58 protein-coding genes (2 of these 58 only partly in view) are annotated in these 55,382 nt (G+C 72.5%); 19 read left to right on the forward strand and 39 right to left on the reverse strand.

The features are described from left to right. Both K8U61_RS02650 and ffh read right to left on the reverse strand, forming a co-directional pair. A protein-coding gene (locus tag K8U61_RS02650; protein ID WP_224121413.1) for a hypothetical protein crosses the window boundary here: on the reverse strand, positions 1–93 show its 5' end (the start). Its footprint begins 279 nt before the window's first position; the window shows 93 of its 372 coding nt (coding positions 1–93); the start codon lies at positions 91–93; the stop codon falls past the left edge of the window. Between the two features lie 118 nt (positions 94–211). Further along, on the reverse strand, positions 212–1,771 hold the full coding sequence (gene ffh, locus K8U61_RS02655; protein WP_224121414.1) for a signal recognition particle protein: 1,560 nt from the start codon (positions 1,769–1,771) through the stop codon (positions 212–214). Positions 1,772–1,850: 79 nt separating this feature from the next. Between ffh and K8U61_RS02660 the strand changes: the two genes are divergently transcribed. Continuing rightward, positions 1,851–2,132 (forward strand): hypothetical protein, encoded by a 282-nt coding sequence (locus tag K8U61_RS02660; protein WP_224121415.1) that lies wholly within the window; start codon positions 1,851–1,853, stop codon positions 2,130–2,132. On the opposite strand, the gene K8U61_RS02665 is transcribed toward K8U61_RS02660, so the two are convergent. From K8U61_RS02665 to K8U61_RS02705, 9 genes are all read right to left on the reverse strand, one after another. Further along, a complete protein-coding gene (locus K8U61_RS02665) occupies positions 2,110–4,338 on the reverse strand; it encodes a [protein-PII] uridylyltransferase (RefSeq protein ID WP_224121416.1) in 2,229 nt (742 codons plus the stop codon). The genes K8U61_RS02660 and K8U61_RS02665 overlap by 23 nt on opposite strands. A gap of 3 nt (positions 4,339–4,341) precedes the next feature. Further along, complete coding sequence (locus tag K8U61_RS02670; RefSeq protein ID WP_224121417.1) at positions 4,342–4,680, reverse strand: P-II family nitrogen regulator; 339 nt, start codon at positions 4,678–4,680, stop codon at positions 4,342–4,344. Positions 4,681–4,807: 127 nt separating this feature from the next. Next, complete coding sequence (locus K8U61_RS02675; RefSeq protein ID WP_224121418.1) at positions 4,808–5,146, reverse strand: P-II family nitrogen regulator; 339 nt, start codon at positions 5,144–5,146, stop codon at positions 4,808–4,810. Continuing rightward, complete coding sequence (locus K8U61_RS02680; RefSeq protein ID WP_224121419.1) at positions 5,143–6,456, reverse strand: ammonium transporter; 1,314 nt, start codon at positions 6,454–6,456, stop codon at positions 5,143–5,145. The genes K8U61_RS02675 and K8U61_RS02680 overlap by 4 nt, the downstream gene beginning before the upstream one ends. A 210-nt stretch (positions 6,457–6,666) precedes the next feature. Continuing rightward, positions 6,667–7,818 carry a signal recognition particle-docking protein FtsY gene (gene ftsY / locus K8U61_RS02685; protein ID WP_224121420.1) on the reverse strand — a complete coding sequence of 384 codons (1,152 nt, stop codon included), beginning with the start codon at positions 7,816–7,818 and terminating at the stop codon, positions 6,667–6,669. Positions 7,819–7,836: 18 nt separating this feature from the next. Beyond that, entirely contained in the window at positions 7,837–8,028 is a 192-nt protein-coding gene (locus K8U61_RS02690; protein WP_224121421.1) for a hypothetical protein, read from the reverse strand. Positions 8,029–8,090: 62 nt separating this feature from the next. Beyond that, positions 8,091–8,498 (reverse strand): acyl-CoA thioesterase, encoded by a 408-nt coding sequence (locus K8U61_RS02695; protein ID WP_224121422.1) that lies wholly within the window; start codon positions 8,496–8,498, stop codon positions 8,091–8,093. Positions 8,499–8,553: 55 nt separating this feature from the next. Then, a complete protein-coding gene (gene smc / locus K8U61_RS02700) occupies positions 8,554–12,105 on the reverse strand; it encodes a chromosome segregation protein SMC (protein ID WP_224121423.1) in 3,552 nt (1,183 codons plus the stop codon). Between the two features lie 127 nt (positions 12,106–12,232). Next, positions 12,233–12,985: a TetR/AcrR family transcriptional regulator gene (locus tag K8U61_RS02705; RefSeq protein WP_224121424.1), complete on the reverse strand. Its 753-nt coding sequence runs from the start codon at positions 12,983–12,985 to the stop codon at positions 12,233–12,235. A gap of 52 nt (positions 12,986–13,037) precedes the next feature. Here K8U61_RS02705 and K8U61_RS02710 point away from each other — a divergent pair, with 52 nt between their 5' ends. Continuing rightward, on the forward strand, positions 13,038–14,483 hold the full coding sequence (locus K8U61_RS02710; protein WP_224121425.1) for a DHA2 family efflux MFS transporter permease subunit: 1,446 nt from the start codon (positions 13,038–13,040) through the stop codon (positions 14,481–14,483). Between the two features lie 137 nt (positions 14,484–14,620). Here K8U61_RS02710 and K8U61_RS02715 read toward each other — a convergent pair whose 3' ends face one another. The 10 genes from K8U61_RS02715 to K8U61_RS02760 all read right to left on the reverse strand — a co-directional run bounded on the left by K8U61_RS02715 (position 14,621) and on the right by K8U61_RS02760 (position 23,747). Continuing rightward, a complete protein-coding gene (locus K8U61_RS02715; RefSeq protein ID WP_224121426.1) occupies positions 14,621–15,868 on the reverse strand; it encodes an MFS transporter in 1,248 nt (415 codons plus the stop codon). 65 nt (positions 15,869–15,933) lie between these two features. Continuing rightward, a complete protein-coding gene (locus tag K8U61_RS02720) occupies positions 15,934–16,137 on the reverse strand; it encodes a hypothetical protein (RefSeq protein ID WP_224121427.1) in 204 nt (67 codons plus the stop codon). A 77-nt stretch (positions 16,138–16,214) separates the two neighbouring features. Continuing rightward, positions 16,215–17,105 carry a bifunctional DNA-formamidopyrimidine glycosylase/DNA-(apurinic or apyrimidinic site) lyase gene (gene mutM / locus K8U61_RS02725; RefSeq protein WP_224121428.1) on the reverse strand — a complete coding sequence of 297 codons (891 nt, stop codon included), beginning with the start codon at positions 17,103–17,105 and terminating at the stop codon, positions 16,215–16,217. Positions 17,106–17,124: 19 nt separating this feature from the next. Next, positions 17,125–17,820: a ribonuclease III gene (gene rnc / locus K8U61_RS02730; protein ID WP_224121429.1), complete on the reverse strand. Its 696-nt coding sequence runs from the start codon at positions 17,818–17,820 to the stop codon at positions 17,125–17,127. Positions 17,821–17,876: 56 nt separating this feature from the next. Then, the gene (rpmF, locus tag K8U61_RS02735) at positions 17,877–18,062 is read right to left on the reverse strand and encodes a 50S ribosomal protein L32 (RefSeq protein WP_081790257.1); all 186 of its coding nucleotides are present in this window, start codon (positions 18,060–18,062) and stop codon (positions 17,877–17,879) included. 44 nt (positions 18,063–18,106) lie between these two features. After that, positions 18,107–18,631: a YceD family protein gene (locus tag K8U61_RS02740; protein WP_224121430.1), complete on the reverse strand. Its 525-nt coding sequence runs from the start codon at positions 18,629–18,631 to the stop codon at positions 18,107–18,109. 127 nt (positions 18,632–18,758) lie between these two features. Continuing rightward, positions 18,759–19,244: a pantetheine-phosphate adenylyltransferase gene (gene coaD / locus K8U61_RS02745; protein WP_224121431.1), complete on the reverse strand. Its 486-nt coding sequence runs from the start codon at positions 19,242–19,244 to the stop codon at positions 18,759–18,761. A gap of 21 nt (positions 19,245–19,265) precedes the next feature. Continuing rightward, positions 19,266–19,838: a 16S rRNA (guanine(966)-N(2))-methyltransferase RsmD gene (gene rsmD, locus K8U61_RS02750; RefSeq protein WP_224121432.1), complete on the reverse strand. Its 573-nt coding sequence runs from the start codon at positions 19,836–19,838 to the stop codon at positions 19,266–19,268. Then, entirely contained in the window at positions 19,835–22,069 is a 2,235-nt protein-coding gene (locus K8U61_RS02755) for an ATP-dependent DNA helicase RecG (protein WP_224121433.1), read from the reverse strand. The genes rsmD and K8U61_RS02755 overlap by 4 nt, the downstream gene beginning before the upstream one ends. Before the next feature lie 13 nt (positions 22,070–22,082). Then, positions 22,083–23,747 carry a DAK2 domain-containing protein gene (locus K8U61_RS02760; RefSeq protein WP_224121434.1) on the reverse strand — a complete coding sequence of 555 codons (1,665 nt, stop codon included), beginning with the start codon at positions 23,745–23,747 and terminating at the stop codon, positions 22,083–22,085. Positions 23,748–23,867: 120 nt separating this feature from the next. On the opposite strand from K8U61_RS02760, the gene rpmB reads away from it, so the two are divergent. After that, positions 23,868–24,053 (forward strand): 50S ribosomal protein L28, encoded by a 186-nt coding sequence (rpmB, locus tag K8U61_RS02765; RefSeq protein WP_011756723.1) that lies wholly within the window; start codon positions 23,868–23,870, stop codon positions 24,051–24,053. Between the two features lie 223 nt (positions 24,054–24,276). On the opposite strand, the gene K8U61_RS02770 is transcribed toward rpmB, so the two are convergent. After that, the gene (locus K8U61_RS02770; RefSeq protein ID WP_224121435.1) at positions 24,277–25,227 is read right to left on the reverse strand and encodes a thiamine-phosphate kinase; all 951 of its coding nucleotides are present in this window, start codon (positions 25,225–25,227) and stop codon (positions 24,277–24,279) included. Between the two features lie 100 nt (positions 25,228–25,327). Between K8U61_RS02770 and K8U61_RS02775 the strand changes: the two genes are divergently transcribed. Further along, positions 25,328–25,564, forward strand: a complete 237-nt coding sequence (locus K8U61_RS02775) for an Lrp/AsnC family transcriptional regulator (RefSeq protein ID WP_056149245.1) — start codon at positions 25,328–25,330, stop codon at positions 25,562–25,564. A 56-nt stretch (positions 25,565–25,620) separates the two neighbouring features. Next, a complete protein-coding gene (locus tag K8U61_RS02780; protein WP_224121920.1) occupies positions 25,621–26,055 on the forward strand; it encodes a DUF3515 domain-containing protein in 435 nt (144 codons plus the stop codon). A 12-nt stretch (positions 26,056–26,067) separates the two neighbouring features. On the opposite strand, the gene K8U61_RS02785 is transcribed toward K8U61_RS02780, so the two are convergent. Continuing rightward, the gene (locus tag K8U61_RS02785) at positions 26,068–27,201 is read right to left on the reverse strand and encodes a D-alanine--D-alanine ligase family protein (protein ID WP_224121436.1); all 1,134 of its coding nucleotides are present in this window, start codon (positions 27,199–27,201) and stop codon (positions 26,068–26,070) included. 32 nt (positions 27,202–27,233) lie between these two features. On the opposite strand from K8U61_RS02785, the gene K8U61_RS02790 reads away from it, so the two are divergent. After that, entirely contained in the window at positions 27,234–28,310 is a 1,077-nt protein-coding gene (locus K8U61_RS02790; RefSeq protein WP_224121437.1) for a trans-sulfuration enzyme family protein, read from the forward strand. Positions 28,311–28,319: 9 nt separating this feature from the next. On the opposite strand, the gene K8U61_RS02795 is transcribed toward K8U61_RS02790, so the two are convergent. Both K8U61_RS02795 and K8U61_RS02800 read right to left on the reverse strand, forming a co-directional pair. Then, complete coding sequence (locus K8U61_RS02795) at positions 28,320–29,321, reverse strand: NAD(P)H-dependent glycerol-3-phosphate dehydrogenase (protein ID WP_224121438.1); 1,002 nt, start codon at positions 29,319–29,321, stop codon at positions 28,320–28,322. Continuing rightward, on the reverse strand, positions 29,322–30,089 hold the full coding sequence (locus tag K8U61_RS02800) for a lysophospholipid acyltransferase family protein (RefSeq protein WP_224121439.1): 768 nt from the start codon (positions 30,087–30,089) through the stop codon (positions 29,322–29,324). A 56-nt stretch (positions 30,090–30,145) separates the two neighbouring features. Between K8U61_RS02800 and cofC the strand changes: the two genes are divergently transcribed. Further along, entirely contained in the window at positions 30,146–30,772 is a 627-nt protein-coding gene (gene cofC / locus K8U61_RS02805; RefSeq protein ID WP_224121440.1) for a 2-phospho-L-lactate guanylyltransferase, read from the forward strand. Between the two features lie 65 nt (positions 30,773–30,837). On the opposite strand, the gene K8U61_RS02810 is transcribed toward cofC, so the two are convergent. The 3 genes from K8U61_RS02810 to leuC form a co-directional block, all read right to left on the reverse strand. Next, the gene (locus K8U61_RS02810; protein ID WP_224121441.1) at positions 30,838–31,521 is read right to left on the reverse strand and encodes an HU family DNA-binding protein; all 684 of its coding nucleotides are present in this window, start codon (positions 31,519–31,521) and stop codon (positions 30,838–30,840) included. A 276-nt stretch (positions 31,522–31,797) separates the two neighbouring features. Further along, positions 31,798–32,409: a 3-isopropylmalate dehydratase small subunit gene (gene leuD / locus K8U61_RS02815; RefSeq protein WP_224121442.1), complete on the reverse strand. Its 612-nt coding sequence runs from the start codon at positions 32,407–32,409 to the stop codon at positions 31,798–31,800. 1 nt (position 32,410) lies between these two features. Next, a complete protein-coding gene (leuC, locus tag K8U61_RS02820) occupies positions 32,411–33,826 on the reverse strand; it encodes a 3-isopropylmalate dehydratase large subunit (RefSeq protein ID WP_224121443.1) in 1,416 nt (471 codons plus the stop codon). Positions 33,827–33,951: 125 nt separating this feature from the next. On the opposite strand from leuC, the gene K8U61_RS02825 reads away from it, so the two are divergent. Continuing rightward, the gene (locus K8U61_RS02825) at positions 33,952–34,677 is read left to right on the forward strand and encodes an IclR family transcriptional regulator (protein ID WP_224121444.1); all 726 of its coding nucleotides are present in this window, start codon (positions 33,952–33,954) and stop codon (positions 34,675–34,677) included. Between the two features lie 151 nt (positions 34,678–34,828). Here K8U61_RS02825 and K8U61_RS02830 read toward each other — a convergent pair whose 3' ends face one another. Continuing rightward, entirely contained in the window at positions 34,829–35,308 is a 480-nt protein-coding gene (locus K8U61_RS02830) for a methylated-DNA--[protein]-cysteine S-methyltransferase (RefSeq protein WP_224121445.1), read from the reverse strand. A 1-nt stretch (position 35,309) separates the two neighbouring features. Beyond that, entirely contained in the window at positions 35,310–36,797 is a 1,488-nt protein-coding gene (locus tag K8U61_RS02835; protein ID WP_224121446.1) for an AlkA N-terminal domain-containing protein, read from the reverse strand. Between the two features lie 166 nt (positions 36,798–36,963). On the opposite strand from K8U61_RS02835, the gene K8U61_RS02840 reads away from it, so the two are divergent. Both K8U61_RS02840 and K8U61_RS02845 read left to right on the forward strand, forming a co-directional pair. Then, complete coding sequence (locus K8U61_RS02840) at positions 36,964–37,467, forward strand: alpha/beta fold hydrolase (RefSeq protein ID WP_224121447.1); 504 nt, start codon at positions 36,964–36,966, stop codon at positions 37,465–37,467. A gap of 34 nt (positions 37,468–37,501) precedes the next feature. Next, entirely contained in the window at positions 37,502–38,575 is a 1,074-nt protein-coding gene (locus K8U61_RS02845) for an LCP family protein (RefSeq protein WP_224121448.1), read from the forward strand. Between the two features lie 10 nt (positions 38,576–38,585). Here K8U61_RS02845 and K8U61_RS02850 read toward each other — a convergent pair whose 3' ends face one another. Then, entirely contained in the window at positions 38,586–39,806 is a 1,221-nt protein-coding gene (locus K8U61_RS02850) for a sulfotransferase family protein (protein ID WP_224121449.1), read from the reverse strand. Between the two features lie 28 nt (positions 39,807–39,834). Between K8U61_RS02850 and K8U61_RS02855 the strand changes: the two genes are divergently transcribed. Both K8U61_RS02855 and K8U61_RS02860 read left to right on the forward strand, forming a co-directional pair. Continuing rightward, positions 39,835–40,413 carry a TetR/AcrR family transcriptional regulator gene (locus tag K8U61_RS02855; protein WP_224121450.1) on the forward strand — a complete coding sequence of 193 codons (579 nt, stop codon included), beginning with the start codon at positions 39,835–39,837 and terminating at the stop codon, positions 40,411–40,413. Beyond that, positions 40,410–41,558 carry a DUF1214 domain-containing protein gene (locus K8U61_RS02860; RefSeq protein ID WP_224121451.1) on the forward strand — a complete coding sequence of 383 codons (1,149 nt, stop codon included), beginning with the start codon at positions 40,410–40,412 and terminating at the stop codon, positions 41,556–41,558. The genes K8U61_RS02855 and K8U61_RS02860 overlap by 4 nt, the downstream gene beginning before the upstream one ends. A 116-nt stretch (positions 41,559–41,674) precedes the next feature. Here K8U61_RS02860 and K8U61_RS02865 read toward each other — a convergent pair whose 3' ends face one another. From K8U61_RS02865 to K8U61_RS02890, 6 genes are read right to left on the reverse strand one after another with little or no spacing between them, the layout of a single operon-like run. Then, on the reverse strand, positions 41,675–42,460 hold the full coding sequence (locus K8U61_RS02865; protein WP_224121452.1) for an ABC transporter ATP-binding protein: 786 nt from the start codon (positions 42,458–42,460) through the stop codon (positions 41,675–41,677). Further along, positions 42,457–43,404 carry an ABC transporter ATP-binding protein gene (locus K8U61_RS02870; RefSeq protein ID WP_224121453.1) on the reverse strand — a complete coding sequence of 316 codons (948 nt, stop codon included), beginning with the start codon at positions 43,402–43,404 and terminating at the stop codon, positions 42,457–42,459. Before K8U61_RS02870 ends, K8U61_RS02865 begins: the two co-directional genes overlap by 4 nt. Continuing rightward, on the reverse strand, positions 43,401–44,255 hold the full coding sequence (locus K8U61_RS02875) for an ABC transporter permease (RefSeq protein ID WP_224121454.1): 855 nt from the start codon (positions 44,253–44,255) through the stop codon (positions 43,401–43,403). Before K8U61_RS02875 ends, K8U61_RS02870 begins: the two co-directional genes overlap by 4 nt. Next, positions 44,252–45,193 (reverse strand): ABC transporter permease, encoded by a 942-nt coding sequence (locus K8U61_RS02880; protein WP_224121455.1) that lies wholly within the window; start codon positions 45,191–45,193, stop codon positions 44,252–44,254. Before K8U61_RS02880 ends, K8U61_RS02875 begins: the two co-directional genes overlap by 4 nt. Before the next feature lie 12 nt (positions 45,194–45,205). Then, on the reverse strand, positions 45,206–46,864 hold the full coding sequence (locus K8U61_RS02885) for an ABC transporter substrate-binding protein (protein WP_224121456.1): 1,659 nt from the start codon (positions 46,862–46,864) through the stop codon (positions 45,206–45,208). A 26-nt stretch (positions 46,865–46,890) separates the two neighbouring features. Continuing rightward, entirely contained in the window at positions 46,891–48,546 is a 1,656-nt protein-coding gene (locus K8U61_RS02890) for an amidohydrolase (protein WP_224121457.1), read from the reverse strand. An 89-nt stretch (positions 48,547–48,635) separates the two neighbouring features. Here K8U61_RS02890 and K8U61_RS02895 point away from each other — a divergent pair, with 89 nt between their 5' ends. The 7 genes from K8U61_RS02895 to K8U61_RS02925 all read left to right on the forward strand — a co-directional run bounded on the left by K8U61_RS02895 (position 48,636) and on the right by K8U61_RS02925 (position 55,008). Continuing rightward, positions 48,636–49,328 carry a TetR/AcrR family transcriptional regulator gene (locus K8U61_RS02895; protein WP_224121458.1) on the forward strand — a complete coding sequence of 231 codons (693 nt, stop codon included), beginning with the start codon at positions 48,636–48,638 and terminating at the stop codon, positions 49,326–49,328. Between the two features lie 93 nt (positions 49,329–49,421). Then, a complete protein-coding gene (locus tag K8U61_RS02900) occupies positions 49,422–49,850 on the forward strand; it encodes a hypothetical protein (protein ID WP_224121459.1) in 429 nt (142 codons plus the stop codon). Continuing rightward, positions 49,850–51,220, forward strand: a complete 1,371-nt coding sequence (locus K8U61_RS02905) for an anaerobic C4-dicarboxylate transporter family protein (protein ID WP_224121460.1) — start codon at positions 49,850–49,852, stop codon at positions 51,218–51,220. The genes K8U61_RS02900 and K8U61_RS02905 overlap by 1 nt, the downstream gene beginning before the upstream one ends. 33 nt (positions 51,221–51,253) lie before the next feature. After that, the gene (locus K8U61_RS02910) at positions 51,254–52,609 is read left to right on the forward strand and encodes a M20/M25/M40 family metallo-hydrolase (protein WP_224121461.1); all 1,356 of its coding nucleotides are present in this window, start codon (positions 51,254–51,256) and stop codon (positions 52,607–52,609) included. Continuing rightward, positions 52,606–54,090 (forward strand): MFS transporter, encoded by a 1,485-nt coding sequence (locus K8U61_RS02915; RefSeq protein ID WP_224121462.1) that lies wholly within the window; start codon positions 52,606–52,608, stop codon positions 54,088–54,090. Before K8U61_RS02910 ends, K8U61_RS02915 begins: the two co-directional genes overlap by 4 nt. Positions 54,091–54,153: 63 nt before the next feature. Next, the gene (locus tag K8U61_RS02920; RefSeq protein ID WP_224121463.1) at positions 54,154–54,564 is read left to right on the forward strand and encodes a DUF7144 family membrane protein; all 411 of its coding nucleotides are present in this window, start codon (positions 54,154–54,156) and stop codon (positions 54,562–54,564) included. Between the two features lie 48 nt (positions 54,565–54,612). Continuing rightward, positions 54,613–55,008: an SHOCT domain-containing protein gene (locus K8U61_RS02925; RefSeq protein WP_224121464.1), complete on the forward strand. Its 396-nt coding sequence runs from the start codon at positions 54,613–54,615 to the stop codon at positions 55,006–55,008. A gap of 33 nt (positions 55,009–55,041) precedes the next feature. Here the strand turns inward: K8U61_RS02925 and K8U61_RS02930 are convergent, their stop codons facing one another. Both K8U61_RS02930 and K8U61_RS02935 read right to left on the reverse strand, forming a co-directional pair. Next, a complete protein-coding gene (locus K8U61_RS02930; RefSeq protein WP_224121465.1) occupies positions 55,042–55,338 on the reverse strand; it encodes an SHOCT domain-containing protein in 297 nt (98 codons plus the stop codon). Positions 55,339–55,371: 33 nt separating this feature from the next. Beyond that, positions 55,372–55,382 carry the 3' portion of a DUF6325 family protein gene (locus tag K8U61_RS02935; protein WP_224121466.1) on the reverse strand. The gene runs 424 nt beyond the window's last position, so 11 of the gene's 435 nt are visible here — the last part of the coding sequence; its start codon lies off the right edge, out of view; its stop codon occupies positions 55,372–55,374.

Below are 55,382 nucleotides of genomic sequence, written 5' to 3' on the forward strand. Positions count from 1 at the left end.
CAGCCGCCGGGCCGCACCGGCGCGGTCCTTCCACCAGCCGTCCGGCCGGCTGCCGACGACGTTCGCGGCATCGACGACGAGGACCTGGGTCATGGGCTGCTCCGGAGGAGTTTCATCGGCCGGCCGACGGATCTGGCGCCTGGACGATGAAGTTTCGTCGTCCAGGCGTGAGTTTCATCGGCCGGCCGATGAAACTCCCCCGCGCGGCGACCTACTTCAGGAACTTCGAGAAGTCCTTCGGCAGGTCGAGCGCGGCTGCGGCCTGCTCGTAGTCGATCGGCTCGGCGTTGGGGTTGCCGAACGGGTTGCCGGCCGACGCGGCGGCCTTCTCCTTGGCGGCAGCCGCCTGCTGGGCGGCCTTGGCGGGGTTGCCGGAGCGCTTGGCACCCTTGGCCTTCTTGGGCTGCGCCTTGGTCTTGCCGCGCTTGCCGCCGCCCATGCCGGGCATCCCCGGCATGCCGGGGATCCCGCCGCCGTTGGCCATCTGCTGCATCATCTTCCGCGCCTCGAAGAAGCGGTCGACGAGCTGGTTGACGTCGGAGACCTGGCGGCCGGACCCGCGGGCGATGCGGGCGCGGCGCGAGCCGTCGATGATCTTGGGGTTGGCCCGCTCGGCCGGGGTCATCGACTGGATGATCGCCTGGATCCGGTCGATCTCGCGCTCGTCGAAGTTCTCGAGCTGGTCGCGGAACTGCCCCATCCCGGGCAGCATCCCCATGATCTTCGACATCGAGCCGAGCTTGCGGACCTGCTGCATCTGCTCGAGGAAGTCGTCGAGGGTGAAGTCACCCGACTGGAGCTTGCCCGCGGCCTTGGCGGCCTGCTCGGCGTCGAACGCCTTCTCGGCCTGCTCGATGAGCGTCATGACGTCGCCCATGTCGAGGATGCGCGAGGCCATCCGGTCGGGGTGGAAGAGGTCGAAGTCGGTCATCTTCTCGCCGTTGGAGGCGAACATGACCGGCTTGCCGGTGATCGAGGCGATCGAGAGGGCGGCACCGCCGCGGGCGTCGCCGTCGAGCTTGGTGAGGACGACGCCGTCGTACCCGACCCCGTCGAGGAAGGCCTGGGCGGTGACGACGGCGTCCTGGCCGATCATCGCGTCGACGACGAAGAGGACCTCGTCGGGCTGGACCGCGTCGCGGATGTCCGCGGCCTGCTGCATCAGCTCCGCGTCGACGCCGAGGCGGCCCGCGGTGTCGACGATGACGGTGTCGTGCAGGGTGCGCTTGGCCTCCTCGACCGCGTCGCGCGCCACCCGGACCGGGTCGCCGACGCCGTTCCCGGGCTCGGGCGCGAAGACGGTGACACCGACCCGCTCGCCGTTGACCTGGAGCTGGTTGACGGCGTTGGGGCGCTGGAGGTCCGCGGCGACCAGCATCGGCGAGCGGCCCTGCTCCTTGAGCCAGAGCGCGAGCTTGGCGGCCAGGGTCGTCTTGCCGGCGCCCTGGAGGCCGGCGAGCATGATGACGGTCGGGCCCGACTTGGCGTAGCGCAGCCGGCGGGTCTCGCCGCCGAGGATCGCGACGAGCTCCTCGTTGACGATCTTGACGACCTGCTGGGCGGGGTTCAGCGCCTGGCTGACCTCCTCGCCGCGGGCCCGCTCCTTGACCGCGCCGACGAACTCCTTGACGACGGGCAGCGCGACGTCCGCCTCGAGCAGGGCGATCCGGATCTCGCGCGCGGTGGCGTCGATGTCGGCCTCGGAGAGCCGACCCTTCCCCCGGAGGTTCTTGAAGGTGTCGGCGAGCCGGTCGGAGAGTGTGGCGAACAAGTCGTGGTCCTACTGCGTGGACGATCGGGACAGTGCCCAAGCCTAACCGGGGCGTGTGCGTACGCCGTACGCTGGCGCCATGACCGTCGCCCTCGCGTCGATCGCCGGGGTGCTCCTCCTCGCTGGCGTGATCTGGATCGGCACCCACCTGGTAGCCCACCCGGAGCCGGGCGGCGGCGCGATGGTCGATGCGTTCGGGTCTGGTCTGTCGGTCTTCGACCCGGGCAAGGCGCGGGCCGACGAGGAGCTCGACCAGCACGGTCACCTGATGGAGATCATTCCCTCCCCCGACGACGAGGACCACCCCGTCTGGAAGGTCGACCTCCAGCGCAACAGCGTCAGGATTCCTCGGTCGCGGTGAGCGCGTCGCGCACCGCGTGGGCGGCCTCGGCGGCCCGGGTCTCGCTGAGCACCCCCGCGTGCGCCTCCTGCAGGTAGAAGACGTCGACCGCCTGCGGGCCGAGCGTGTCGACGTGCGCCGACCGCACGGCGATGTCGAGGTCGGCGAGCGCCGCGCACACGAGGAAGACCACGCCCGGTCGGTCGGCGGTGCGGACCTCCAGGACGGTGGCCTGGTCGGAGGCCTCCGGCCGCACCACGACGGTCGGCGCGAGCGCCTGTCCGGCCCTGGTACGGCGCAGCCGGGCCGCCGCCTCCACGCGCCCGTCGACGAACGCCTCGAAGCGCTGCCGCAGCACCGCGGCGTCCAGCGTCTCGGTCTCGACCTCCCACACGGACACGCCGTACTGCTCCTGCGCCCAGGCGCGCGCGGCCCGCACCGGGATCCGCTGCAGCGCGAACATCGCCGCGAAGTCGGCGAGCAGTCCCACCCGGTCGGGCGCGATGACGGTCACCCGGCTGCCGTCGACCACCTGTTCCACGGTGATCGACGCGGAGCCGCGGCGTACGTCGCGCGGGATCTCGACGTCGTCGGTCACGATCGGCGGGAGCGCGACGCCGGAGTCGAGCACCCGGCGCGCCCGGCGCGCGAGGTCACGGATCAGCCCGGCCCGCCAGGCCGACCACGCCTTGGGCGAGGTCGCGCGGGCGTCGGCCTCGGTGAGCGCGAGGAGCAGGTCGAGCGCCTCGGCGGTCTCGAGCCGCGAGGTGATCAGCTCGACGGTGGCGGGGTCGTCGGGGTCGCGGGTGGTCGCGGTCTCCGAGAGCAGCAGGTGCCAGCGCACGAGCCGCGCCACCAGCGCCACGGCGTCGTCGTCGAAGCCCATCCGCGCCGCGATCTCGCGAGCGATCGGCTCGCCGGCGACGCTGTGCTCGGTCAGGCTGCCCTTGCCGATGTCGTGGAGCAGCGCGGCGACCATGAGCACGTCCGGACGCGCGACGTCGCGGATCAGGCCGCTGGCCTCGACGCAGGTCTCGACGACGTGCCGGTCGACGGTGAAGCGGTGGATGGCGGACGCGTGCGGGAGGAGCCGGATCCGGTCCCACTCCGGGAGGATCTGCGCGAGCGCACCGGTCTCCTCCAGGGTCTCCCAGACCGGGAGCAGCCCGCGTCCGGAGGCGAGCAGCCGGACCAGCAGCCGACGCGCCTCACCGGACCACGGGCTCGGCAGCGGTGCGGTCTCGCGGGCCAGGCGGGCCGCCGTGGCGGGCGCGAGGACGACGTCGTGCTCGGCGGCCAGCGCGGCCGCTCGGAGCAGCAGCTCCGGGTCCTCCCCGGGCCGGGCGCCACGCTCGAGGACGACCTCCCCGCCGGCGAGCGCGATCCCCTCGCCGAGCGGGGTCAGCTCGGGCCTGCGCGCGCGTTCGTACGGCGCGGGCCGGGCCAGCGCGGCGTCGACCCGTCGCCAGGTCAGGTGCGAGAGGTGGGCCAGCCGGCGGCCGAGCTCGCGGACGTGCACCTGGGCGGCGCGGGCATCGGGCAGGTCGAGCCGGTGGGCGAGGTCGCTCCACTGCTCGGGGTTGATCCGGTCCGTGGCGCGACCCGCCAGCTCCTGCAGCATGTCGCGCACGTCGAGCAGTGCGAGTCGGGTGTGCTCGAGCTCGACGTGCGGGACGTCGACGAGCCAGGTGGCGACCAGCGCCTTGAGGACGGTCGCGTCGCGGAGGCCGCCCTCGGCCTCCTTGATGTCGGGCACCGACAGGTGCGCGACCTCGCCGACCAGCTCGTGCCGCGCGCGGACCATCTTCTCCAGGTCGGGGAGCCGGTCGCGGGAGGTCCGACGCCAGCTCGCGAGCATCGTCGTCCGCAGGCGGAGCGTGAGGCTCGGGTCGCCGGCCAGGTGCCGGACGTCGAGCAGGCCGAGCGCGACCTTCAGGTCGCCGTCCGCGGCCGCCACCATCTCCGGCAGCGTGCGGACCGAGTGGTCGAGCTTGGCGCCGGAGTCCCAGACCGGGTACCAGACCTGCTCGGCCACGGTGCGGACGTCGACCCCCTCGTCGCTGACGAGGACGACGTCCAGGTCGGAGTAGGGCGCGAGCTCGCTGCGGCCGAAGCCACCCACCGCGACCAGCGCGGCGCCGGTCTCCGGTCCGCCGCTCGTGCGGTAGGCCTCGGCGCAGAGCGCGTCGGCCTCGGACGTACGACGGGCGCGATCCTCAGCAGACACGCGTCAGAGCGCTGCCTCGTCGCGGTCGCCCGTGCGCACCCGAACGACGGACTCCACGGGAGTCACCCAGACCTTGCCGTCCCCGATCTTGCCGGTCGACGCCGCGGCGATGATGGTCTCGACCAGCGCGTCCGCGTCGGCCTCGGCCACGACGATCTCGAGCCGGATCTTCGGGACCATGGTGACGTCGTACTCCGCGCCGCGGTAGACCTCGGTGTGGCCCTTCTGCCGGCCGTAGCCGCTGACCTCGCTGACGGTCATCCCGGTCACGCCGGTCGACTCGACGGCGGCGCGGACCTCCTCCCACTTGTGCGGCTTGATCACCGCGGTCACGAGCTTCACGGGCTCCTCCTGGAGGGTCGGCGAGCGGGGGTGCTGGGGCAGATCATGCCCGACCGGGGGCGTACCCGGTCGGAGGCAGATACAGCGCGGCCCGGCTCCCCCGCAGGAGAGCCGGGCCGCGCTGGTGTCACAGGGCTGCGGAGTCGCGGTCGCCGGTGCGGACCCGGACGACGGTGTCGACCGGGCTCACCCACACCTTGCCGTCGCCGATGCGGCCGGTCTGCGCGGTCTTGACCACGATCCCGACGACGTCGTCCGCGTCGTCGTCGTCGACGACGATCTCGATGCGGATCTTCGGGACCAGCGCGATGTCGTACTCCGCGCCGCGGTAGACCTCGGTGTGGCCCTTCTGCCGGCCGTAGCCGCTGACCTCGCTGACGGTCATGCCGGTGACGCCGAAGGTCTCGAGGGCCTCGCGGACGTCCTCCCACTTGTGCGGCTTGATGACCGCGGTCACGAGCTTCATGCGTTCACCCCTTCGCTGACGGTGCTCTTGGCGATGACGGACGACGCCGAGGTGCCGCCGGTCAGGCTGCTGTGCAGGTCGTACGCCGACTCGCCGTGCTGGTCGCTGTCGATGCCCTCGACCTCGGCCTCCTCGGAGACCCGCCACCCGAGGGTGAACTTGATCGCGTAGGCGATGACGGCGGTGAGGACGCCGGTCCACACGATGGTGCACAGGGCCGCCATGAACTGGTGGCCGAGCGGCGTGAAGCCGCCGCCGTAGAACAGGCCGTTGATGCCGCCCGGAGCGTCGGCCGAGGAGAAGAAGCCGATCAGCAGGGTGCCGACGAGACCGCCGACGAGGTGGACGCCGACGACGTCGAGCGAGTCGTCCATGCCGACCTTGTACTTGAGGCCGACGGCCCAGGCGCAGAGGATGCCGGCGATCGCACCGATCGCGATGGCACCGGTGAGGCCGACCGCGCCGCACGAGGGCGTGATCGCGACCAGGCCGGCGACGATGCCCGACGCGGCGCCGAGCGAGGTGGCCTTGCCGTGCAGGATCCGCTCCATCAGCAGCCATCCGAGCATGGCCGCGCAGGTGGCGATGGTGGTGTTGAGGAAGGTCACGCCGGTCTCGGACATGAACTGCGCGATGTCCGCGTCGCCACCGTCACCGGCGGCGAAGACGAGCGAGCCGACGTTGAAGCCGTACCAGCCGAACCACAGCAGACCGGCACCGATCATGGTGAGGGTCAGGTTGTGCGGCTTCATCGGCTCCTTGCCGAAGCCGACCCGCTTGCCGATGATCAGCGCGAGGACGAGGCCCGCGACACCGGCGTTGATGTGGACGACCGTGCCACCGGCGTAGTCCTGGGCCGGGAAGTGCTTGGTCACGAAGCCGACGCCGCTCCACACCTGGTGGGCGATCGGGAAGTAGCAGAGCGTCACCCAGATCGGGACGAACAGGACCCAGGCCGACATCTTGACGCGGTCGGCGATCGCTCCCGAGATGAGCGCCACCGTGATGGCCGCGAAGGTCATCTGGAACATGACGCCGCCGATGTAGGAGCCCCAGTCGACGTCCTTCAGGGCCCAGGCGTCGAACGGGTTGCCGAACAGCGTGCCGACGTCGTCGCCGGCGAAGGACATCGACCAGCCCCACAGGACGTACACGATGCCGACGATGCCGAGTGACAGGTACGACATCATCATCATGTTGAGCACGGACTTCGACCGGCTCATGCCGCCGTAGAACAGGGCAAGGGCAGGAGTCGTCATCATCAGGACGAGGGCTGTCGCCACGATCATCCAGGCGTAATAGCCGTCCACGGAACCTCCAGGAATCACATCTCGGGAGGGCGGGTACGGCAGCGACCGCGCTGTCTGCTCCGGGGTCCGCCCCATTCGCGAACACACTCGGAGGTCGAGGTTTCGACCTTCACCGTGCCGTGTTGCGGTCAGGAAACGAGATCCACGGGTTTGTTACTTCGGTGTTACGGACGCGGCAACGGCGTTTGAGCCGCGGGCGAACTGGGCTCGTCAGCCGAGCAGCGCGTCGACGAACGCGCCGGCGTCGAAGGGCGCCAGGTCGTCGGCCCCCTCGCCCAGCCCGACGAGCTTGACCGGGACGCCGAGCTCGCGCTGCACCTGGACGACGATGCCGCCCTTGGCGGAGCCGTCCAGCTTGGTGAGGACGATGCCGGTGACGTCGACGACCTCGCTGAAGACGCGGGCCTGGATCAGGCCGTTCTGGCCGGTGGTCGCGTCGAGGACCAAGAGCACCTCAGTGACCGGCGCCTGCTTCTCGATCACTCGCTTGACCTTGCCGAGCTCGTCCATGAGGCCGGCCTTGTTCTGGAGGCGGCCGGCGGTGTCGACGATGACGGTGTCGGCCTGGGTGTCGACGCCCTCCTTGACCGCCTCGAAGGCGACGCTGGCGGGGTCGGTGCCCTCGGCGCCGCGGACGACGTCGACGCCGACCCGCTCGCCCCAGGTGGCCAGCTGCTCGACGGCGGCGGCGCGGAAGGTGTCGGCGGCGCCGAGCACGACCGAGCGGTCCTCGGCGACGAGGATGCGGGAGAGCTTGCCGACGGTGGTGGTCTTGCCGGAGCCGTTGACGCCGACCACCAGGACGACGCCCGGCCTGCCGTCGGAGCCGCTGACCTGGAGCCGGCGGTCCATGTCCGGTCCGACGAGCGCGAGGAGCTCCTCACGAAGCACGGCGCGGGGCTCCTCGGAGCCGCCCTCGACCCGCAGGCGGGTGCGCAGCCGGTCGACCAGCTCCTGCGTGGGCGTGACGCCGACGTCGGCGGTCAGCAGGGTGTCCTCGATCGACTCCCAGGTGTCCTCGTCGAGCCGGTCGCGGGAGAGCAGCGCCAGCAGCCCCCGGCCGAGACCGCTCTGCGAGCCGGCGAGCCGCTGCCGCAGGCGGACCAGCCGTGAGGCGGTGCCTTCGGGCTTCTCGAGCACCGGGGCGGCGGGCTCCTCGACGACCGGCCCGACGACCGGCTCGGCCACCGGCTCGGCGACGTCGGTGCCGGCGGGAGGCGACAGGTCGGGCGCGGTCGGGGCGGCCGGCGCCGGTGGTGCGACCGGAGGCGGCGTCCTCCGGCCTCGGCCGACCACGAGGCCGACGACGAGAGCGACCGCCAGGACGGCGATCGCGATGATCAGGTAGAGCCAGTCACCCATGGCTCAATCCAATCAGAGTCAGGCGGACCGCCGGTGCTCGGCGTGCTCGTGCTCCTCGAGCACCGGGGCGGCGTCGACGGCCTTGGTCATGGCCTCGCCGAGCCACGGCGCCGCCGGGACCTCCTCCCCGCGGTGCGGGTAGGCGACGTAGACCGCCACCAGACCGGCGAGCACGAGTGCGACGAGCAGCACGATGAACATGACGAGCACGGACTTACCTCCCGAGTGCGGACCTGCTGTCCACCCTGGCACGTACCCGGTGACGGGCCGCTTCAGGCACGCAGGAGCGGCTCGACTGCGGCGCGGATCACGTCGGGCATGGCGGTCACCGGCCGGGCCGGGTCGGTGTTGTCGACGTAGACGTGGACGAAACGCCCCTCGGCGGCCGCCTCGTCGCCCTCCCCCTGGAAGAGCCCGATCCGGTAGATCACGCTCGACCGGCCGACCTTGTCGACCACGAGCCCGGTCTCGATCGGCGCCGGGAAGCCGAGCTCGCGGAAGTAGCGGCAGCCGGTCTCGGCGACCACGCCGATCTGCGGCAGCCGGCGTACGTCGACGCCCGTCGCCTCGTAGAGGTGGGCGTTGACCGCGGTGTCGAAGAGCTCGTAGTAGGTGGCGTTGTTGAGGTGGCCGTAGGCGTCGTCGTCACGCCAGCGCGTCGTGACGGTCCGCCACGCCACGTAGTCCGTCCGCTTCGGTAGGGGCCGCACGAGGGTTCCGGGTGCCGCGCGGCCGTCAGGCCGACGCCCGCTCGAGGCGCTGGCTGATCACCGCGGAGACGCCGTCGCCGCGCATGGTCACGCCGTAGAGCGCGTCGCCGACCTCCATCGTGCGCTTCTGGTGGGTGATGACGAGCAGCTGGGAGTTCTCACGCAGCTCCTCGTAGATCTCCAGCAGGCGGCCGAGGTTGGTGTCGTCCAGCGCCGCCTCGACCTCGTCGAGGATGTAGAACGGCGAGGGACGCGCCTTGAAGAGCGCCACCAGGAAGGCCACGGCCACGAGCGAGCGCTCGCCACCGGAGAGCAGCGAGAGCCGCTTGACCTTCTTGCCCGGAGGCCGGGCCTCGACCTCGACGCCGGTCGCGAGCATGTCGTGGGGGTCGGTGAGGACCAGGCGGCCCTCGCCACCCGGGAAGAGCCGCGCGAAAGTGGCGTCGAAGGCGCGGCTGACGTCGGCGTACGCCTCGGTGAAGACCTGCTCGACGCGCTGGTCGACCTCCTTGACGATGTCGAGGAGGTCCTTGCGGGTCTTCTTGAGGTCCTCGAGCTGCTCGGTGATGAAGCGGTGCCGCTCCTCCATCGCGGAGTACTCCTCGAGCGCGAGCGGGTTGACCCGGCCGAGCTCGCGCAGGCCGCGCTCGGCGGTGCGCAGCCGCTTCTGCTGCTCCTCCCGGCGGTAGGGGGCCGGCTCGGGCGTCTCCTCGCCCTCCGCGACCTCGCCGGTGAAGGGGATCAGCTGGTCGGGGCCGTAGTCGGCGACCAGCGAGTCGGCGTCGATGCCGAGCTCCTCGAGCGCGCGCTCCTCGAGCTGCTCGATGCGCATCCGCTGCTGGGCGCGGGCCATCTCGTCGCGGTGGACGGAGCTGACCAGCTCGTCGTGCTCCTTGCCGAGCTCGCGCAGCGAGGCGCGCACCGTCAGCAGCTCCTGCTCGCGACCGGAGCGGGCCTGCTCGACGGCGGTGCGCGCCTCGGCGGCACGGTGGATCGAGACCTCGAGGCGCGCCAGCACGTAGCCGACGGCGACGGCGACGGCCTCGGCCGCCCTGCCCTCGCGGATCAGCCGCTCGCGGCGCTCGGCGGCCTTGGCCCGCGCCTCGCGCTCCTTCTCGGCGGCCCGGACCAGGCCGTCGGCGCGGCCGTGCATGGCGCGAGCGCGCTCCTCGGACGTGCGCAGCGCGAGGCGGGCGTCGGTCTCGGCCTGCCGAGCGGCGCGGGCCGCGTCGACCAGCCCCTCGCGAACGCTGGTGTCGGGCTCCTCCTCCGGCGCCTCCTCGGCGCTGGCGAGACGGGTCTCGAGGTCGGTGAGGCCGGCGACCGCCTGGGTGCGGGCCTCCTCGGCCTTCTCGATCGCCTGGGCGAGACGCTCGGCCTCGCCGCGGGCGGCGCGGGCCTGGGAGCCGTACTGCCCGAGCTCCTCGGCGACGGCCGCGAGCGTCGCGTCGGACTCGTGCAGCTTGGCCAGCGCGACGTCGACGCGCTTCTGCGCCTCGAGCCGCTCGCTCTCGAGACGGGACATGTCGAAGCCGAGCCGCTCGGAGGACGCGATCGCCTCGGCGAGCTGCTCGGCGGCCTCGTCGACGGCCGCCTGGACCTCGATCAGGCTGGGCTGGCTGGACGAGCCGCCCGAGGCGAAGTGGGCGCCGAGCAGGTCGCCCTCACGGGTGACCGCGGTGACGTCGGCCAGGTCGGCGACCAGGGACCGGGCGGCGTCGAGGTCGTCGACCACCGCGACCTTGTGCAGCAGCCGGGTCAGCGCGGACGCGAGCTGGTCGGGGCACTCCACCACGTCGACGGCGTACGTCGCGCCCGCGGGCAGCGACGGCCAGTCACGGTCGAGCGCCGGTCCCCCGCCGAGCAGCAGCCCGGCGCGACCGAGGTCGTCGCCCTTGAGGTGCTCGATCGCCTGAACCGCGGCGCCGGCGTCGACGACGGCGACCGCGTCGGCGGCGGAGCCGAGCGCGTGGGCGACGGCGGCCTCGAAGCCGGGGCGGACCGTCAGCAGCGCGGCCACCGAGCCGAGCAGGCCGGAGACCTGGTCGCTCGCGGCGAGCAGCGCCCCGGCGCCGTCCTTGCGGTTGAGGCCCATCTCGAGGGCGTCCTTGCGGGCGGCCAGGGCCGTCCGGTCCCGATCGGCCTGCAGGGCCTCGTCGCGGGCCTTGGCGAGCCGCTCCTCGATGTCGTCGAGGGCACCGGAGGCCGCCTCGTGCTCGGCGTCGAGGCCCTCCTCCCCCGCGTCGAGGCCGGCGACCTTGGTCTCGAGCGAGGTGAAGTCGCGCTGGGCGCGGTCGGCGCGGGCGACGGCCTCCTCGCGGGCCAGCGTCAGGCGGCCGACCTCCTCGTCGGCGGCGGCGGCGCGGGACTTGAGCGCGTTGACCTGGCCGTGCAGCCGGGCCAGGCCCTCGCGGCGGTCGGCGGCCGCGCGCTGGAGGGCCGCCACGCGACGGTCCTCCTCGGCTGCGGCGTCCTCGGCGGTACGGCGGGCCGCGACGGCCTGCTCCAGGCCGGTGCGGTGGGCGTCGACCTCGGCGGCGATCGCCTCCTCCTGCTGGCGGACCTGGGCGGCCTCGGCCTCGAGCTGTTCGGGGTCGCGGCCCGAGCGGGCCTCCTCGACCTCGGAGGTGCCGGCGGCGTTGCGGACCCGCTCGGCGGCCAGCGACTGGGTGCCGCGGAGCCGCTCGCGGAGGCCGGTGAGGCCGTACCAGGTCTCCTGCGCCTGCGAGAGCGCCGGCAGGTCCTCGCGGAGCGCGGCCTCGAGGGCGGCCTCCTGCTCGCGGCCCCGGGCGACCGCGGTCTCCACCTGCTCGCGGCGCTCGACCAGGATCGACTCGTCGGCCATCTCCTGCGCCATCGAGGTGCGCGCGAGAACGAGGTCGTCGGCCATCAGCCGGGCGCGGGCGTCGCGGACGTCGGCCTGGACGGTCGCGGCACGGCGGGCCACCTCGGCCTGGCGACCGAGCGGCTTGAGCTGGCGGCGGATCTCGCTGAGCAGGTCGCCGAGGCGGGTCAGGTTGCCGTCGGTCGAGTCGAGCTTGCGGAGCGCCTTCTCCTTGCGCTTGCGGTGCTTGAGGACGCCGGCGGCCTCCTCGATGAAGCCGCGGCGGTCCTCGGGGGTCGCGTGCAGGATCGTGTCGAGCTGGCCCTGGCCGACGATGACGTGCATCTCGCGGCCGATGCCGGAGTCGCTCAGCAGCTCCTGGACGTCGAGGAGCCGGCAGGGGCTGCCGTTGATGGCGTACTCCGAGCCGCCGCTGCGGAACATCGTGCGGCTGATCGTGACCTCGGCGTACTCGATCGGCAGGGCGCCGTCGGAGTTGTCGATGGTGAGCACGACCTCGGCGCGGCCGAGCGGCGGGCGGCCCGAGGTGCCGGCGAAGATGACGTCGTCCATCTTCCCGCCGCGCAGCGACTTGGCGCTCGCCTCACCCATCACCCAGGCGAGGGCGTCCACGACGTTCGACTTGCCGGAGCCGTTGGGGCCCACGATGCACGTGATGCCGGGCTCGAGCTGAAGCGTGGTCGAGGAGGCGAAGGACTTGAACCCCTTGAGGGTCAGGCTCTTCAGGTACAACGTCTGGCTCCCAGCTATCGGGTTCGGCTTGTCTCGTCGCTGAGGACGAAGGCTGCATCATCGCAGCGAGCCAAGGGGGAAGCTCAGCGGGCCACACGATACCCGGAGGCACCCCCGAAGGGTGGGATCACCGGTACTTCTCCGACACGGCCGCCAGCCCGGCGACCAGGACGGCGACGCCGAACTCGAACCGGTCGTCCCCGTCGCCGGCGGTCATCACGCCGGCGCGGCTCGTCACGAGCGGGAACTCCGCAGCCGGGAGGGACTCCATCAACGCCCGCAGCTGCTCGTCGAGCGCCGTGTGGTCGGGGTCGTCGCCGGAGGCCGTGGTGTTGTCGCGCTGGACCCAGATCGCCTCCTCGACCGCGATCGCGCTGACGTACGCCGCAGCCAGGTCGCAGAACCACGCCGAGGCCTGCGGCGAGATGCCGCCGGCGTCGCAGATCGCGAGCATGCCCTCCATGGTCCGCAGCGCGCCCATGCCGGTGGGGATCATGCCGATCGCGGCGCGGGCCGACCCCGGGTGCCGCCGGTAGAGGGCGAGCATGTCGCGCAGGACCTGCCGCAGCTGCTCGTCCCAGTGGTCGGCGTCCGGGGCCGGGACGTGGAGCTCCGCCCCGATCCGGTCGAGCACGAGCTGGTCGACCTCCTCCTTGCTCGCCACGTGGGCGTAGAGCGAGGCCGGGCCGGTGCCGAGCTCCTTCGCGAGCGAGCGCATCGAGACCGCGTCGTACCCCTTCTCGGCCATCAGCGACATGGCGGCGTCGACGATCCGGTCGACGGTCAGCCGCTCCTTCGGCCCGGCCGGCTCGTCGCCCGGCAGCGTGACCCGGATCCGCAGGGGGCCGGCCTGCCACGACTTCTCCCGCTTCTCGACCATGCCGCCACTGTAGCCCTTGACACGAACACCGTTCGGTTCTAGAACAGTGTTCGTGACTACGAACAGTGTTCGTCCGGCCGAGCGCCGCGACCGGTACGACGAGCGGGGCTACCGCTTCCGCTGGATGGTGATGGCGGTCGTCATCGTCGCCGACGTGATGGACCTCCTGGACGCGACCATCGCCAACCTGGCCGGCCCCTCGATCCAGGCCGACCTCGACGCCGGCGCAAGCACCCTGCAGTGGGTGCTCGCGGCGTACACGATGTCCTTCGCGATCGGACTGGTCACCTCCGCCCGGCTGGGCGACCTGGTCGGCCGGCGCCGGATGTTCCTGCTCGGGATGGTCGGCTTCACGCTCGCCTCGCTGCTCTGCGGGCTGGCGCCGAGCGCGGGCTTCCTGATCGGCGCGCGGGTGCTCCAGGGGCTCTTCGGCGCGGCCATGATCCCGCAGGGGCTGGCGATGGTGAAGCAGTCCTTCGCGCCCGAGGACCTGCAGAAGGCGTTCATCCCGTTCGGCCCGATCATGGGTCTCGCCGCGGTCCTCGGCCCGATCATCGCCGGCGTCCTCCTCGACGCCGACCTCTTCGGCACCGGCTGGCGGATGATCTTCCTGATCAACGTGCCGGTCGGCCTGGTCGGCGCGGTCCTCGCCTGGCGCTACCTCCCCGACGTACCCCGCGACCCGGACGCCCGCCTCGACCCGTGGGGCGCGCTGCTCCTCACGATCGCGTCGGCGCTGCTGATCTACCCGCTCGTCCAGGGCCGCGAGCACGACTGGCCGTGGTGGTGCTTCGCGATGATGGCGGGGGCGGCTGTCGTCTTCGCCCTCTTCGTGGTGAGCGAGCGGCGCAGCTCCCACCCGGTCGTCGAGCCCTCGCTCTTCCGGCACCGGGGGTACGTCGCGGGCGTCCTCTTCATCGGCGTCTTCTTCGTCTCGATGAACGGCGTGATGCTGACCGTCAACCTCTTCCTGCAGCTCGGCCAGGGCTTCGAGCCGCTGCACACCGGCCTCGCGATGACGCCGTGGGCGCTCGGCATGGCCATCGGCGCCGCGCTCTCCGGCGCCGCGCTCGGCCCGAAGCTCGGCCGGCGGGTGCTCCACGGCGGCCTCGTCGTCGGCGCCCTCGGCACCGCCTGGCTGGCCTGGACGATCGGCTCGGCCAACTCGGTGCTCTCCGGGTGGGACGTCGCCCCGATGTTCCTCGTGATCGGCCTGGGCTCCGGCGTGATCTTCGCGCCGCTCTTCGACATCATCCTGGCCGACCTCGACGACCGCGAGGTCGGCACCGGCTCCGGGGTCCTGAACGCGGTGCAGCAGTTCGGCGGCGCCCTCGGCGTCGCCGTGATCGGCACCCTCTACTTCGAGTGGATCCCCGACGGCGGCTGGAACGACGCCACCCGGATGGTCCTCTCGGTCTCGATCGCACTCAGCATCGCCGCGTTCCTGGTCGCCTTCCTGCTCCCTCGCCGGGCCCGCGAGGACGCCGCCCTGCACTGACCCGTCTGATGGGGATTGGTCACCAACCTGGTCCGGGAGGCCGTCGGACATGGGGTTGGTGACCAATCCCCACGTGCACGCCCGACCGAGGGGTTCCCCGACGAAGCCCACGCTTCCCGCACGAAGCTCCCGCCGGGTCAGGCCGACGCGGGAGCCGGGGCGTCGTCGGCGTGGGCGATGTGGGTGAGCTGGCGCCAGATCAGCACCACGAAGAGCGCGGAGCCGGCGAAGGCGAACCAGAAGGGCGCGGTCACGCCCCAGTGCTGGGCGAGCGCGCCGCCGACGGCGGAGCCGGCGACCAGGCCGCCGTAGGTGCCGACCAGGTTGACGCTGCCCACGCGGCCCTGGAGCTCGGAGGGCACGGCGCGCTGGCGGACCGAGATCGAGGTGGTCCCCCAGATGAAGGCGTGGGCGCCGAAGACGAAGAAGATGACCATCGCGATCCAGGGCGTCGTGGTGACCGCGAGCGCCAGGTGGGTGAAGGTCTCGAAGACCAGGCCGATCCGCATCAGGTCGGCCAGGCTCACGTGTCGCGTGATCCAGCCGTAGGACAGGGTACCGATCAGGCCGCCGACCGCCGAGACGGTCGTCAGCAGGCCGAAGCCGACCGCGCCCATCCCGAGGCGCTGCGTCGCGTAGAGGACGAGCACGGACCACGCCGCACCGAAGGTCACGTTGAAGACGAAGATCGTCAGCACCAGCGTGCGCACGGCCGGGTGGTGGAGCACCCACCGGAATGCCTCGGCGATGTCCTGGCGGACGTGGGTACGTCGCTCCGGGTCGCGCCCGTGGGGCGGCAGCGCGATCCGCCACATCAGCATCGCGCCGAACACGACGACCACGCCCTGCGCCACGAACGGCACCGCGGTCGAGGCCGCGAAGAGGGCCGCGCCGATCGGCGGCCCGGCGAGCTGGTTGAGGGTCACGAAGCCGACCATCACCCGCGAGTTGGCCAGGGCGATGTCGTCGCGGGCCACGAGCATCGGCACCAACGTGGCCGCGGCGTTGTCGGCGAACACCTCGGCGGTGCCGAGCAGGAAGAGCGCGAGCAGGACGGCCCAGATCGAGACGACGTCGGTGGTGATCGCGAGGACCAGGAGGGTGAGCACGACGGCCCGGGCCAGGTCGACGGTCACCACGATCAACCGTCGGTCGAGCCGGTCGGTGAGGACCCCGGCGTACAGCCCGAAGACCAGGGGCGGGAGCCACTGCACGAGGGCGGCGAGCGCGACGAGGCCGGGGTCGTCGGTGAGCGAGGCGACCAGCAGCGGCCCCGCCGCGAGGGCGAAGCCGTCGCCGAGGTTGCTGACCCACGACGAGACCAGCAGCCAGCGGAAACCGGTGCCGAGACGGCCCGGGACGACGATCTCCAGCAGGCGGCTCACAAGAGCCCGACGCTAGTCGGGCCGCTGCCTGCTGGCGAACGGATTACTTCGGGTGGCGGCCCGCCTCAGGCGGGCTGCATCTCCTGCATCGAGGCGTTCTCGGGGTCGAGCGCGGCAGCCTGGGCCGCGACGAGCCGGTCGTTCTCCTCGGAGAGACGGAGGACCAGTGCCTCCAACTCGCCCACACGCGCACGGAGCCGGCTGTTGTCGGCTACGAGGGCGGGGGTCCGCAGGTCGCTGTTCATGTATCCGATCAGCGCCTTGGCCATGGATGAGCCTTCCGGGTTTGCGGGGAATGGACCGCGACGGCGGCCGTCTTCAAGAGTCCCACCAGCGGGCGCCCCGGTCAATCTGGGACGGACAAACCCTGGGTGACCGTCGTACGACGCCTCCGTGGCACGGGCTGGCACACCGGGCAGAAGTACGACGAGCGGTTCATGAACGCGATCCGGCGCACCGGCGCGCCGCAGCGGTCGCAGGGCTCACCCTCGCGACCGTAGGCGTGCAGCGAGCGGTCGAAGTAGCCGGACTCGCCGTTGACGTTGACGTAGAGGGCGTCGAAGGAGGTGCCGCCCTCCCCCAGCGCCGCCACCATGACGTCGCGGGCGTGGCCGAGCAGCTCGCGGACCTGCGTCGCCGACAGCCGGTCGCCGGGTCGGTCGCCGTGGATCCTCGCGCGCCACAGCGCCTCGTCGGCGTAGATGTTGCCGACGCCGGAGACGAGGCCCTGGTCCAGCAGCTGGCGCTTCACGCCGCTGGTGCGCTTGCGGACCTTGCGGACGAACAGGTCCTCGTCGAACTCGGGGTCGAGCGGGTCGCGCGCGATGTGCGCGATCTCCGACGGCAGCTCGGCGCCACCGGCGGAGACGGAGAGGCCGCCGAACATCCGCTGGTCGACGAAGCGCATCTCCCGGCCCTCGTCGGCGCCGTCGAGCGCGAACCGGACCCGCAGGTGCCGCTCCGCGGGCGCGTCGGGCGGCTGGACCAGGATCTGGCCGCTCATCCCGAGGTGACCGAGGAGGGCGTCGCCGTTGTCGAGGGGCAGCCAGAGGTACTTGCCGCGGCGCCGGGCCGCCACGATCCGGCGGTCGACCAGCGCGGCGGCGAAGCCGGCCGGGCCGCGGACGTCGCGGCGCACGGGACGCGGGTGGAGGACGTCGACGCGAGTGATGGTCGCGCCGACCACGTGACGCTCGAGGCCGGACCGGACGACCTCGACCTCGGGCAGCTCGGGCACGGACGGGTCCGGGTGGCCGTCAGGCCTTGCGGGCGGAGTGGGCGGCGGCGTCGGTGGCCGGGTCGACCACGCCGAGGTTCGCCGCGATCTCGCCGTACGCCGTCTCCGCGGCGGCCTGCTCGGCCTCCTTCTTGGAGCGGCCGACGCCGTTGCCGTAGAGCCCGTCGCCGACGCGCACCTGCGCGGTGAAGGTCTTCATGTGGTCGGGCCCGTCGTCCTCGATGACGTACTCGGGGACACCGAGACCGTGCTCCGCGGAGAGCTCCTGCAGGGAGGTCTTCCAGTCGAGGCCGGCGCCCAGCGCGGAGGCTGCCTCGATGAGCGGGTCGAACAGGCGGTGCACGACGACCGCGGAGGTCTCGAAGCCGCCGGAGAGGTGGACCGCACCGATCACGGCCTCGACGGTGTCGGAGAGGATCGACGCCTTCTCCCGACCTCCGGTCGACTCCTCGCCGCGCCCGAGCTTGACGTGGGAGCCCACGCCGATGCCCCGGCCGACCTCGGCCAGGGCGCGGGCGTTGACGACCGCCGCGCGCAGCTTGGCCAGCCGGCCCTCGGAGAGGTCCGGGTGGGTGCGGTAGAGCGTCTCGGTGACGACGACCCCGAGGACGGAGTCACCGAGGAACTCCAGCCGCTCGTTGGTCGGCAGGCCGCCGTTCTCGTAGGCGTACGAACGGTGCGTGAGCGCACGCTCCAGCAGCTCGGGGTCCAGCACAGGGTCCCCGAGCGCGGTGCGCAGCTCGGCGTAGTTGGTCAGCGGACCGGGACCGGTCAGAGGACCTGACGACGGTCGGCGCGCGCGCCGTACTGGCCGCACTCGCCGCACGCACGGTGCGGCAGGTGCTTGGCACCACAGGCGGGGTTCGCGCAGGTCACCAGGGTCGGGGCGACGGCCTTCCAGGCCGAACGACGGTGACGCGTGTTGCTGCGCGACATCTTCCGCTTCGGGACAGCCACTGTTCTCTCCTCATACCGCGACCGGGGATGTCCCGGTCATGTCGTCAGTCTTGGTCCTGCTGGTCCTGCTGGAGGGCGGTCAGCCCCGCCCACCGCGGGTCGATCGCAGCCTCGTGCGTGTGGTCGGGGTCGTCCTTGAGCCGGACCCCACACTCGGGGCACAACCCGGGACAGTCGTCCTCACACAGCGGCTGGAACGGTAGTGCGAGCACCACCGCGTCCCGCAGCAGAGGCTCGAGATCGACCAGGTCTCCCTCGAGCGTGCTGACCTCGTCGTCCTCCTCGGAGGGGTCGTGATGGTCCTCGTAGACGAACAGCTCCTGGAAGTCGACCACGATCTCGTCGGTGATCTCATCCAGGCACCGCGCGCACTCACCGGCGAGCTCGGCCGAAGCCTCGCCCGTCACCAGCACACCCTCCATGACCGCTTCCAGCCGCAGGTCGAGCTCGACCGGCGAGCCTTCCGGGACACGGAGGACTTCGATGCCCAGATCTGCCGGTGCCGGAACCGTCCGCTTCACCTGACGCTGGGACCCCGGGCGGCGGCCGAGCTCGCGGGTGTCGAGCACGAGCGGCGCTCTCGGGTCCAGGCTGCTCAGGTTTCTACTTCCGAATTCAGGCACAACAGATCAGCGAGAAGCGTACCGGTCGGCGGTGGGCCGGGCAAAAGGACGCGGCCGGGGCCGCCGCGGGTGGTCAGGACCGGCGCTCCGCGAGCCGCTCGACCAGGCGTGCGTGGACGGCCGCCGGGACGAGGGCGGAGACGTCGCCGCCGAACGACGCGACCTCCTTGACCAGGCTGGACGAGACGTAGCCCCACGACTCGTTGGTGGTGAGGAAGACGGTCTCGACGCCGGTGAGGTGGGCGTTCATCTGCGCCATCGGCAGCTCGTACTCGTAGTCGTTGCCCCCGCGCAGGCCCTTGACGATCGCGGTCGCGTCGATCTCGCGGCAGAAGTCGACGATCAGGCCGGTGAAGCCGCGCACGGTCACGTTCGGGATGTCGGCGCAGGTCTGGCGGAGCATCTCGATCCGCTCGTCGGGGTCGAAGAGCCGACCCTTGGAGGGGTTGGTGCCGGTCGCGACCACCAGCTCGTCGAAGAGCCGGGCCGACCGCCGGATGATGTCGAGATGACCGTTGGTCACCGGATCGAACGAACCGGGGCACACGGCGCGCGTCATGGCGTGGAGGCTACCGGCTGGCTACCGGGTCGCGGCGGGTGACTCGGCGTACCAGAGCGTGGTCTCGCCGTAGCGACGCGAGCGCACCTCGGCGAACCCCTCCGGCCAGACCGGCTCGGGGCTGCGCGCCGACCGCTCGACGACCACCAGCGCGCCCGGGACCAGCCACTCGTGCTCGGCCAGGGCGGCGAGGTCGGCGGCGAGCTCGGGCTCGGTGAGCGGGTAGGGCGGGTCGAGGAAGGCGATGTCGTAGGGCGCGCTCGGGGTCTTGCGGAGCGTCGGCGCGACGCCTGCGGCGACGACGTCGGCCCGGGCGAAGCCGATGGTCCGGGCGTTGGTGGAGACCAGCGCGGCGGTGCGCCGGTCCTGCTCGACGAGGGTGACGACCCCGGCCCCGCGCGACCACGCCTCGAGACCGACCGCACCCGACCCGGCGTACAGGTCGAGGAAGCGGAGCTCGGACAGCGAGCCGCACCACGCCTCGATCGCGGAGAAGAGCGCCTCGCGGACGCGGTCGCTGGTGGGCCGGGTCGCGGCGCCCCGCGGGGTGGCCAGACGCCGTCCGCCGGCGCTGCCGCCGATGATCCGGGTCACGACTTGTCCATGAAGTCGGCCTGGACGGAGGCCTCGAGGCGCGCGACCTCGGCGGCGAGCCCGGGCGCCTGGGCGAGGTCGGCGTCGGCGTCGAGGAGCGCGCCGGCGGCCTCGCGGGCCTGCACGATCGTCTTCTCGTCACGGAGCACGCGGAGATTCTGCAGCCCCGAGCGGTAGCCCGACTGCGACTTCCCCAGAACATCTCCCTCGCGACGCTGCTCGAGGTCGACCCGGCTGAGCTCGAAGCCGTCCGTCGTGGCGGCGACCGCGTCGAGCCGCTCCCGCGCCGGGGTGGCGGCCTCGGCGCGGGAGACGAGAAGGCACAGGCCCGGCAGGCCGCCCCGGCCGACCCGGCCGCGCAGCTGGTGGAGCTGGGAGACGCCGAAGCGGTCGGCGTCGAGGAGCACCATCGTGGTCGCGTTGGCGACGTCGACGCCGACCTCGATGACGGTCGTGGAGACCAGGACGTCGACCTCGCCCGCGGCGTACGCACGCATCACGCGGTCCTTGTCCTCCGGCGCCATCCGGCCGTGGAGACGCTCGACCCGCAGGCCCTCGAGCGGACCGGACGCGAGCTGCTCGACCACCTCCTCGACGGCGGCGAGACCGCCGGTCGGGGCGTCGCGGGTGACCGGGTTGTCGTCCTCGTCGAGGTCGAGCTGGTCGGTCTCGCCCTGCTCCTGCTCGTCGCCGGTGATGCGCGGGCAGACGACGTAGGCCTGGTGCCCCTTGGCGACCTCCTCCCGCACCCGCTCCCACACCCGACCGAACCAGGTCGGCTGCTCCGCGAGCGGCACGACCGTCGTCTGGATCGGCGCCCTGCCCGCCGGAAGCTCGGTGAGCGTGGAGATCTCCAGATCGCCGAAGACGGTCATCGCGACGGTGCGCGGGATCGGGGTGGCGGTCATGACGAGCACGTGCGGCGGCGCTCCTGCCTTGTCGGTGAGCGCTGCCCGCTGCTCGACCCCGAAGCGGTGCTGCTCGTCGACGACGACCAGGCCGAGGTCGGCGAAGATCACCTTCTCCTCGAGCAGGGCGTGGGTGCCGATGACGATGCCGGCCTCCCCCGTGGCGATCCGCGACATCGGCGCGGTGCGCTGGGCCTTCGTCATCGAGCCGGTGAGGAGCTCGACGTTGGTGGCGTCGGCCGCACCGCCGAGCATGCCACCGGACGCGAGGTCGCCGAGCATCGCGGTGATCGAGCGGTGGTGCTGCTGGGCGAGCACCTCGGTGGGGGCGAGCAGCGCGGCCTGGCCCCCGGAGTCGACGACGCGGATCATCGCCCGGAGCGCGACGAGGGTCTTGCCGGAGCCGACCTCGCCCTGGAGGAGGCGGTTCATCGGGTGGTCCTGGGCCAGGTCGGCCTCGATCTCCGCGCCGATCTCGCGCTGCCCGGCGGTGAGCTCGAAGGGGAGCCGCTCGTCGAACGCGGCGAGCAGCCCACCCCCGCCGGTGCGGGACCGGGCGCCGAGGGCGTGCACCTCGCGGCGGCGCCGGGCGAGCACGAGCTGGGTGACCAGCGCCTCCTCGAACCGGAAGCGCTGCTGGGCCCGGGTGATCTCGGCGTAGTCGTTCGGCGCGTGGATCAGCTCCAGCGCACGCCGGGCGTCGAGGAGGTCGTAGCGCTCCCGGACCTCGGCGGGCAGGAGGTCCGGCACGTCGTCGACGACCGTGAGCGCGAACGCGATGGCCTTCTGGAGGTCCCACGAGTCGACGCTCTTGGTGAGTGGGTAGATCGGGTAGAAGGCGCGCAGGGCGTCCAGGGACAGCTCGGCGAGGTCCTCGCCGCCGTCGCCGAAGAGCACCATCTGCGGGTTGGTGAGCTGCCAGGTGCTGCGGAACCGGCCGACCTTGCCGAGGAAGATCCCGCGCCGGCCCTCCGCCAACCGGCGCTGGTTCCACTCCGCGACGCCGCGCGACTTGGCGAAGAAGGACATCTGGAGCCGGGCGCCGTCGGCGTACACCTCGGTCTCGACGCGGTAGGCCGTGCGGCCGGTGCGGCGGTCGTTGTAGGGCTTGAGCTCGGGCTCGCCGAGCCGGCCCGAGATGGTGAGCATCTCCCCCTCGTGCAGACCGTCGACGCGGGTCAGCTCGCCGGTGCGGATGTAGCGGCGCGGGAAGTGGTGGAGCAGGTCGCCGACGGTCCTGATGCCGAGCCGTTCCTCGATGGCGTCGCTCTTCTTCTTGTGGTCCCCCAGGACGGCGCCGACGGGCGAGTCGAGACCGATCACCGTGCGCGCCCCCTCACTCGACCGACATCAGGAGCGGGTAGCGCTCCTGGCCACCGTCGTACACCACGACGTCGACAGCCGGGTGACGGTCCTCGACCCAGCCGGCGCAGCGGGTGGCCAGCGACCCCTCGGCGTCCTCGCCGCCCGCGACGATCGTGACCAGCTCGCCACCGCCGCCGAGGAGGCGGTCGAGCACGTCGACGGCGACGGCGTACAGGTCGGAGCCGACGACGGCGAAGTCGCCCGCGACGACGCCGAGGACGTCGCCGGGCTCGCACGGGCCGGCCATCGTCATCGCCTGCCGCGCCGCGACTGTGACGGCGCCCTGGCGCGCGTGCCGGGCGGTGGCGGTCATCTCGAGGACGTCCTGGGCGAAGGCGCGGCCGGGCTCGTGCACGGCGATCGCGGCCAGTCCGGTGACCTGGGCCTCGGTGGGGATCACGGCCACGCGGACGGCGCCGTCGGCGTCGGCCTCGGCGGTCCGGGCGGCGATCTCGGCCACGCGCATCGAGTCGGGGTCGTTGGGCAGCACGATCACCTCGGCGGCGGCGCACTCGGTGATCGCGGCGAGCACCTCCCCGGTCGACGGACGCCGGCCGGGGCCGCCGTCGACGACCACGGCGCCGGCCTCCTCGAAGAGCGCGCGCAGGCCGGGACCGGCGGCGACCGCGACCACCCGACGGCCCACGCGCGTCGCGGCCGGGCGCCGGCGCGCCTCCTCCACCTGCTCGGCGAAGTGGGTGACCCGGATCCGGTAGGGGCGGCCGGCGACGATGCCGGCCTCGATCGCGGCGCCGACGTCGTCGACATGCACGTGGACGTTCCAGAGGCCGTCGCCGCCGACGACCACGAGGGAGTCGCCGAGGCCCGCGAGGGTCGACCGGAGGCCGGGGACGGCCGCGTCGTCGGCGTCGAGGAGGTACATCACCTCGTACGCGGGCCCGTCGGGACTCAGGTCGCCCTCGGTCGCCTGCTGCGGGATCGGGATGTGCCGGCTGCCGATCGGCGAGGTGACCGGGCTGGGGCGGCGCCCCGTGAGGACGGTCTCGGCGGCGTCGAGGATCACGCTGACCCCGCGTCCGCCGGCGTCGACCACGCCCGCCTCGGCCAGGGCCGGCAGCTGCTCGGGCGTGCGGGCGAGCGCCTCGCGGGCGCCGGCGGCCGCGGCGGTGAAGACGTCGCGCGCCCGCGCCCTCGGCGCCGCGGCGGCGACGGCGGCCGCCTCGCTGGCGGCCCGGGTGACGGTGAGCATCGTGCCCTCGACCGGCGTACCGACGGCGGCATAGCTGGCCTCGGTCGCGCTGCGGAGCGCGTCGGCCATCACCTGGGCGTTGCGCTCGTCGGGACGTGCGGCGGAGATCCGGCGGACGATCGCACCGAGCATCTCGCTGAGGATCACCCCGGAGTTGCCGCGGGCGCCGAGCAGCGCCCCGCGGGCGAAGGCCGTCAGCGCGGGCCCGAGCTCTGCCCCCGGGTCCCCACCCGTCTGCTCCCGCACGGCGTCGCGGGCGGCGGAGACGGTGAGGAACATGTTGGTGCCGGTGTCGCCGTCGGGCACCGGGTAGACGTTGAGGGCGTCGATCTCCTCACGCGCGCCGGCGAGCGCGTCGGTGGCGATGTCCACGAACCGGAGGACCACCCCTAGAGTGATCGCACCGCTACGGGGGGTCGCCTCCATGACGCCGAACCCTAGTGGCCGCTGCTCGATTTCGGGCTCGGGGTGGGCATCGGATACTCTTGTGCGGTTGCCCGCCCAGCGGGCCCTTCGTTCTGATCCCGATCGTTCCAGGAGTACACGGTGGCTGCCGTCTGCGACATCTGCGCCAAGAAGCCCGGCTTCGGCAACAACCGACCGTGGTCGCGCAAGATCACGAAGCGTCGCTTCGACCCCAACATCCAGCGCGTCCGGGCGACCGTCAACGGCACCCCGAAGCGTCTCAACGTGTGCACCGGCTGCCTCAAGGCCGGCAAGGTCACTCGCTGACCTGAGCACTCTCCGCTGAGGCCCCGACCATCCGGTCGGGGCCTTTTGCATGCCTCCAGGCCACCGGCGCCCAGCCCCCCGCTCGTCCGGCATCGTGCCTCGGGTCGTCCCACGAGTCGCACCCGTTGCGCTCGTCAGCCAGAACCCGCCCGACGCGCCGGTCGTCCTCGGCGTGTCGGGCGGGTTTCCCCGGGCAGCCGGGGAAACCCGCTGCGGCGACGTCTCAGAAGTGGGTCCAGCCGGTGGGGCCGTCGTACGCCGCTCCGTCGACGGTGACGCCCTCCCCCTCGGCGACCGCGCCGATCACCGACCAGCCGTCGGGGACGGCGGCGACGTCCGGGAAGGTCGCGAGCAGGGCGTGGTCGTCGCCGCCGCCGAGGATGAAGCTGACCGGGTCGGCGTTGACCGCGGCGCCGACGGCGTGCAGGGGCTCGGGCACGTCGAACGCCGCCGCGTGCACGTCGATCGCGACGGCGGAGTCGGCGGCGAGGTGGCCGGCCTCGGCCAGGAGGCCGTCGGAGACGTCGATCATGGAGGTCGCACCGGCCTCGGCGGCCAGCCGGCCCGCGTCGTACGGCGGCGCCGGGCGCCGGTAGGCCTCGACGAGGACCCGCGGGGACCGGAAGCCGCGACCGAGGACCGCGAGGCCGCCGGCGGCCCAGCCCTGGCGCCCGCAGAGCGCGAGCACGTCGCCGGGGCGTGCGCCGGAGCGCAGCACCGGGGCTTCGGTGACGGCGCCGAGCACGGTCACGGCGACCACGATCTCCGAGGAGCGGGTGAGGTCGCCGCCGACGACGCTTGCGCCGACCAGCGCGCACTCGTCGGCGAACCCGCGGGCGAAGTCGATCGCCCAGGCGGCGGGCAGGTCCCCGGGCGCGCCGAGGCCGACGGTCAGGGAGGTAGCCCGCCCACCCATCGCGTTGATGTCGGAGAGGTTCTGCGCGGCGGCCCGGTGGCCGACGTCCTCCGCGGAGGCCCAGTCGCGGCGGAAGTGGCGCCCCTCGACCATGAGGTCGGTGGAGACCACCACGTGCCCGCTCCGCACGCGGAGCACGGCGGCGTCGTCACCGGGCCCCACCAGCACCTGCTCCCCCTGCGGGAACAGCCCGACGAGCTCGGAGATCAGGGCGAACTCGCCGACGTCGGCAAGCGTGGCGTCTGGGGCGATCGGCATGAGGCCATCCCACCAGATGACGGGCCCACTACCTCACGGTAGGTTGGCCGTCACAAGCACGACACATGCCCGACCAGAACTAACCAGCAGGGAGAGCACGATGGTCGTCCAGGCGTACATCCTGATCCAGACCGACGTCGGCAAGGCCGCCGAGGTCGCCTCGGCGATCGCCCAGGTCAAGGGCGTGACCCTGGCCGAGGACGTCACGGGTCCCTACGACGTGATCGTGCGTGCCGAGGCCCGCAATGTCGACGAGCTCGGCAAGCTGGTCGTCTCGAAGGTCCAGAACCTCGACGGCATCACCCGCACGCTCACCTGCCCGGTCGTGCACATCTGACCGTGCCAGCGCGCGTACGCCGACGCCCCGCCTCCGTCTGGACGCGGGGCGTCGTCGTGTGCGCCGTGCTGCTCGGGGCGTCAGGCTGCGACAGCGGGCCACCGGAGATCGATCGACCCGACCTCCCGGCCGCCCAGGACACCGCGTGCAGGGACATCGTGACCGGACTGCCCGCCACCCTCGACGGCGAGAAGTCGACGGAGGTCACTGGCGCGACGGCGTACGGCGCCGCATGGGGAGATCCCGCGATCGTGCTGACCTGCGGGGTCGGCGCCGTCGACCTGACCGACGTACCGAAGTGCACGACGGTGAACGGCCTCGACTGGATCGTGCAGGAGTCGGACGACCACACCACGTTCACCACCGACGGGAGGCGGCCTCGGGTGCAGGTGGTCGTGCCCGACGACTACGACGAGCCGGCCGGGCTGCTCACCGGGCTCACCGACGTCGTGCGTGACCACTCCAGGGTCGAGGACCGCTGCCTCGCCTGACCGGGGCGAGGTTCAGCGCAGCCCGGTGTCGCGCGCCAGCGCGAGCCGGATCAGCCGGTCCACGAGCGCCGGGTAGTCGACTCCGGAGGCGGCCCACATCTGCGGGTACATCGAGGTCGGCGTGAAGCCGGGCATCGTGTTGATCTCGTTGATCACCAGGCGGCCGTCGGGGAGCACGAAGAAGTCGACCCGGGCCAGTCCCTCGCAGCCGACGGCCTCGAAGGCCTGGACGGAGAGCTCGCGGATCCGGGCGGTGACCTCCTCGGGCAGGTCGGCCGGGATGTCGATCTCGGTCTGCTGGTCGGGAAGGTACTTGGCCTCGAAGTCGTAGAACTCGTGGTCGCCGCCGACCCGCAGCTCGGCCGGGAGGCTGGTCTCCGGGGTGCCGTCGAGCGCCTGCAGCACGCCGCACTCGATCTCGCGGCCATCCGCGGCGTACGCCTCCAGCAGGACCTTGGGGTCGTAGCGCAGCGCCTCGTCGATCGCGGCGGCGAGCTCGGACGCGTCGTGCACCTTGGAGATGCCGATGCTGGAGCCGCCGCGGGTGGGCTTGGCGAAGAGCGGGTAGCCCAGCTCGTCCGCACGCTCGCGGCAGCCGACCTCGTCCTGCTCCCACTGGCGGGCGGTCACGGTCGTCGACGGGAGCACCGGGAGGCCGGCCGCCGCCAGCACGATCTTCATGTAGGCCTTGTCCATGCTGACCGCGGAGGCCAGCACGCCGGCGCCGACGTAGCGCACCCCGGCCATCTCGAACATGCCCTGGATGGTGCCGTCCTCACCCCACGGCCCGTGCAGCAGCGGGAAGACGACGTCGACCTCGCCGAGGGTCTGCGGCGGCTGCGACGGCTCGGTGACGACCAGGTCGGTCGTGCTGGCCTCGGGCACCAGCGCGATCGTGGCGCGGTCGCCGTCGACGCTCGGCAGCCGGTCGGCGCCGGTGATCCGCAGCCGCTCCGGGTCGCCGGCCTCGAGCACCCACCGGCCGTCGGTGGCGATGCCGATCGGCACCACGTCGTAGACGTCACGGTCGATCGCGGCGAGCACGCTGCCTGCGGTCACGCACGAGATCGCGTGCTCGCTGGACCGGCCGCCGAAGACGACGGCGACGCGGGGCTTGCGGGACGCCCGACCCGATGGGGAGTTCATCGGCACGACCCTATCCACCTAGCCTTGCGCCCATGCCCGAGGACTCGCGTGATCTGCGCCCCGCCACACTCGCCGTGACCACCGGCCGGCCGCCGCACGAGCCGGACCAGCCGCTCAACCACCCGCTGATGATGGCGTCGACGTACGTCGCGGGCGGCGACCGGGAGTACGGCCGCTACGGCAACCCGACCTGGAGCGCGTTCGAGGACACGCTCGGGGCGCTGGAGGGTGGTCGCGCGCTCGCGTTCTCCACGGGTATGGCCGCGACCACGACGGTCCTCGACCTGGTCGGCCACGACGCGCTCGTGGTGGCGCCCGCGCACTCCTACACGGGCACGCTCCTCGAGCTCGCCGACCTGGAGAGCCGCGGCCGGATCCGCACGAAGCTCGTCGACATCACCGACACCGAGGCCGTGGTGGCGGCGGTCGAGGACGCCGCACTGGTGTGGTTCGAGTCCCCCACGAACCCCGCGCTCGAGCTCGCCGACATCGCGGCGATCAGCGAGGCCGCGCACGCGGCCGGCGCGTACGTCGTCGTCGACAACACCTTCGCGACGCCGATCAACCAGCGGCCGCTGACGATGGGCGCCGACATCGTCGTCCACTCGGCCACCAAGTACCTCGCCGGCCACAGCGACGCCCTCCTCGGCGCCGTCGTCACGGCGAACGACGAGCTCTACGCCGTGCTCAAGGGCCGTCGCGACCTGCTCGGGGCTGTCCCGGGCACGCTCGAGGCGTGGCTGGCCGCCCGTGGCCTGCGCACGCTGCACCTGCGGGTCGAGCGCGCCCAGCAGAACGCCGCGGAGCTGGTCCGCCGGCTCGGCGGTCACCCGGCGCTCTCCGAGGTCCGCTACCCCGGCTTCGGCGCGATCGTGTCGATCGTGCTCACGAAGGGTGAGCTCTCGGCCGACCTGCTGTGCCGGACCACCGAGCTCTGGGTGCACGCCACGTCCCTGGGTGGCGTCGAGTCGACGCTGGAGCGCCGTCGGCGCTGGAAGGCCGAGCCGCGGACCATCCCCGAGGGCCTGGTCCGCCTCTCCGTGGGCGTCGAGGACGTCGAGGACCTCTGGGCCGACCTCGAGCAGGCGCTGGCGCCGCTCGGCGACTGAGCCGGAGCCTCAGTCGGTCTCCGCCTTGGTCTCCCGCGAGATCAGCGAGTCCATCATCTGCTGCGGACCCATGCGGCCGGCGACGACCGCGTCGACGTGCTCCGCGAGCGGGGCGTCGACGCCGGTGCGCTCGGCGAGCGCGAGGAGCGACGAGCAGGACTTCGCGCCCTCAGCGACCTGCCGCGTGGTCGCGTAGATCTCCTCGGTGGTCATGCCCTGCCCGAGCTTCTCGCCGAAGGTGCGGTTGCGCGAGAGCGGCGAGGAGCAGGTGGCCACCAGGTCACCGAGGCCGGCGAGGCCCATCAGGGTCAGCGGGTTGGCGCCGAGCGCCATCGCCAGCCGCGCGGTCTCGGCGAGGCCGCGGGTGATCACCGACGCGGTCGTGTTGTCGCCGAAGCCGAGCCCGACCGCCATGCCGACGGCGAGCGCGACGACGTTCTTGTAGGCGCCGCCGAGCTCGCAGCCCAGCACGTCGACACTGGTGTAGGGCCGGAACGCCGGTGAGTGCACCCGCGCCTGCAGCAGCTTGGCGACGGACTCGTCCTGGCAGGCGACCACCGAGGCGGCCGGCTCGCGGCGCGAGATCTCCTTGGACAGGTTGGGTCCGCTGACCACTGCGATCCGCTCGGGTCCGGCGCCGGTGACCTGCTGGATCACCTCGCTCATCCGGTTGAGCGTGCCGAGCTCGACGCCCTTCATCAGGGACACGAAGACGGCGCGGTCGTCGACGTACGGCGCCCACTCGGCGAGGTTGTCCCGCAGCGTCTGCGACGGCGTCGCCAGGACGACGAGGTCCGCGTCGTGCGCGGCCTTCTCGATGTCGTGGGTCGCGCTGATCGACTCGGGCAGCTCGATTCCGGGCTGGTACTCGGTGTTCTCCCGACGGTCGTTGATGCTCTGGGCGAGCTCCTCGCGGCGCGCCCAGATCGTCACGTCGTTGCCGGCGTCCGCGAGCACGATCGAGAACGCCGTCCCCCACGAGCCCGCTCCGAAGACCGCGACCTTGCTCATTCAGGCGTCCTTTCCGGGGAGCTTGTTGGGGTTGCCGGTCTGGCGCACGCCGGCCTTCTTCATGTCGAAGCGCTCGGCCGGTGCGGTCGCGCCGCGCACCTCCTCGACGAGCGCGGTGATCGAGGCCATGATCCGGTCGGTCGCCTCCTGGACGACCGCGAGCGTCCGCGGCTCCTTGGCTGCCAGATCGCTGAGGTCGAGGGGCTTGCCGACCTTCATGGTCACGAGCTTGCGGGGGTAGAGGTCGGGCTTCTTCGCGTACGGCGCGAGCAGCTGCTGCGCGCCCCACTGCCCGACCGGGATCACCGGGCATCCGGTCTCGAGCGCGATCCGCGCCGCGCCGGACTTGCCGGTCATCGGCCAGCCGTCGGGATCGCGGGTGATGGTGCCCTCGGGGTAGACCACGACGCACTTGCCGTCGTGCACCGCCTCGACGGCGGCGTCGAAGGCACCGGCGGCGTTCTTGCTCAGCCGCTCGACCGGGATCTGGCCCGCTGCCCGGAAGAACGCGCCCAGCGCCTTGTTCCTGAACAGGCCCGACTTCGCGAGGTAGTGCGGCAGCCGCCCGTGGTCGTAGACCAGGTGGGCCGCCGTCAGCGGGTCGACGTGCGAGACGTGGTTGAGCACGATGATGCAGCCGCCGCTCGCGGGGATGTTGTCCCCGTCGATCCACTCGTGCTTGGTGGTCGACACCAGTGCCGCCCGCACGATGGGCTCGGCGAGGTGCCACGCCCAGCTCTGCTTCTCCTGCATCTTCCGAACCGCCACGTGCGCAGGCTACTCGGTCGTGTCCCCGTTCCCGGGGCCTGACAGGATCAGGGGCGATGTCCGAGCAGCAGTACGTGGTCCTGGTCCCGGTGAAGCCCCCGGCGATCGGCAAGTCGCGCCTCGTGGGCCTCGACCCCGACGTACGCCGCGAGCTGGCCGAGGCCTTCGCCCAGGACGCCGTCGTCGCCTGCCTCGAGGCCAGCCTCGTCGGAGCGGTCCTCGTCGTGACCGACGACGCCCACTTCTCCCGGGCGCTGACGGCCCTGGGCGCGGCGGCGATCCCCGACGGCGTGAGCGACGACCTCAACGGCAGCCTGCGCCAGGCCGCCGCCGAGGCCGGGCGCCGCTGGCCGGGCCTGGTGCCGGTCGCGATGTGCGCCGACCTCCCGGCGCTGCGATCGGCCGACCTCGACGCCACCCTGGCGCGGGTCGACCCGTCGCGGCCGTGGTTCGTCCCCGATGCCGACGGCGTCGGCACGACGCTCTACGTCGCCGCGCTCGACGAGTTCGACCCACGCTTCGGCCCCGGGTCGCGGGAGGAGCACCTCGACACCGGCGCCCGTCAGCTGACCGGGGTCCCGGCGTCGGTGCGGCAGGACGTCGACAACCTGGCGGACCTCCGGGCGGCGTCCGCCCTGGGGCTCGGTCGGCGCACGGCGGCGCTCGCGGCCGACCTCGTCTGACTCGCGGTCCGGAACGACGAAGGGCCCCACCCGGTCGGGTGGGGCCCTTCGTCGTCGGTGGAGCGTCAGGCCTTCTTGGCGGCCTTCTTGGCCGGGGCCTTCTTGGCGGGAGCCTTCTTGGCCGGCGCCTTCTTGGCCGGTGCCGCCTGCTTGGCCGGAGCCTTCTTGGCCGGCGCCTTCTTGGCGGGTGCCGCCTTCTTGGCCGGGGCCTTCTTGGCGGGAGCCTTCTTCGCCGGCGCCTTCTTGGCGGGAGCGGCCTTCTTGGCCGGAGCCTTCTTGGCCGGTGCGGCCTTCTTCGCCGGTGCCGCCTTCTTCGCCGGTGCCGCCTTCTTGGCCGGTGCCGCCTTCTTGGCCGGAGCGGCCTTCTTCGCCGGAGCCGCCTTCTTGGCAGCAGCGGCCGCCTTCTTGGCCGGAGCCGCTGCCTTCTTGGCCGCACCGGCCGATGCGGTCACGGTGAGCTTCGGGAGCTTCTTCGCGCCGGAGACGACGTTCTTGAGGTCCGCACCAGCGGTGAACTTCGGCACCGAGGTCTTCTTGGCCTTGATCCGCGCACCCGTCTGCGGGTTGCGGACCCAGCGGGCCTCGCGGACCCGCTTCTCGAAGGAGCCGAAGCCGGTGATCGCGACCTTCTCGCCCTTGGCGACCTCACGCGTGATCGTGTCCAGCACGGACTCGAGGGCGTGCGAAGCGGCCTTCTTGTTCCCGTCGAATCGCGCCGAGAGTGCGTCGATGAACTCTGACTTGTTCACTGTCTTCCCTTCAATGAACTGAACATGGTCGAGCCCGTGCTCGACATTCTTCAACGCACGCTAGGTATTCGTGGCCACACTCACAATCACCAAGGCGTGTTTTGCGGTGTGTTTTTGACATGTTTTTCGACACCGATCAGATGCCGATCCCCTGTCAACCGTGGAGATTTCACGCTTTCAGCGGCCCCGAAGATTGGTCGCCCGAAATGCCACGAGGCCGGGAATCCCCAGTCCTGCTTGGGAAAACCCGGCCTCACGGACCGTGACGATGCGTGGTCAGCCGACGCCGTGCAGCGTCTTCGGCTTCCAGCTCGGGCGGGTCGACTCGTACGCCGCGATGTCACCCTCGTGACCCAGCGTGATGCCGATGTCGTCGAGACCCTCGAGCAGCCGCCAGCGCGTGTAGTCGTCGATGTCGAAGGAGTCCTCGATCCGGTCGGGGCCCTCGCCGGCACTGACCGTGCGGGCCTCGAGGTCGACCGTGACGCTCGCGCCCGGGTGCTCCTCGAGGTAGTCCCACAGCCGCTGCACGACCTTCTCGTCGACCCGTCCGGTGAGCAGCCCGGCCTTGCCGGAGTTGCCGCGGAAGATGTCGCCGAAGCGCGGCGAGATGACGGCCTTGAACCCGTAGTTCTGCAGGGCCCAGACCGCGTGCTCGCGCGACGACCCGGTGCCGAAGTTGGGTCCGGCGACGAGCACCGAGCCCGCGGAGTACGCCGGGTTGTTGAGCACGAACGACGGGTCGTTGCGCCAGGCGGCGAAGAGTCCGTCCTCGAAGCCGGTGCGCGAGACCCGCTTGAGGTACTCGGCCGGGATGATCTGGTCGGTGTCGACGTCACTGCGACGCAGCGGGACGCCGATGCCCGTGTGGCTCGTGAACTTCTCCATGTCAGTTGCTCCCAACGGTGAGGAGATCAGCAGGGGACGAGAGGGTGCCGCGGATCGCGGTCGCCGCGGCGACCGGCACCGAGACGAGGTGGGTGCGCCCGCCCTTGCCCTGGCGTCCCTCGAAGTTGCGGTTGGAGGTCGAGGCGCTGCGCTCGCCCGGCGACAGCGTGTCGGGGTTCATGCCCAGGCACATCGAGCATCCCGCTCCACGCCACTCGGCGCCGGCCTCCTTGAAGACCAGGTCGAGGCCCTCGTCCTCGGCCTGCAGCCGGACCCGCGCGGAGCCGGGAACGACGAGCATGCGGGTGCCCTCGGCGACCTGGTGGCCCTTGATGACCTCGGCCGCGAGTCGCAGGTCCTCGATGCGGCCGTTGGTGCAGGAGCCGACGAAGACGGTGTCGATCCTGACCTCGCGCAGGGGGGTGCCGGCCTCGAGGTCCATGTACCGCAGGGCGTTGGTCGCCGCGACCTGGTCGATCTCGTCCTCGAAGTCGCCCGGCGCCGGCACCGATCCACCGAGCGGCGCGCCCTGACCGGGGTTGGTGCCCCAGGTGACCCACGGCGTCACGTCGGCGGCCTCGATGACGATCTCGCGGTCGAACTCCGCGTCCTCGTCGGTGACCAGCGTGCGCCAGTGCGCGACCGCGGCGTCCCACTCCTCGCCCTTCGGCGACTCGGGGCGGTCCTTCAGGTAGGCGAAGGTGACATCGTCGGGAGCGATCATGCCGGCCTTCGCGCCCCACTCGATGCTCATGTTGCACACGGTCATCCGCGCCTCCATCGAGAGCTCGCGGATGGCCTCGCCGCGGTACTCGACGATGTAGCCCTGGCCACCGCCGGTGCCGGTCTGGGTGATCAGGTAGAGGATCAGGTCCTTCGCGGTCACCCCTTCGGGGAGGCTGCCGTTGACGGTCACGGCCATCGTCTTGGGACGGGCCTGCGGGAGCGTCTGGGTCGCGAGCACGTGCTCGACCTCGGACGTGCCGATGCCGTGTGCGATCGCACCGAAGGCGCCGTGGGTCGAGGTGTGCGAGTCGCCGCAGACGATCGTCATGCCGGGCTGGGTCAGGCCGAGCTGCGGACCGACGACGTGGACGATGCCCTGCTCGATGTCACCGAGCGGGTGGAGCCGGACGCCGAACTCCTCGCAGTTCTTGCGCAGCGTCTCGACCTGGGTGCGCGAGACCGGGTCGGCGATCGGCTTGTCCCAGTCGAGGGTCGGGACATTGTGGTCCTCGGTCGCGAGGGTCAGGTCGGGGCGGCGTACCTGCCGGCCCGCGAGCCGCAGTCCGTCGAAGGCCTGCGGCGAGGTCACCTCGTGGATGAGGTGGAGGTCGATGAAGAGGAGGTCCGGCTCCCCGTCGACCGACCGGACGACATGCTCGTCCCACACCTTCTCCGACAGGGTCTTGCCCATGGCTCTCTCTCCTCAGCACGGGTGGGTCACCGGAAGCCCATCCACATCGATGGGTACGTCGTGATCCCTGATACAGGCGGAGCGTACTACTTGCATCCCATGATCTGAGACGACAGTATTGCCATATGGACAACTCCAGTGGCGTCGGCGTCCTCGACAAGGCCGCCCTCGTGCTCACGGCTCTCGAGTCCGGACCGGCCACGCTCGCCGGCCTCGTCGCGGGCACCGGCCTGGCCCGTCCCACCGCTCATCGGCTCGCCGTCGCGCTCGAGCACCACCGTCTCGTCGCCCGCGACATGCAGGGACGCTTCATCCTCGGCCCGCGGCTGGCCGAGCTGTCCGCAGCCGCCGGCGAGGACCGCCTGCTCGCCACGGCGGGCCCGGTGCTGGCCCGGCTCCGGGACATCACCGGCGAGTCGGCCCAGCTCTGGCGACGCCAGGGCGACCACCGCGTCTGCGTGGCCGCCGCCGAGCGACCGAGCGGCCTGCGCGACACGATCCCGGTCGGCTCGCAGCTGACCATGCGCGCCGGCTCCGCCGCCCAGGTGCTGCTGGCGTGGGAGGACCCGGAGCGGATGCACCGGGGCCTCCAGAACGCCGCCTTCTCGGCCGCCGCTCTCTCCGGCATCCGCCGTCGAGGCTGGGCGCAGTCCGTCGGCGAGCGTGAGCAGGGCGTCGCGTCGGTGTCGGCACCGGTCCGGTCCCCCGGCGGCAAGGTGATCGCCGCCGTGTCCGTCTCCGGGCCGCTCGAGCGCCTGTCCCGCCAGCCCGGCCGCATGCACGCCCCCGCCGTCCTCGCCGCCGCCGAGCGGCTCTCGGAGTCGCTGCGCCGGGCCGCCGCCGAGGGCTGACCGAGGCTGCCTGCCTGCCTCGCGGGTGCAGGGGTCTGTAACGCCTGGTTACGGCTTGTTCCCAGGGCGTTGCAGCACCGTGGGAACAGCGAGTAACCAGGCGTTACAGGCGCTGGCCGGCTCGAGCAGGCACACGCGCATCAGACGCGCGCTAGAACAGCCCGTCGACCTCGAGCGAGAGCAGGAGCTGCTTGCGCTCGAGCCCGCCGGCATAGCCGGTGAGCGTGCCGTCGGCGCCGATCACCCGGTGGCACGGGATCACGATCGGGATCGGGTTGCGGCCGTTGGCCAGACCGACCGCGCGGGACGCCGCGTTGGTCATGCCGAGCCGGTGCGCGATCTCGCCGTACGACGCGGTCTCGCCCCAGCCGACGCCGAGCAGCTGGTCCCACACGCGCTTCTGGAAGTCGCTGCCGGCGGGCGCGAGCGGGAGGTCGAACTCCTTGAGGTCGCGGTCGAAGTACGCCGCGAGCTGGCGCGCGCCCTCGACCAGGACCGGGTGGTCGTCCTGCTGCTGACCCCGAGGCCGGCCGTCACGATCGGCGAACGGGGAGAACTCGATCGCGGTGATCGCGCCGTTGTGCTCCACGAGCCGCAGCGGCCCCACGGGTGAGTCGACGACGGTCCACATGTCACTGCTCCTTCGATGAGTGAGTCTGCCAGAGGTAGAGCTGGGCATAGGACCTCCACGGTCGCCACGCCTCCGCGAGCCGGGCCGCATCGGCCGGGTCGCGCCCGAGCCCTCGCAGCGCGTCGCGGATGCCGATGTCGGTCGGCAGGAAGACATCGGGGTGGCCGAGGGCGCGCAGCGCGACGTAGTCGGCGGTCCAGGGCCCGATGCCGGGGATGGCGAGGAGGGCACTGCGCACCTGGTCGCGATCCGGTCCGCGGTCCAGGGCGATGGTCCCGTCCGCCAGCGCCGCGCAGAGGCCGACGAGCGCACGGCCGCGGCTGCGCGGCATCGGCAGCTCCTCGGGCTCGAGCGTCGCGATCGTGCCGGCGTCGGGGAAGAGGTGGGTGAGGCCGTCCTCCGGCTGGGCGACCGGCGGCGCGAGCGGGCGTCCGTGCGCGGCGACCAGCCGTCCGGCGACGGTGCGCGCCCCGGCCACACTGACCTGCTGGCCGAGCACCGCGCGCACCGCGATCTCGTGGCCGTCGACGTGACCGGGCACGCGCAGCCCCGGCCAGCGCCGGACGAGCGGACCGACGAGCGGGTCGCCGGCGAACGCGTCGGCCACCGCGACCGGGTCGCAGTCCGCGTCGAGCAGCCGGCGCACGCGCTCGGTCGCGGCCGCGGTGTCGCGCAAGTCCTCGAGCCGGAACGTCGCGGTCGCGAACGCCGTGCCGCCGGGCTCGGCGACGTCGGGGAGCTCGAGCCGGACCGTGCCGGAGCCGTGGGGCAGCGCCAGGGTGCGGGCGTACCAGCCCTCCCCCGCCGCCTCGACGCCCGGGACCGCGCGCAGGGCGAGGAAGTCGAGCAGCGCACGGCCGGCGTACGGCGTCCGGACGGCGAGCCGCATGGTGACGGTGCCCGTCGCGGGCCGGCCGCCGCGACGTCCGCGCAGCTCGGTCGGCGAGGAGGCGTAGACCTCGCGGATGGTGTCGTTGAACTGCCGCACGCTGGAGAAGCCCGCCGCGAAGGCGATGTCGGCGTAGGTGAGGTCGGTGGTCTCGATGAGCACCCGAGCGGTCTGGGCGCGGCGGGCGCGGGCGAGGGCCAGCGGGCCGGCGCCGAGCTCGGCGGTGAGGATCCGTCCGAGGTGCCGGGCGGTGTAGCCGACGCGCGCGGCGAGGCCGTCGACACCGTCGCGGTCGACGACCCCGTCGGCGATCAGGCGCATGGCCCGGCCGGCGGCCGTCGCCGCGACGTCCCAGTCCGGGCTGCCGGGGGTGGCGTCGGGCAGGCAGCGCTTGCACGCCCGGTAGCCGGCCGCCTGGGCCGAGGCCGCGCTCGGGTGGAACGTCACGTTGTGGAAGGCAGGGGTCCGCGCCGGGCACGACGGTCGGCAGTAGATGCCCGTGGTCCGGACGGCGGTGTAGAACACGCCGTCGAACCGCCGGTCGCGTGACTTCACCGCGCGGTAGCAGGACTCCGGGTCGAGTCTCGTGGTCGCCGTCATGGGTTCATCCTCGCCCATGCCACCGACACCCTCTGGCGGAAATCGGACACCGCCACAGGACGTCTCCTTCACGGTCGGCGCACAGGTTGTTTCGGGTGGTCGTCGGGTCCGTAACGTTCTGTTGAACACGGCCCGGATGCTCCCCGCACGCTCCTACGCTCCGCCCATGGCCCGCGTCGTCCTCCTCCACGGCACCGGGACGACCAGCGCCGTGTGGGACCTCGTCATCCCCCTGCTCGGCCCGCGCGACGGCCACGACGTGGTCGCCCTCGACCCGCCGCGGACCGGAGGCCTGGACCGGGAGGTCGCCTGGCTGCGGCCACGGGTCGCCGGGTGCTGGGTGGTCGGCATGGGCGACGGCGCGACCCTGGGGCTCGCCCTCGCCGCCGCTGGCGCCCCGCTCGCCGGCGCGGTGCTGCACGAGCCGGAGATGCTCCAGGGCTTCGAGCCGCAGCCGCCCGCGCTCGCCTGCGGACCGGTCACCGTGACCTACGGCGCGTGGTCGCCCGGCGTACGGCGTCAGGCGGCGGAGGCGCTCCGGGCGCGGTGGGGCTACCGCGTCCGCGAGCTCCCGGGCAGCGGGCACGTCGCGGCCCTCGACGCCCCGGAGGCGTTCGCCCACCTCGTCGGAGCGACGATGCGAGGGGGTGCGCGTGGAGCCCCCGTCTAGGCTGTCCCCCTCAGGGGAGGGACGGAGGGGTGGGGTGGCCGGACGACGTCGTCGTGGACGGTCGGTGCTGCGCGTGATCATCGTGGCGGAGCTGGTCGTCGCGCTGCTCACCGCCACCGGCGTGGTCTTCGCCTACCAACGGATCGACCGAGGCATCACCACGGGCGAGACCATCGAGCACCAGGTGCAGCGCGAGAAGAAGCCGTTGCCCACGTCCGAGATGAACATCCTGCTGATGGGCAACGACACCCGCGACTGCGCCGGGTGCGACATCGACAACCAGGCCGGCGAGGGCGGGTCGGACACGACGATCCTGCTGCACATCGCCGACGGCCGTCGCTCGATCTACGGCATCTCGATCCCCCGCGACACCCTGGTCGACCGGCCCGAGTGCCGCAACGGCAACACCGTCATCCCGGCCGCCGACGACGTCCAGTGGAACGAGGCCTACTCGGTCGGCGGCCCGGACTGCACCGTCGCCCAGGTCGAGGCGGTCACCGGCGTCTACATCGACGACTACATCACCCTGAACTTCGGCGGCTTCAAGGACATGGTCAACGCCATCGACGGCGTCCAGGTCTGCATCCCCGAGCCGATCGACGACGAGGTGGCGCACATCCACTTCGACGCCGGCACCCAGACCCTCGACGGCGACCGGGCGCTGCAGTACGTCCGCGAGCGCCACTCGACGGCCAACTCCGACCTGGGCCGGATGAAGCGTCAGCAGGCCTTCATCGCCTCGATGATCAGCAAGGTGATGTCGGCCGACACGCTGACCCGGCCCGACAAGCTCTACGGCTTCGCGTCCAGCCTCGCCGACTCGATCGAGACCAGCCCGGACATCGCCAGCGCCGGCAAGCTGGTCAAGCTCGCCATGTCGGTGCGCCACGCCAACCTCGACAACATCAAGTTCGTCACCGCACCGACCACCGACTTCCCGGTCGGCGATCCCAACTGGGGCCGGCTGCAGCTCACACCCGATGCCCAGCAGCTGTGGGACAAGGTCAAGAACGACGAGCCGCTCGGCAAGCTCGGCAAGGGCGCGATCACCGCGAAGGACCCCAACGGCGACAAGAGCACCGCCGCCGAGAACGGCCTGTGCTCCTAGCGTCAGCCCGTCAGCCCAGGAAGCGCTCGACGTACGGCGCGAAGCGGGTGCGCAGCTCGTCGGGGTCGAGCCCGATCTCCGCGGGGGCGTAGTCAATGGTGCCGAGGTGGCCGCGGCGGTGTCCGTCGAGGTACGCCGCCATCGCGGACCGGGCCTCCGGGGTGACCGGCTCGCCGGCGAGCGCGTAGACCCGCTGCGCGGTCGCGAGGTCGTCGGACATGAAGTCGTCGAACCGCACGTCGACCGAGCGCTCGGGGGCGAGCACCTCCCGGTCCCGGACGACCGCGTCGAGCATGATCGCGAGGCGATCCGCCCAGGCCCGCCCGATCTCCCGCGCCGGCACCGGGTCGCGGTGCATCCGGGCGGTGTAGACGATCATCGTCACCATCGACACGGTCACCGACACCGGGTCGCGGTGGGTGAGCACCACGGTGGCGTGGGGGAACACCTGCGCGAGGACGGGCAGCTGCTCGAGGTGCTGCGGCGACTTGAGGAGCCAGCGCCGGCCGCCACGGGCGTGCTGGAGCACCTGGAGCTGGGTGCGCAGGTGCGCGTAGTGCGGGGTCTGGTCGTGGGCGAGGTAGTAGTCGCGCCAGGCCGGCACCTCGCCCAGCGTCTCGAAGAGCATCGTGGAGAAGTCGTTGGCGAGGAGCTGGATCTCCTCGTGCACGTGGTCGGTGGTCATCTCGTGCATGAGCGGGAAGTAGGGCATCGCGGCGTTCATGAAGTCCACGGCCATGTCCATCCGGGCCCGGCGCGGCTCGACGCCGTCCTCGCCGGGCATCGGCAGCGGCTCGACGCTCTCCCAGTAGGGCAGGGTGCGGAAGGTCGGCCCGGCCGCCAGCAGATTGTGCAGGTGCGTCGTACCGGTCCGCGGGAGCCCGGCGATGATCACCGGTGCGGCGAGCTCGACCTCGAGCGCCTCGGGGTGGCGCGTGAGGTACTCGGTGAGCAGCAGCCGGTTCTTGAGCAGCTGCAGCAGCTGCGCGTGGAAGTTGACCTGCCCGGGGCCGTGCAGCCCGTCGATGTCGCGGATCGCGGCGAGCAGGACGTCGAGCCGCTCCTCGTAGTCGCGGGCGCCGAAGTCGTCGAGGCCGGTCTCCGCGGCGGCCTGCGCGTGGAGGGCCGCGGCGTCGAGCGGACAGGCCTCGGCCATGGTCGCCATCAGGCCGCGCAGCTCCTCGATCTCGGGCGAGAAGCGGGGGCGGGTCAGGTCGTCGAGGTGCACCACGGGCGGTTACGTTACTCTGCGTCACGTAATGACGACAGCCCCTGGACGACCCCGTGACCGGCGCATCGACCGCGCCGTCCTCGCCGCGACCGCCGAGCTCCTCGTCGAGACCGGGTACGCCGACCTGACCGTCGCCGGCATCGCCGCACGAGCCGGCACGACGAAGCCAGCGATCTACCGGCGCTGGCGCAGCAAGGCGCACCTCGTGCACGAGGCGGCCTTCCCGGTCGACGACCGGATGGAGGTCCCGCACACGGCCGAGCTCGCCGACGACCTGCGGACCATGGTGCGCACCGTCGTCGCGGTCTTCTCCGACCCCGTCGCACGCGCCGCGGTCCCCGGACTGATGGGCGAGATGACCACCGACCCGACCCTGCACGCCGCCCTGCTCGAGCGCTTCCAGGCCGGCCCGATCGGCCGGGTCCGCGAGCGGCTCGCCGCCGCGGTCGCCGCGGGCCAGGCCCGCGCCGACCTCGACCCCGACGCCTTCGTCGAGGCCATCGGCGGCACCACCCTGCTCGCCCTGCTCATCCGCGGGGACGGGGAGCTCGACGACACCTGGATCGACCACACCACCCGCCTGCTCCTCGAAGGGATCGCCCCATGACCGACACCCACGAGTCGACCGCCGCCTGGCACGAGCTGCTCGACGGGCTGCGCGACCTGGAGTCCAGCTTCCTCACCGGCGACCGTGCCGTCGCGGGCGCCCAGGCCGTCGCCGACGGCTACCGCGCGCTGGCGACCGTGCTCGGCGTCGGGCTCGACACCTATCTTTTCCCGGACCCGAGCCGGCCGACGTTCGTCGACGTCAACACGCCGTTCCGCCGCGACCGCCGCTGGGGCGGGGACAACAGCGACTCCTGGTACGCCTTCGTGGTGCTCGACCCCCGCCGTACCTATCGGGTCACGGGTCAGCGCGGCGACAGCGTCTACTTCTCGATCACCGTCTACAACGAGCCCTCCCCCGGCGCGTGGTCGGACCGGGTGATCGGCGTCGTCAACGACGACGACCTGACCTTCGACGCGGACGGACGCTTCGAGCTGATGATGGGGCCGCGGCGGCCGGAGGGGTACGACGGCGCCTTCGTCGAGCTCGCCGAGGACACCGCCGCGGCGATGACCCGCGACTACCAGGTCGATCCCGGGCGCGGGCGGCGGGTGACCTGGGAGGTCGAGGTCCTCGACGAGCCAGGGCCGGTGCGCAACGGCGACGCCGAGACCGCCCGCGCGCTGCGGTCGACGCTCACCTGGCTGCGCACGATGTTCGCGATCGTGCCGCTCTCGGTGGGCGTGCGCACCGACGACCACAGCACGCTCGGCCACGAGATCACCCAGCTCGCCAACGACTTCGGCGACCCCTACCGGGTCCCCGACTTCAACTTCGGCTGGTCGGCGACCGACGCCTGCTACTCCTTCGGCAGCTACGACCTCGCCGAGGACGAGGCGCTCGTGGTGACCCACCGGCCGCCGGCCTGCCGCTTCTGGAACGTCATCATCTGGAACCAGTTCATGGCCGCCCACAACCTCACCGACGGCCGGGTCTCGCTCAACCACGGGACCGCCGTCCCCAACGCCGACGGCACCGTCACCGTCGTCATCGCGCGCACGCAGCTCGAGCACCCCAACGCGATCACCACGATCGACCACGCCCGCGGCAACCTCGCCTTCCGCTGGTTCCTCGCCGACGAGGTGCCGGCCACGCCCGAGGTACGGCTGGTCAAGGCCGCCAACGCGCCGACCGCCGTCGACTGACATCCGGGCCGGGCTCCGGGACTCGACAGGGACTCCTGCCGCTTGTCGGCCGTTGCAACGGCTGTCCAGCGACGGGATACCCGGTCGACCGGGTATCCCGACACGGCACCGGCCGCTCAGACTAGGGCGACCGGGCGCCAGCCGGGGCGCGGGGTGGAGTCGAGGAGCAGGCGGGTGTAGTCGTCCTGCGGGTCACCGAGGACCTGCTCGACCGCCCCGTGCTCGACGACGCGACCGTGCCGCAGGACCACGACGTCGTGGGCGACCTGACGGACGACGGCGAGGTCGTGGGTGATGAAGAGGTACGCCGTGCCGAGGTCGCGCTGCAGCGCGTTGAGGACGTTGAGCACCTGCGCCTGCACGGAGACGTCGAGCGCGGAGACGGCCTCGTCGAGGACGATCACCTCGGGCGAGGTCGCCAGCGCCCGCGCGATCGCGACCCGCTGCCGCTGACCGCCCGAGAGCGAGCGGGGCGTCAGCTCGAGGTGCGTCGGGCCGAGCCCGACCTGGGTGGCCAGCTCCTCGACCCGCGGCAGCCGGTCGGTGCGGGGCGTCCCGCCCAGGGCGACCGCCTCCGCGAGCGCGTCGCCGATCCGCTGGCTGCGGTCGAGCGTGGTCGCGGGGTCCTGCGGGACCAGCTGGAGCTGGGCGCCGCGACGGCGGCGCTCGCGAGCGGACCGGGCGACCCGGGTGCGGTCCTCACCGCAGACGGCCACCCGTCCCGACGTCGCGGTCTGCAGGCCGGTGACGATGCCGCCGATCGTGGACTTCCCGGCGCCGGACTCGCCGACCAGCGCCGTGGTCCGTCCCCGGCGCACCCGGAAGGACACGTCGTCCACGACGACCGGGCCGTCGCCGTACCGCTTCACGAGGTGCTCGACCTCCAGGACCACGTCGTTCATGCGACCTCCTCGACGCGGTGGCAGCGGACCCTGCTGGCCCCGACCAGCCGCTCCTCGGGGAGAGCGGAGCCGCAGATCGGCAGCGCGACCGGGCAGCGGTCGACGAAGGGACAGCCCGGCCCGGTCTGCGCGGCCGGCACCGGGCTGCCGGGCGCGACCGGGATCTCCGTCAGCCGCTGGTCGAGCGGAGGTCGCGAGGCCAGCAGGGCGCGGGTGTAGGGATGCACCGCGTCGTCGCGCAGCGTCGCCGCGGGAGCCGTCTCGAGCACGCGCCCGCCGTACATGACGGCGATCCGGTCGCAGACCGCCGAGGCGAGGTCGAGGTCGTGCGTGACCAGCACCAGCGCGGCCCCCATCTCGCGGCGCAGCTCGTCGGTGAGCGCGAGCACGTCGGCCTGGGTGGTGACGTCGAGGGCGGTGGTGGGCTCGTCGGCGAGCAGGAGCCGCGGCCGCTCCATGAGCACCGACGCGATCATCACCCGTTGGAGGAGCCCGCCCGAGAGCTCGAAGGGGTGCTGCCGCATCCGCCGCTCGGGATCGGTCATGCCCATGCGGCGCAGCACCGTCAGCGCCTGCTCCCGGGCGGCCGCGGTGTCCTGGCCCGCGTCCCGGGCGCGCTCGACGAGGAAGGCACCGACCGTGTGCACCGGGTTGATCGCCGAGCGCGGGTCCTGGAAGACCATGCCCAGCCCGCGGCGGTGCTCACGGAGCTCACGGCCGCGCAGCCCGAGGACGTCCCGGTCCCCGACGCGTACGGCGCCCCCGGTCCGCGCCGAATCGGGCAGCAGCCGGGCGACCGTCCGCAGCGTCATCGACTTCCCGGAGCCGGACTCACCGACGATGCCGAGCGCCTCGCCGGGACGTACGGCCAGGGAGACGCCGCGCAGGATCGGGGTGTCCCCGAGGTCGAGCGTGAGGTCGTCGACCTGCAGGAGTGCGGTCATCGTCGGTCCTCCCCGGAGACGCGCGAGCCCAGCACGAAGAGCGAGAGCACGGTGACGACGATCAGCACCGACGCGCTCGCAACGCCGAGCGGATGGCCCTTGAGCAGCGCGTCCTTGTCGCTGGCGAGCACGCCCCAGTCGGCCTGCGGCGCCTGCACGGCGAGGCCCAGGAAGGACAGGCTGGCGAGGTCGATCAACGCGTAGGCGAAGGCCACGCTGGCCTGCCCCACCAGCACGGGCGACAGGTTGCGCAGCACGTGCCGGACGTTGACGCGCAGCGCGCCGTGCCCCTGCACCGACAGCGCCTGCACGTAGGGCAGCCGGCGCTCCCCCTCGGCCGCCGTGGTGGCGAGCCGGGCGACGTAGGGCAGGTAGGCGATCGCGAGCGCGATGACGGCCGCCCCGAGGCCCGGCCCGAACATCGCGACGGCCAGGATCGCCAGCAGCAGACCGGGGATCGCGAACATCACGTCCAGCACGCTGCCGAGCACGATCCGCGTGCGGCCGCCGCGCCAGGCGCTGACCAGCGCGAGCGGCACCCCCAGCAGCAGCGCGGCCAGCACCACCGCTGCGGGGCCGAGCAGCGACGTACGCGCGCCGTAGACGAGCCGGGAGAAGACGTCGCGACCGGTGCCGTCGGTGCCGAGCCAGTGGTCGGCGCTCGGGGTGGCGTAGGGGTGGAGCAGGTCGCCGGTGTTGGGGTCGTACGGCGCGATCAGCGGCGCCAGGACCGCCGCCGCGGCCACGAGCACGAGGACGACGACCGCGGCCCAGCCGCTGACGCCGAGACCGGTACGGCGCGTGCGCGAGCGGGTCAGCCGGCGGGCGGCGGTGAACGGGAGCACGGTCATCGGGCCACCACCCGGGCCCGGGGGTCGAGCGCCATCACGACCAGGTCGGCGAGCAGGTTCAGCAGCACGAACGCGCCCACGACGACCAGCGCGATCGCCTGCACCACCGGGAAGTCCTTCTGCTGCACCGAGCTGATCAGCAGCCCACCGAGCCCGTTGAGCCCGAAGGCCTGCTCGACCACGACCGCGCCGGCGACGAGCCCGGCGACCTGCAGCCCGATGACGGTCACGACCGACGGGGCCGCGTTGTGCAGCACGTGGCTGCGCAGCAGCCGGCCGCCCGAGATGCCCCGCATCCGCGCCGTCTCGACGTGCTCGGACGCCAGCTCCTGCCGGGCACTGGCGCGCGTCACCCGGCTCACCAGCCCGCTGGCGAGGATCGCGAGCGCGACGGCGGGCAGGGTGAGCCCGTGCCACCAGCCGACGACGCCGTCGCCCTGCCCGTACGCCGGGAACCACCCCAGCTGCACCGCGAAGACGCTGATCAGCACCCCGGCGGCCACGAAGGCCGGCACCGCCGTCGCGACCGACGTGAGAGTCGTGACGCCCGCGTCGACCGGACCCGGGCGCAGTGCCGCGAGCAGGCCGCTGCCGACGCCGAGCAGGACGATGAGCACCGCGGCGTACGCCACCAGCGAGAGCGTCACCAGCGCCGGGTCCGCGATCCGCGACGACACCGGTTGCTGGGTGATCAGCGACGTCCCGAGATCGCCGCTGAGCACGTGCCCGAGCCAGGTGAGGTAGCGGAGCACCGGACTCTGGTCGAGCCCGAGGTACTCACGCACCTGCGCCTGCACCTCCGGCGAGGGCGGCCGGGAGCCGAAGAGCACCTGCTCGGGGCTGCCCGGGGAGAGGTAGACGCACAGGTAGACCACGATGCTCGCGATCAGCAGCGTCACCACCGCCCCGAGCAGCCGCCGCAGCAGGAACCGTCGCATCGGACCGCTCGCCTACTTCGCGCCCACGGCCGCGGCCCACGGCGAGGTCATGAAGGAGAAGGTCAGCGTCGAGCCGGTGACCTTCGAGCCCTCGAAGACCAGCGCGCGGGGCTGGGCGATCGGGATGACCGGCAGCGCGTCGGCGAGCTTCGCCTCGGCGCCGACGACCAGCTCCGCCCGGGCGTCGTCGTCCTCGGTGCGGTCGGCCTCGGCGAGCGCCTGCTCGACCGCGTCGTCGTGGTAGCCGCTGAAGTTCATGTTGCCGGCGTCGCTGCCGACCAGGGCGTCGAGGTTCATCGGCTCGGGCAGCTCGATGTAGTTCTTGGTGAGGATCAGGTCGTAGGGCTCGCGCGCGGACGGGTCGGCGAACAGCGCGCCGTACTGCTGGTTGGGGATGCCGACGAGCTTGATGTCGAGCCCGATCTGCTGCGCCTCCTGCTGCACGACGGTCGCCACCTGCTCGCTCTCGGCGTCGCCGGCCGGGTAGCCGAAGGTGATCTGCTGGTCCGCGACGCCGGCCTCCGCCAGCAGCTTCGTCGCGGCCTCGGGGTCGGCGTCGGCGACGAAGTCCTGGTAGGCGTCGTCGTACGTCGACGTGGCATAGCCCCACACGCCCGGACCCGACACCTTGTAGAGCGGGTCGGCGGTGCCGGCGAAGACGGTCTTCGCGATGCCCGCGCGGTCGATCGCCGTCGACAGCGCCTGGCGGACCTTCGGGTCCGCCGACGGCCCGTCGGCAGCGGTGAAGAGCAGGTCGACGTTGATCGGGGTCGATCCCTCCTGGCCGACGTAGAGCGTGCCGGCGCTGGAGTCCTGCAGCTGGTCGGCGAGCGTGCTCGGCAGGCTGAGCGCGCCGTCGATCTTCCCGGACTCGAGGCCGTTGGCCAGCGCGGCCGGGTCGGTCGGGTAGACGAAGGTGAAGGTCGAGGCGTGCGCGGCGCCGTCCGCGTCCCAGTAGTCGGGGTTCTTCTTCATGACCAGCCTGCTGGTGCCGTCGTACGACTGGAACTCGAAGGGCCCGGTGCACATCACCCCGGTCGACGGGCTGCCGAACGCGCGCCCCGCCTTCTCGGCGAAGGCCTTCTCGACCACGGCCGCGCCGAGGGTGCCGAGCGCCTGCTCGAAGCTGCGGGAGCGCTGCTTCAGGGTCACCGTCACGGTGTCGTCGCCGGTCGCCTTCACACCGGTCACCTGCGCGAATGCGCCGGAGTAGTTGGAGGCGTACGTCGGGTCGAGGTTGCGGCCGAGGCTGTAGGCGACGTCCTCGGCGGTCATCGGCTTGCCGTCCCAGAAGGTCACGTCGGTGCGGATCGTGATGACGTAGTGGGTGTCGTCGGTGTACGCGCCCTTGGTCGCGAGGCCCGGCTCGAGCCCGTAGTCCGGCGTCACCTTCATCAGCGGCTCGCACATGTTCGGGATCGCGGTCTCCTCCGGGTAGTCCGCGAGGCCGATCGGGTCGAGCGTGATCACCGGCCGGTAGCCGCCGTACCAGGTGACCGCGTCGAGGTCGCCGCTGGCGGTGCCGGTGGTGAGCTGGTCGGCGCCGATGCTCGACACCGCCGCACCGGAGGGCGCGGCGCCGTCGCTGTCGGAGCCGGAGCAGGCGGTGCCCCCGAGGGCGAGGACGGCCACGCCGATCGTGGCCGCGATGGTGCGGTTGCGCTGGATCATCGGATCTCCTCGGTTGCTGGCGTGAGTCAGACGTGGTGGACGAGCTCGCCCGCGACGTACGTGCGGAGGACGGTGGTGCGGCCGGGGTCGCCGCTCTCGAAGGGGTTGCGGTCGTGGACGACGACGTCGGCCTCGAGGCCGGGCGTCAGGGCGCCGATGCGGTCGTCGAGGCGGGTGACCCAGGCCGAGCCGGCGGTGTACGCCGCGAGCGCGACGCCGAGCGGGATCCCCTGCTCGGGGCCGAGCGCCGGCGTGCCGGCGGGCGCGAGCGCGTCGGTGCGGGTGACGGCGGTGTGGATCGCCGGCCACGGGTCGGGGGTGCTCACCGGCCAGTCGCTGCCCATGACGAGGGTCGCGCCGTCGCGGTGCAGCCCGCCGAAGGGGTACTGCTGGCCGGTCCGCTCGGGACCGAGCACCGGGATGGTCAGGTCGTCCATCTGCGGCTCGTGGCAGGCCCACAGGGCCTGGGCGTTCGCGGCCACCTCGAGCGCGCGGAAGCGGGGCAGGTCGTCGGGGTGCACGACCTGGAGGTGGGCGAGGTGGTGGCGCCGGTCCGCGGTGCCGTTGGCGGCACGCGCCGCGGCGACGGCGTCGAGGACGTCGCGCACCGCCCGGTCCCCCAGGGCGTGGAAGTGCACACCGAAGCCGGCGGCGTCGAGGGCGGTGACGGCCTCGCGCAGCAGTGCGGGCTCGAGGAAGCTGATGCCGGAGTTGTCGCCGTGGCCGCCGCACCGGTCGTGGTAGGGCTCGAGCATCGCGGCGGTGCCGGTCTCGATGACGCCGTCCTGCATGACCTTGACGTGCGGGAGCGTGTAGCGACCGCCGCCGGGCACGGTCGCGGCCGCCTGCTCGGCCTCCGTGCGTCGGGCCACCAGCCGGGCGACCTGGGCGGCGACGTCGTGGTCGCTGCGCTCCCACCAGAGCGCTCCGGCCACGCGGGCGGTCAGCCAGCCCTCGGCCTGCGCGGCCAGGTAGGCGCGGTGCAGCGAGTCCTCCGCGAGGTGGTGGACCATCGCGTCCTGCCACCCGGTGATGCCGAGCGAGTGCAGGTGGGCCTGCGCCTCGCGCAGGCCGGCAGCGTGGTCGGCGGCGGTGTCGGCCGGGACCAGGCGCTCCACCAGGGCCATCGCGCCCTCGTGCAGCAGGCCGGTCGGGTGGCCGGCAGCGTCCCGCTCGATCCGCCCGTCCTCGGGGTCCGGCGTCGAGCGGTCGATCCCGGCCAGGTCCAGCGCCCGGGTGTTGACCCAGGCCGAGTGGTGGTCGCGGTTGGGCAGGTAGACCGGGCGGTCGGGCACGAGCTCGTCCAGCAAGGCCCGGTCGGGGGTGCCGCCCGGGAAGGCGGCCATCGACCAGCCGCCGCCGAGGATCCAGGGCGCGTCGGTGCGGGCGGCGTACGACGCGACCGCGGCGGCGTACTCCTCCGCGGTCTCGCCGGCGGTGAGGTCGCAGCGGACCCGCTCCAGGCCGCCCTGCACCGGGTGCACGTGGGCGTCGACGAAGCCGGGGGTCACCAGCCGGCCCGCGAGGTCGACGACCTCGTCGGCTCCGGCGAGGAAGGGCCGCACCTCCGCCTCACCGCCGACCGCGACGATCCGGTCGCCGCGGATCACCAGCGCGCTCGCCCAGGTGGCGGCCCGGTCGGCGCGGAACACGGCGGCGTTGCGGAGCACGGTGGTCTGCATGGCGAGAAGGAAACCCCGCGACCGAGTTGCTTGTCAACAGTGTTGACAACACTGTTTCACCGGGCTGGATCCGTGAGAGGGTGTCCTCCGTGCCCGAGACGAAGAAGACCCGCAAGCGCCCCGGACGCCAGCCCGGCACCACCCTGACCCGGGAGGCGATCCTCGACCGGGCGCTCGAGCTGGTGGAGCGGGACGGGGTCGCGGCGCTGAGCATGCGGCGGCTGGGCGAGGAGCTCGGCGTCGACGCGACCGCGTTCTACCGGCACTTCCGCGACAAGGACGCGCTCGTCCTCGCGGCCTACGACCGGGTCACCGACGAGCTCGCCGACCTGGTCCGCGAGCTCGACCCCTCCCTTCCGTGGCGGACCCGGCTGGAGCGGCTCGCCGAGGCCGGCTGGGCGCTGTCGGAGCGCTACCCTGCGATGTACAGCCTGGGCTGGGCCCGGATCACCGGCGGTCCGGCCGAGCGGGAGATCGTCGAGTTCATCCTCGGCACCCTGGCCTCGACCGGGCTCGCCGCCGACCGGGCCGTCCTCTACTACCGCACGTTCGCGGACCTCACCCTGAGCCTCTCCGGGATGCGGGCCACGGTCGCCGCCCTCGACCCGGCGCTGCGGGAGAAGGACGCCAACGCCTGGACCAACATCTACGCCGCGCTCCCCCAGTCGGAGTACCCCGCCGCCATCGCCCACGCGGCGGAGCTCCAGCGGGTCACCGAGACCGAGATCTACGAGCTCGCCATCCAGGCGCTGCTCGACCGCGTCGAGCGCGAGATCGGCTGAGCCACCGGCCGAAACCACCCGCCCGCGGGTGGTGCCGTCCACCCCTGCCCGTCACTACGGTCCGCTCGTCGGCACGAGGAGACGGGGCGCGCGATGACGGGGAGCAGGCGGTGGGCACGGTGCGCTGCCTCTGTCGCCGCCCTGGTGGTCGTGGGCAGCGGCTGCGACCAGGCCAGCGTCGACCGGGCCGACGACCTGTGCGTGCAGTACGACGAGCTCAGCAGCAAGGTCGACACCCTCGCCGAGGCCGACCCGGAGACGGCGACCCTCGACGAGCTGCGCACCCAGGTGGACGACGTGCAGGAGCAGCTGGACGCGTTCCAGGCGACGGCCGAGGGCCGGCTCGACACGGCGGTGTCGACGCTGCGGGCGGCGGTCGACGACCTCGCGCAGACGCTGATCGCGGCGGGCGAGGACGCCGCCGCCGCGGCCCAGCCGTTGGTCGAGGACGCCCTCGACACGATCGGTGAGGCGTGGGGGTCGCTGGAGAAGGTGGCCGATGTCAGGTGCGGGGAGGCGTGATGAGCGCGGACGACGTGAAGCTGGTGCTCGAGGCCCTCGTGGTGCTCGGGTGCATCGTGATGGGCACCCGCGCCGGCGGCGTCGGGGTCGGCCTCTGGGGCGGCCTCGGGACCGCGGTCCTGGTCTTCGTCTTCGGCGAGCCACCCGGTGAGCCACCGGCCGCCGCGATGGCGATCATCCTCGCCGTCGTCACCGCCGCCGCGCTGATGCAGGCGGCGGGCGGCATCGACTGGATGGTCGCGATGGCCGCGCGGGTCATCGAGAAGCGGCCGCACCAGATCACCCTGATCGCACCGCTCACGGCCTTCGTGTTCTCGATCGGGGCCGGTACGAGCAACATCATCTATCCCCTGCTGCCGGTCATCTACGACGTCTCCTACCGCAACCACATCCGCCCGTCGCGGCCGCTGACGGTGACCGTCGTCCAGTCCGGCATGGCGCTCGCGGCCTCGCCGGTCTCGGCCGCGATGGCGGCGATGCTGACGCTGACCGACGTGGCGCCGTACGACCTCGGGCTGACGGAGATCCTGGCGATCACCCTCCCGGCCTGCGTCGTCGGCATCATCGCGACGTCGCTGGTCGTCAACCGGATGTGGCCCGACCTCGACAACGACCCGGAGGTCCAGCAGCGGATCGCGTCCGGCGAGCTCGCGGCGCCGGGACAGCAGGCGGGCGACGGCGCCGGGTCGGCCACGGCCGGGCTCACCTACACCGCCGCGGGACGCAACTCGGCCCTCGCCTTCTTCGCCGGCGTGCTGGTGATCGTGCTGCTCGGGCTCTTCCCGGACCTGCGCCCCGCCTTCAAGGTCGAGGGCGAGGGCATGGTCTCGATCGACATGACCACGACGATCGTGATGGTGATGTTCACCGTCGGCGTCGCGATCCTCTTCCTCGGCCGCCCGCCGGTCTCCGAGGTCCCGGACCAGTCGGTGTTCAAGGCCGGCATGATCTCCGCGATCGCGCTCTTCGGGATCGCCTGGCTCACCGCGACCTTCATCTCCGCCCACGAGGAGCAGATCATCAGCACGATCGGCGGCTGGGTCACCGACTGGAAGGTGCTCTTCGCGCTGGCCGTCTTCCTGGTCGCCGCCCTGACCACCAGCCAGTCCACGGCGACGCGGACGATCGTGCCGATCGGCCTGGCCGCCGGGCTCTCCCCCGGCCTGGTCACCGGCATGTGGGCCGGTGCGCTGAGCGGCGTCTACACGCTGCCGGCCAACGGCACCCAGATCGCGGCCGCCAACTTCGACCACAGCGGCACCACCAAGCTGGGCACCAAGCTCATCGACCACAGCTTCTTCGTCCCGATGCTGATCATGACCGTCGTGACCGTCGCCGTCGGCGCGGGCATCGGCGCGATCGTCGCCTGACCCGCTACTCCAGCCCGTCACCAGGAGCCCACCATGGACCTGACCGAGATCCAGGGCCGGACCAGCGCCCTGATGCCGTCCCTCCTCGACCAGCTCGAGCAGCTGGTCGCCATCCCCTCGGTCGCCTTCCCGGGCTACCCGGCCGAGCCGGTGCACCAGATGGCCGCGACCACCCTCGAGCTCTTCCGCGCGGTCGGCTTCGCCGACGCCCGGCTGATGGAGGTGCCGACCGGCTACCCGCCGATCTACGCCGAGCTCCCCGGGCCGGCCGGCTCGCCGACGGTGCTGCTCTACGCCCACTACGACGTCCAGCCGGCACCCGAGGACCAGGGCTGGACCTCCGACCCCTGGGTCGCGACGCGCAAGGAGGACGGCCGCGTCTACGGCCGCGGCGCCGCGGACGACAAGGGCGGCCTGGCCTGCCACCTGGGCACGATGCAGGTCTTCGACGGTCGGCCGCCGTGCACCGTGAAGCTGGTGCTCGAGGGCATGGAGGAGACGGAGAGCAACCTCGAGGCCTTCGTCGTCGCGCACCCCGAGCTCTTCCAGTGCGACGTCTTCGTGGTCTGCGACATGGGCAACCTGGCCGCCGGCGAGCCGGTGCTCACCACGGCCCTGCGCGGGGACGTCGCTTGCGTCGTCACGGTGCGCACGCTCGAGCACCCGCTGCACTCCGGCGTCTTCGGCGGGCCCGCGCCGGACGCGATGATGGCGCTGGCGCGCCTGCTCGCCACCCTGCACGACGACCAGGGCGACGTGGCCGTCGCCGGCGTCTCGACCGGCGAGTGGACCGGCGCCGACCTCAGCGCCGAGGACTTCGAGGCGAGCGCCGACCTGGTGGACGGCGTCCGCCTCAGCGGGACCGGGCCTGTCGGCAGCCGCTTGTGGTCCCGGCCGTCGGTCTCCGCCATCGGCATCGACATGACCAGCATCGCCGGCTCCTCCAACGTGCTCGTCCCGGAGGCCAGCGCCAAGCTGTCGATGCGGATCGTCCCCGGCTCCGACCCGGTCCAGGAGCTCGACGCGCTCGTCCACCACCTCGAGACGCACGCGCCGTACGGCGCCCAGGTGGAGGTACGGCGCACCAAGGAGGCACCGCCCTTCCGCTGCGCCACCGACGGCCCGGGGTACGACGCCGCCCGCGCCGCGCTCGCGGAGGCGTACGGCGCACCGGCGGGCGAGGCCGGCTCGGGCGGCTCGATCCCCCTGCTGCGCACCCTCCAGGAGACCTGCCCGGGCGCCGAGTTCGTGCTGTGGGGTCCGGAGGACGTCGCGAAGTCACGGATCCACGCCTCCGACGAGAGCGTCGACCCCGACGAGATCGAGCGGATGGTGGTCGCGCAGGCCCGGCTGCTGGTCCACCTCGCCGAGCGAGCAGCGGCCCGATGACCACCGAGCGCCGGGGCGGGGTGCTCCTGGCGACCTGCATCTCGACGCTCGTGGTCAACGCCAACACCTCCGCGGTCGCGATCCTGCTGCCGGCGATCAGCAGCGACACCGGCATGGACGTCGAGACCCTGCAGTGGGCGGTGACCGGCTACTCGCTCGTCGGCGCCGCGGTGATCATCACCTCGGGCTCCCTCGGCGACGTCTTCGGTCGCCGGCGTGTCTTCCAGGGTGGCCTGCTGCTCTTCGTGGCCTCGTGCGTGCTCATCGCGCTGTCCGACACGGGCGAGGTGGTCATCGCGGGCCGGATGATCCAGGGCGCGTCGGGCGCGACGATCCTGGCCTGCGGGCTGAGCCTGCTGACGATCGCGTTCGAGGGCAAGGCGCAGGTGCGGGCGGTGTCCTACTGGGGCGCCGCGGCCGCGGTCGGGGCCGCGGCGGGACCCCTGGTCGGCGGTGTGCTCGTGGACCTCACCGGCTGGCAGGGACTCTTCTGGATCGACGCGGGCATCGCCGTCGGCTGCATGGTGCTCACCGTGGCCACGGTCGCGGAGTCGCGCGACCCCGACCGGCCGCGCTCCGTCGACTACGCCGGCAGCCTGCTCGTCGCGCTGACCCTCGGTCCGGTCATCCTCGCGCTCAGCAAGGGCAGCGACTGGGGCTGGGCGTCGGTCGCGACCATCGGTTGCCTGCTCGTGGCGGTCGCCGCCGGGGTGGCCTTCGTGGCCGTCGAGCGGCGGGTGAGCGTGCCGCTGCTCGACCTGGGCCTGCTCCGCAACCGGGTCCTCGTGGGCGCCACGATCGCGATCCTCATCGGCGCCGGGACGATCAACGCCCTCATGTACGTGCTGAGCCTCTACTTCCAGGATCCCGACGCCCTCGACTTCAGCCCGCTCGAGGCCGGCCTCGCGACGCTGCCGGCCACCGTCGGCCTGGTCGTCTCGGCCCCGCTGGTGCCGAGGCTCGCCGCCCGCTTCGGCGGCCGCCAGGTGGTGGGCCTCGGGTTCCTGGTCACCACCGTCGGCTTCGCCTGGATCGGCCTCGCCGACGCGAGCTGGCGCTACGGCGCGTTCTTCCTCCCGCTGATCGCCGCCGCCGTCGGCATGGGGCTCTCCAACGGGCCGTCCTCGGCCGCCTCCACCGCCGCGGTGCCCGCGTCCCAGGTCGGCGAGGCCTCGGGGGTCTCGAACATGGCCCGGTACGTCGGCGCGGCGGTGGCGACCGCCCTGGCCGCCACCCTCTACAGCTCGGTGACCAGCGGCCAGGTGGCAGACGGCGCGGCCCGGGCCGACGCCCTCGCCGACGGGCTGGGGACGACGGCCTGGGTGATGGCCGCGATCAGCGCCGTCGGGGTCGTGATGGCCGTGCTGATGGGCCGGCACCGCCAGCCCGCCGGCACCCTCGCGGACTCCGCCGCCGCTGCGGCCTCGGTCAGCCACACGCTGCCGACGTCGGCGACGCCGGCACCCTCAGCCACCCCGTGAGGGGTGGTGTCGCGCCACCCGCGTCGGTGCGAGCGTCGGGACGTGTCCGGAAAGGAGTACGTCATGTTCGGCAGGGGTTACGACGAGGGTGGCGAGGGCCGGCGGCTGATCATCGACGCGACCAGTCTCTTCGCCGGGGTCCTGATCCTGCTCGCCAGCCTCTTCAGCCTGCTGCAGGGCGCGGCCGCCATCGCGAACGACGAGCTCTACTCCGAGGGCAGCGACTACCTCTACCGCTTCGACATGGACGTTTGGGGCACCGTGCAGCTCGTGATCGGGGCACTGGGCCTGCTCGTCGCGTACGGCGTCATCCGCAGGTCCTCCTGGGGCCTGGTCTGCGGCATGATCCTCGCCTGCCTGTCGATGGTCACGAACTTCGCGCAGCTGCCGACGTACCCGTTCTGGTCGATGACCCTCATCGCCTTCGACGTGCTCTTCCTGTGGGCACTCTCGCGCGTGCCCGCGCGCGAGTGACGTCGACCGATCCGGGCGCAGCCGCGCCCCCTCACCCTGGAGGTCCCTGTGGTCACTGTGTGGGAGTACTCACCCGGCGACGTGTTCCTGAGCATGCTCTGGTTCTTCTTGTTCTTCATCTGGATCTGGCTGCTGATCACCGTCTTCGCCGACATCTTCCGCAGCGACGACCTGAGCGGCTGGAGCAAGGCGCTCTGGACGGTCTTCGTGATCGTGCTGCCCTACCTCGGCGTGTTCGTCTACCTGATCGCCCGTGGCCACAAGATGGGCGGTCACATGGCGGCCCAGGCCGCCCGGCAGGACGCCCAGATGCGCGACTACGTCCAGAGCGTCGCCGGCTCCAGCAGCACCGCCGGCGAGATCGAGCGCCTGGCCGCCCTGCGCGACGGCGGGACGCTCAGCGAGGCGGAGTTCCAGCAGGCCAAGGCCAAGCTCCTCGCCTGACCGGCCCGCTGCTCGCCGGCTGACCGTCCCGGATCAGCCGGCGAGCAGCTTCGCCTTCTGCGCCTCGAACTCGGCGTCGGTCAGGACCCCCTGGTCCCGCAGCTGGCCGAGCCCACGCAGGGCCTCGATCAGCTCGTCGGAGCCGCCGCTCGCGGCCGGCGCGGGGGCCGGCGGCGGGGGCGCGTACGCCGGCTGCTGGTACTGCTGGTCGTACTGCTGCTGGCGATAGGCGTCGGCGTCGGCCTGCTGCGCCCACCGTCCCGCCTGCCGTCGTGAGACGCGGTTCGAGACGGCGGTCGCCGTCCCTGCGACGACGGCCGTGCGTGCCATGCCACCGATGAGACCCATGACTCTTCCTTCCGATCAGATGGACT

The sequence above is a fragment of the Nocardioides mangrovi genome, assembly GCF_020073815.1.
GTDB lineage: Bacteria > Actinomycetota > Actinomycetes > Propionibacteriales > Nocardioidaceae > Nocardioides > Nocardioides mangrovi.

Bases quoted from the DNA above. Each gene is read 5' to 3' on its own strand.
- K8U61_RS02830 (WP_224121445.1), bottom strand. From the start codon at position 35,308: ATGTGGACCGTCGTCGACTCACCCGTGGGGCCGCTGCGGCTCGTGGAG.
- K8U61_RS02660 (WP_224121415.1), top strand. From the start codon at position 1,851: ATGACCGTCGCCCTCGCGTCGATCGCCGGGGTGCTCCTCCTCGCTGGC.
- K8U61_RS02870 (WP_224121453.1), bottom strand. From the start codon at position 43,404: ATGACCGCACTCCTGCAGGTCGACGACCTCACGCTCGACCTCGGGGAC.
- K8U61_RS02790 (WP_224121437.1), top strand. From the start codon at position 27,234: ATGCCCGAGGACTCGCGTGATCTGCGCCCCGCCACACTCGCCGTGACC.
- K8U61_RS02795 (WP_224121438.1), bottom strand. From the start codon at position 29,321: ATGAGCAAGGTCGCGGTCTTCGGAGCGGGCTCGTGGGGGACGGCGTTC.
- leuD (WP_224121442.1), bottom strand. From the start codon at position 32,409: ATGGAGAAGTTCACGAGCCACACGGGCATCGGCGTCCCGCTGCGTCGC.
- K8U61_RS02720 (WP_224121427.1), bottom strand. From the start codon at position 16,137: ATGGCCAAGGCGCTGATCGGATACATGAACAGCGACCTGCGGACCCCC.
- K8U61_RS02675 (WP_224121418.1), bottom strand. From the start codon at position 5,146: ATGAAGCTCGTGACCGCGGTCATCAAGCCGCACAAGTGGGAGGACGTC.
- K8U61_RS02835 (WP_224121446.1), bottom strand. From the start codon at position 36,797: ATGACGGCGACCACGAGACTCGACCCGGAGTCCTGCTACCGCGCGGTG.
- K8U61_RS02840 (WP_224121447.1), top strand. From the start codon at position 36,964: ATGGCCCGCGTCGTCCTCCTCCACGGCACCGGGACGACCAGCGCCGTG.
- coaD (WP_224121431.1), bottom strand. From the start codon at position 19,244: ATGACGCGCGCCGTGTGCCCCGGTTCGTTCGATCCGGTGACCAACGGT.
- K8U61_RS02865 (WP_224121452.1), bottom strand. From the start codon at position 42,460: ATGAACGACGTGGTCCTGGAGGTCGAGCACCTCGTGAAGCGGTACGGC.
- K8U61_RS02915 (WP_224121462.1), top strand. From the start codon at position 52,606: ATGACCACCGAGCGCCGGGGCGGGGTGCTCCTGGCGACCTGCATCTCG.
- K8U61_RS02785 (WP_224121436.1), bottom strand. From the start codon at position 27,201: ATGAACTCCCCATCGGGTCGGGCGTCCCGCAAGCCCCGCGTCGCCGTC.
- K8U61_RS02890 (WP_224121457.1), bottom strand. From the start codon at position 48,546: ATGCAGACCACCGTGCTCCGCAACGCCGCCGTGTTCCGCGCCGACCGG.
- K8U61_RS02880 (WP_224121455.1), bottom strand. From the start codon at position 45,193: ATGCGACGGTTCCTGCTGCGGCGGCTGCTCGGGGCGGTGGTGACGCTG.
- K8U61_RS02920 (WP_224121463.1), top strand. From the start codon at position 54,154: ATGTTCGGCAGGGGTTACGACGAGGGTGGCGAGGGCCGGCGGCTGATC.
- K8U61_RS02775 (WP_056149245.1), top strand. From the start codon at position 25,328: ATGGTCGTCCAGGCGTACATCCTGATCCAGACCGACGTCGGCAAGGCC.
- K8U61_RS02770 (WP_224121435.1), bottom strand. From the start codon at position 25,227: ATGCCGATCGCCCCAGACGCCACGCTTGCCGACGTCGGCGAGTTCGCC.
- leuC (WP_224121443.1), bottom strand. From the start codon at position 33,826: ATGGGCAAGACCCTGTCGGAGAAGGTGTGGGACGAGCATGTCGTCCGG.
- cofC (WP_224121440.1), top strand. From the start codon at position 30,146: ATGTCCGAGCAGCAGTACGTGGTCCTGGTCCCGGTGAAGCCCCCGGCG.
- K8U61_RS02930 (WP_224121465.1), bottom strand. From the start codon at position 55,338: ATGGCACGCACGGCCGTCGTCGCAGGGACGGCGACCGCCGTCTCGAAC.
- K8U61_RS02825 (WP_224121444.1), top strand. From the start codon at position 33,952: ATGGACAACTCCAGTGGCGTCGGCGTCCTCGACAAGGCCGCCCTCGTG.
- K8U61_RS02900 (WP_224121459.1), top strand. From the start codon at position 49,422: ATGACGGGGAGCAGGCGGTGGGCACGGTGCGCTGCCTCTGTCGCCGCC.
- K8U61_RS02860 (WP_224121451.1), top strand. From the start codon at position 40,410: ATGACCGACACCCACGAGTCGACCGCCGCCTGGCACGAGCTGCTCGAC.
- K8U61_RS02905 (WP_224121460.1), top strand. From the start codon at position 49,850: ATGAGCGCGGACGACGTGAAGCTGGTGCTCGAGGCCCTCGTGGTGCTC.
- K8U61_RS02885 (WP_224121456.1), bottom strand. From the start codon at position 46,864: ATGATCCAGCGCAACCGCACCATCGCGGCCACGATCGGCGTGGCCGTC.
- K8U61_RS02875 (WP_224121454.1), bottom strand. From the start codon at position 44,255: ATGACCGTGCTCCCGTTCACCGCCGCCCGCCGGCTGACCCGCTCGCGC.
- K8U61_RS02760 (WP_224121434.1), bottom strand. From the start codon at position 23,747: ATGGAGGCGACCCCCCGTAGCGGTGCGATCACTCTAGGGGTGGTCCTC.
- ftsY (WP_224121420.1), bottom strand. From the start codon at position 7,818: ATGGGTGACTGGCTCTACCTGATCATCGCGATCGCCGTCCTGGCGGTC.
- K8U61_RS02855 (WP_224121450.1), top strand. From the start codon at position 39,835: ATGACGACAGCCCCTGGACGACCCCGTGACCGGCGCATCGACCGCGCC.
- K8U61_RS02910 (WP_224121461.1), top strand. From the start codon at position 51,254: ATGGACCTGACCGAGATCCAGGGCCGGACCAGCGCCCTGATGCCGTCC.
- K8U61_RS02705 (WP_224121424.1), bottom strand. From the start codon at position 12,985: ATGGTCGAGAAGCGGGAGAAGTCGTGGCAGGCCGGCCCCCTGCGGATC.